The organism is Enterococcus sp. S183_ASV_20, from assembly GCF_018919685.1.
GTDB classification, from domain to species: Bacteria; Bacillota; Bacilli; order Lactobacillales; family Enterococcaceae; genus Enterococcus; species Enterococcus faecalis.
Genome location: NZ_JAHLRI010000009.1, coordinates 1 through 57671, shown reverse-complemented (window position 1 = coordinate 57671; position 57671 = coordinate 1). Strand labels below are relative to the sequence as shown.

Sequence of the window (57671 nt, the reverse complement as noted above, 5' to 3'; positions counted from 1 at the left end):
AACCTGTTACTGCCAAAGCAGTATGAAGTGGATTCAAGCTTGTCGTAACCTTCATGATGTCTGCTTTATCAACCGTCTCTCTATCTGTCATAATCACACCAGCCTTTTCCAATTTAGGCCGGCCATTTGGAAAACTATCTTCAATAACTAAATAATGAACTACCTCAGTATTAGTGAAAGCAGCAATATTGGTATGTTTTTTTGTGTGAATGATATCTAAATCCTCGAGCCCCATCATCAATAGATCTTCCTTTACATTCTCTGAAGGATTTGGCGTAATTCGATCAATCATACTCCAAGGAAAAGTCACTTTTTCTTTATCCTTTAAATAAGCAATAAATTTTTCAGAAACATATCCTTCTTTTTGCCAAGCTTCTGCAATCGTAAAAATACTATCTTGAAAACGTTGACCATTCTGTGAGAAATTATCAGTAGAAACCATCGCAATCGGCAACTCTCCAGCATTAAATCTGCTATATAACAAGGATGTTACAATACTCATCGTATGTTGAGGATTGCTAGGTCCAGATTTGATATCAGCTTTGACTACCGAAAAGAATTGCCCTTTAGAATCTTTTAAACTGTAACCTTTTTCAGTAATAGTAAACGTTGTAAACTGTAATTTAGGATCTTCAAAATATTTAACCACTCTTTGATAGTCCGCTATATTCTTCGGATTGCAATATAAACTATCAGCCGTTACTGCCAAAAGCCTTTTTTTGAGTTCACCATCTCCACTCATAACAATTTCCAAAATGTCATTGTTGTAGTCATGATAAGCTTTTTCCACTACTTCTTCATCAAATGTTTCACACACAACTACTCCTGTTTCTAATTCATTTTGATCTGCTAAGCATTGAGCAATTTCTGCATGAAATCCTCGATAAAGATTTCCTCCACCAAAATGAAGCCATACTGGATGTTGCTGGCCTTCTTGCTTAACTTCTTTGACATCAAAACACGGCAGTAGAATCTGCATTTCATTGAATTCTTCGATAGAATTTTGCCAATTTTTAATCGAAACCATAATTAACCTCCTTAAACTAATATGTTAATTTTGATACATTTTATATTTTAAAACCCGTTGTAACCGTTGTCAATATAAAAATGGAATAAACTTGCTTTTTTTCTACCATATCAGAATTATTGTATTTTTTATTCAGAAAAATAAAATACTCCTTCTTTTTGGACTGATTTTATCGAAACTTATTTTTTTCTTTTTTTCATGTATTCTTTTATTTTTATAACTAGTGTATTACTTCAAAATTTGATATTATATGGCATGAACAGAATTAAAATATCAGCTAAAATAAAAGTTAAGGAGCATTGAGTATGACAATTAAAACTAGTCTCCAAAATCAAGCTTACCAATCTATTCGCCGACAAATTATCTATGCTGACTTAGAACCTGGAAAAAAAGTATCAGAAAAAAAATTAGAAGAAACACTTTCTATTGGTCGTACACCAATACGTGAAGCACTGATTCAACTCCGACAACAAGGTCTTGTTGATACAATTCCTCAAAGCGGAAATTATATCTCATTAATTGATTTAGATTCGGCCAAAAATGCTCGATTTGTCAGAGAACATTTGGAACGACAAATTATGTTAGAGTGTTGTGCCAAAATTAATAACCAAAAAAAACGGATTTTAGAAACTATAATTTCAGAACAAGAAAAAGCTGTTAGTCAAAAAAATGCTCGTAGTTTTTTTCATAATGATAATTTATTCCATAAAGCTTGTTTTGAAATTGCAGAGCGAGAAGAAGTATGGCAATGGTTAGAAAATAACAATACACACTTAGAACGATTTCGTTGGCTACGAGTAAAAACGGAAGGATTAAAGTGGGAAAAAATTATGGAACAACATTATCAACTATTTGAGGCATTAACAAAACAAGATCCAGAAGAAGCTAACTTTCTAACATCGTTGCATCTTCATTTAATGCTTAATGAGCAAAATATTGTTTTAGCTACTCATCCAAAATATTTCAAAAGTATATAACTTTTAACTCTTTTTAAATTAAATGATTGTTCTGATCAGAAAAATATCGCTTGTTTTCTTATTATGTAATATATTTCATAAACTATTCTGCATAACAACTATTGTTTGTACTTTTTACATTGGATAACTAATTATGACTGCTGATAACTTTTGATATTAAACTAGTATCTCCAATCCAAATAAAAAATAGATATCTTGTTCATCAAAATTAGTTCATGGATACTTACCTTCATTTACATCATTCAGCGGTTTCTCATTTTCTTTTATTCTATTATTTCATTTTCTAATAGACTTGGCTTCATTTCGCAATACTTTTTTACAATAGGCATCAAATTGGTGTTGTTTAGATATTTAGTTGTAGTTTTGTGACATGATAAGTATGCTCCTTTTTGTCTTTTCCACTAATACAACGATCAAAGGGTGCTTTTTTCAAAAAACTAGAAAAATCAAAATAAGATTCGTATTTTGATTCTATATATCCTGTTTCAACTACATCTTATATTTCATAATAGAATAAATAGCCTTTTGCATAGCTGCTTAACTTATAAGAAATTGCAATTTACTTCTTCAAAGTGAAAACGAATATGAGTAAAATAAAATTATTCTTCTTACAGATAATTAAAAATAGCGCGTAACAAAAATCGGCATTCAATCACATAATTAGGATTGATGCCGATTACTTATATTCTACGTATAGTTTTAGTATTCTTTTTTTATCACCAGTAACCAATTGAGAACAGTCCTAAAGCAGAATAGTCTTTTATCTCAAAACGCTTAATTTCAGGCTTAGGAATATGAATAATCTTTTGAGTATATTCTTTCTCTTTTAATCTTACTGAAGAAATACCACTGCCTATCTTTTTTACAAATATTTCATTTGGTGTACAGACTAATAAAACAATATTTGTAATCAATCCTTGCACTAAAGAATTAAAAGGAAGACTATTTAAAACAGGGTGTGCATAACTATAACATGTGAAGTAGTTATTTTGAACTTTAACTTTTAAAAACTTTAAAAATAATCTTATTTGTTCTTCTAAACAATCATCTATACTCATATAATCACTCCACTAATTACTTCCCCCAACAAGAAATAGCATTAATAGCTATACCAGCTGCAATAGTTGCAGCATTGAATTTTGCAAATTGTGCAGGAGTTAAACTTCTTTTTGCTACATCTAAAAGTATTTTAACAGCATAATCATAATTTTTCCCTTGCAACGCATTAATTAAAGTTTGCATTAGATTTTCACGATTAAGTATATCCCAAACAACACACCAAATGGTAATGAGTTCATAACAACACATGCAGCATACTTTTGAAGATCACGTTTTTGACGCTTTCCTGTTGGCTGCACAAAATTTTCTAAAATAAATTTCCCTGCTATACCTTCAGAGCCATCTAATTCAGCTTTTTTCTGTATAGCTTCTAAATCAGTAACTATATATTGATGTGTTTCTGTATCAACATAACCAGCTTCTTCTAAATAGAATTTCAAACTCTCTACTGCCTGTTGTCTTTGTGTTTCTATATCAGGAACTTCATTCACTTTTTCAGCAGCATAAACACTGGTTCCGGCACCGACTAACGTACTTAATCCAATTAACATTACACCTAATAATGAAAAAAACTTAAAAAAACGACTCATTTTTATCCCTCCTGAAAAGTATTGTTGATTATCAATTTTTATCCTTTTAAGCTGTTCAATAAGACGTTTTTACGTTCCTTCCGTTTCTATTTTATTCTTTCTGTCTTATAACAGCTTTTTTCAAGTAAAGAACGATATAATTCTTCTTAAAAAACAGTCTATTTTTTCGGTATATAATAAAATTGTATTGTTACCTACATAGCGAAACAGTACCAACATCATTCAAATGAAGATAGCAAATTTGCTTCTTCCTTTTTCTTAAGTGACTATTTAAATAACCAGAAAAAAACTAAAATCACACTGATATCCCAAATAAATTGAAATAAAGGAAAAAGTTTTTTTCTACCATGATAGTTTTTCAAAAAATAGAAACTCGTACTATTTAAAAGTAAAATAACTAGCATCGTAAAGACTACTGATTTATCTAAACTTCTATAAAAAAGTGGGCTAAATAATAAAGTAATTAAAAAATGAACTATTTGATATTGTTTTTTTTCATATTAACAGATCGCAGCTCCTGCGATTCCATAGGCTGTTCCTACAGCAAATGGAATAACGGCTGCACCTACTCCCGTAAGGCTTAAACCTAGAGCAGCAGCTGTATAAATCCCAGAATGTAGAAGTCCAGCCCCAGTGAAAGCCCAACTGCAGGCACTTCGTTCACCAGTTTTATTATTTGTTTTTTGATCTTTCATATAATTCTCAACTTCATGAAGCTGATCGGTTAGCCATCCATGGCCATTTTTTTTGAATAGAACGATTAAATTCATTTAGATACTGTTGGATTTCAGAAACTGTAATTTCAGAATTAATTCTATCTAAACTTGATTTTAAATCACTCTCATCAATAATATATACTAATCGATTTCCTTTAGAATCTTTATGTGTGGCTAAATTATTTTGAATGATATTTATTTCAGTTTCTTGTTGTTTTACTAAAAAATTATTTGTTTCAGAAGCATCGACACTTATTCCAGCGCTAACAAAAGTACTTAAACCTATTAAGAAAACACCTAAAATACCAAATATTTTAACTATTCTTTTCATAATTTTTCCTACTTAAAAATAAGTTATTTTTAAAATATCTTGATTATGAATTCATCCCCCAAAGGCCTTTTAAGATTGATACAGCAGTCCGTTCACTTCTTTTAGACTTGTCATATAAGTCTTTTAAATGATCCCATACCAGACTAGTTTGTCTATCTAGCTTCAATCCATTAAACGCTAATGAACGGTTCATTTTTTCTATTACTTTAGATAAAGCTACAGAAATTTTTATACCTTCACAACGCGCATCTTGGATTTCAATAATAGTATCATCAATTAGTTTTTGAATTTCTTTCCTATCAACATATTCAATCTTAGAAAGAGAATCTTTTAAAGCTACTAATGATTCAACGATTTCTTTTTTCTCTTCAGACATTCTCTTCCTCCTTCTAGTGACCCGTAAAGCCATGTAGAGCAGAGTCCATTGAACCAGTAATTACACTATCTACAACGCCATTCCAATTTACTCTACATTTTCCATTTTTCAGATTTGTCGGTCCATACGGATAGACTTTTTGACATTCAATGTTCGGATTATACCAGATAGGATTATACCATTCAGCCGCAGAAGCAGATTCAGTCGATACAAACAATCCCACACCAACAAAACCAATACACATCACACTATAGCCAATTAATTTTTTCATCTCGTATCCATCTCCTAAAAAATAGAATAGTTCTTGTAGTTATTCATAAGACATATTTTTTCCGTTTTTGTTTTATCCTTTCTGTCCTATAACAACTTTTTTCAAGTAAAGAATGACATACTTCTTCTTAAAAAAACAGTCTGTTTTTTTCTATTTTTTCGGTGCATAATAAATATGAGTGTTCATTTTTTATTTTAATACACACTTCGTACATAATAAATCTTGATCGCATCAATCTTTTGAGCTTCTTGATCTACTTTCAATTGAAGTAATACAAATTGAGTGACCTCATTCGTTGTTTCTTCTCCAAATAACAAATATTGATCCGGATTCTCTATATCTTGTGTCACCTGGTGAAGTTTCCCAGTTGTTTTCATTTGTACATGCGGGTCTACATCAATACTATTGTCTTTAATACAACGATCCGTCATATAGTCCCTCACAGCTTGATTGCGTTTATAAACATCTGTGAAATTACTCCATTTTCTAGCAAAATCTTTTAAGAAATTTTTTGTCATTTCATCTATTTGTTGCGCTGTCTCGTCTTCTAATGAACCAATTTGACTGTTACTTTCAGTACTTTGAAGAGTTCCACTTGTTTCTTTTACTGCTTCGATTGTTTCTTCTGTCGTTGTCAATTGTGTTTTTTGTTTTTCAGAAGAAAACCAATGACAACCAGTAAGACCTATCAAACATAACCAACTAAATACTAAAATTATTCCTTTTTTCACGCTTCTAGACACTGCCTTTCTTATTTCACCTTACGAACCAGACTACGAATTTTTGTTTGATTGTACGTGCGTTGATACCGAGCCATAATCCGTCCTTGCTCGGCATTCTGTTCCACACTAGAGAAATGTTGTCCGCCATCTGAAACATCTGTTATAATTCCGGTGTGACCATAGATTCCAGGAGACAATGCACCACCTGCTTGCCAATTCACCACATCTCCTGCTTGTAAATCACTTGGTTTTGGGTTCATGATCACTTGCCAACCATAGGCTGTCCAATCATAATCTTCCCCTATTAACATCGCAAACATGTGTCCAGAACCCATTAACTGTGGGCCACCTAGTTGGGATACATACCACGCCGTGCCACCATAACACTCTCCATTATTTACCGATCGTCCAATGATCCGATCTAAAACTTTCGCATTACCTTTACTTTTCCCTGCAACAAGTGACGATTTTTTTGTTGGTAGGCTATTCCAATGTTTGATCGCAAAAGTATCATATTCTGTTAAGTTATAAGACTTTATGATACTCATCGCTCCTTGGTAATACGGACTGCCTTCGGTAATACCTGCCGCCGCATAGCCTCCACGACCTAGAATCAATAAACAACTCCCAGGATCTTTATTGCCCACACATTGATTAAAGTTGCTTTGACTCGCCACCAAAAAGCCGTAATAGTCATAACAATCTTTCAGGTTCGGAAACTTCATATAGAAGCCACCTTCAGAACCACCAATCCCCCGTGCAGAACCTTGTGGATAGGGACAACCAGGAAACCAGGTAATCCCAAAGAAGTTTGTATCGTTTCTTCCAGATTGTGATTGTCCATAAGTCGATTCATAACCTAATTGAGAAAGAATCACACTTGGTAATAACTGATACTTTACCGCTGCACCGACTGCTGCTTGCGCATGTTCATCTGTGATCGGACCACGTCCTTTAATCTCTGAAAAAATCGGTAATCCTTCGGTATATTCCCAATTAAAAGCGACAGCTAGACCTGTAGCCTCTCCTCCATCCTCGGAAAGTTCTCCTGAAAAAAAGAATGGCAATAGAAAAAAGGGAAGAATAAAGAAAAGCAGACAACCTAGACACCCTTTCTTCATTTCTTCCTCATCCTTTCTTCGATAATGGTTTTTGAACTGTTCGTCCTTTTTGTAAAGTAAAATCGGTTCCTGGTTTTGCGTCCAAAATCGGCAATGTTTCATTTTTCTTTTCTATTTTTTTCGATTGCTCTACTGGATTATTAAAAGAAGAAAATGCAGGTTGTAAGGATTTTGGTACGGAAATCGACGGTTTACTTTCAGACGAACGTTGTATCTGTCGTTGCACAGAACGATTTCCTGATAGAGTGGCTACCGACGACTTAGGAACAGAGTATTGATTCAATAACTGCTGCATTGCTGGATAACTCCCATTTTTCGCCTGATTTTTCACTTGGTGAATCTGTTGTGAAAGAGAACCAGCAGCTGTTAATTGTGGCACGGGTACTTTTCCAGCAGGCAACGGAATCGATTGACCAACAAAAGCGATACCTTTATTTAACAATGGTTTTCTTTGATTATTCCCTTGTTGCTTACTCGATTGTGCCAACGATTGTACCTGTTGTTTCGGTCTTACTGAATTCATGGACGAATTTGGAATCAAACCATTTGAAAGACCAGAATTCCACTCTGTTTTTGATTTGGTAGAAGACATTTCAGGCTCTACCCCATGATAACGAACATGACGACCACTATAAGGCAAGTCTTGATTTGAACGCCCACCTAGTTCAAAGGGATTAATCACTTGCCCCCCTTTTACCGATTCTTGTGGTGTACGTTTTTGTTGAAACTTTTGAAATCCATGTATCGCTGCAGAAGCGAGTGGATTCGTTGCTCGGTACACATTCCCTGCTAATCCTGCACCTTTGATTGCCAAATTTTGCCCAGCAGTTGATAGTTGACCAGGCAGTTGTTTCATTTGAGACAAAGAATGACTTGCTATGTTTTTCGTGTTATTTATGGTTTGATCTGCAGCTCCTAACCCTAGTTTCTTTAATAAATCTTTCCGTTTTACAATGAGTAAAATTGATAGGAGTGCTTTGACAAACATATTTCCTAAAAAACCAAAAACAGTATTCATTAGAATTAAATCGTCTACTATGTTATAGATCAAAAATGCCACCAAAATAATCACACTGTAAAAAGATTTTTGAAACATCAAGCTCAAAAAGGACTTTAAGGTATTCATGATCATATAATCAAATGCTGGAACAAAAGAAGCGAGTAATGAAAAAGGAATCACAAGTAATAAACACAACACCAACATTTGAAAGATAAAACGAATCATGCCAATCACTACAAGTGGTAATCCAATACTTAGATTAAGCAATGGCACCATAGAACCAACGACTGCTTTATAAACAGCTTTAGTTGGTTGAATATAGACACGATAAGCCTTCTTTTTCCCTCTATCTTCTCCTGCAGCAGTGGTCACTTTTGTCTCAATATCAGATAATTCTTCACTTGACGCTTCCTTGGCTAGAAATTCTTGTGGTTCAATCTCTGCTTGATACAATTCTTCTAAATTTGTTGTCCCATAATTTAACAATAGATACGGATCAACAACAGCCGCTTTATAATAAAGTTGGCGCACTTTTTGAATGGCTTCCTTTTGTGTCGTTGGCACTAAAACACCATTGACATCTTTTGTCGCCAATTCATCTAGACTATTTGTAGCAGAAAAAATAAAGCCTTCTACCTCCACGGACAAATCATTTAACCCTTTAGTAAAAGCTTCTCCTTTACTAGGTACGTTACTACCATAGCCAAACCAAACCATTGAAAAAATGACAACAAAGAGAAATCGAATAAACACCATTTTTGCGTAATGTTTCCCTCTAAATATACGAAGAGTAAATAGATATAACACATACAAGACGACAATCCCCGCACCAATAGGATCGTATATTTTCGAATAAATAGTATCCGAAAAAGTGAAAAACTGGTGAATTAACTCGTTCATTGCAGCTCCTTCATAGAGCTTCTCAATGACAAAATCAAGGCCTTGCCAAATCAATTTACTTAAACTAAAGAACATATTCGTCATCATTTTTAGAAAATCTGTGCCATTTGCTCCAAATAACATTTTGCCTAATGAAAATTCACTATCAGATAAATAAGAAGAAAAGGTATCAATATGAAATTTCCCGATCTCATAGATCGATTGATCCACCTGTTTTTCTACCGCATATACCAATCCACCAACAAAAAACAGTCCGAATCCAACCGTTAAAAAAAGCCAAACGCACCATTTCTTTTCCTTACGCTTTATATAAGCCATTGTTTCACCTCGTTTCTATTGCATGATTAACGTATCCTGTTCTTCTATTTGAGAGTGACTTGTTTTTTCCGTTGTTTGTAATGCAGCGGTCATTTCTTCAAACAAACTGTGTACATTGAGTTTTCCTACACGTCCATAGGGATCTAACATCCAACACTGTCCTTTAATCATATGGCTCATTTCAGATAAGTTCGCTTCATTTACTTCCAAACGTAAATGAGTCAAAATCTTTTCTCGCTCACTGTCTTCATCAAAAGCGAAGACAACACCAAAATTCCCTTTTTCTTTATCTGAACCTAAGTCGCCAATAAATTGTGTATCTAGCACTAATTGATTCATCTGTGAACGCCCCACACGCGCCATTGCTGCAATAATACTACGTCCCGCGTTCGAATTATTAAATACCCATGCTTCTGTAAAATAAATCGCTGTTTTCTTACTACTATCTCGTTTTCCAAACATTTCACAAAAACGACCTAAACTAATCATCAAACACAAAGACTTTCGATCCGCATCTGTATATAGTTCTGGTCGGACATTGTCATTTGGTAATTTCAAATCTTGGATCTCTAAAATCGTTGTTTTGGCATTAAAGTCTAATCCCGGGTTTTCTCCATAAGAAAATCCTAAACGTAAAATCGAATCTTCTACCGTCAAGCGTAAAAACTCACCATATTCTCGAACCTCTTTTTGTTCCATTTGTTCTAAATACTCGACCACATGCATCAAGCCAACTTGTTGTCCGGCTTCTTTTTGAACTAAAACTTCTTGGATTCCCTTTAATACCGCCCCTTTTAAAAGGTGATTGGTACCTAACGGACTTAACTCATCAATCATATCCTGGGCTACTTGTTTCGCATCTACTCGGGATAAACAAACAATTGGATCTAATACGCCATAATTACGGGGATTTGTAGCATCTAACGTGACATAACTCATTTTTTGCAAATGTTCCACAAACAAAGGGTAATGTTTCTGATAATACGGCTCTTGAATGAGTTTCGTAAACCATTTGCGCTTTTCTCCTTTGGGATCCACAAATAAACTTTGTACATTCATAAACGAACTATACAAAAAGAGCAATCCAACTAAAAAGGTCTTCCCTTTACCGGTTTTTCCAGTTACTGCTACATGAGGCGCATCAAACAACGCACCTTTGATTCCTTCCGCAATAGCTAGAAGATTCAAAAAGACAAAACGATTTGACGCATAAATTAATTCTTCTAATGGTGTTTTTTCTCCTCGAGAACCACCATCCCCTAATGTATCTTGCCGACCAATATACCAGCCGGATTCCATACCTAATTCTGATACTGCTGAAAACAACCATTCGCCAATTGCTTCTACAGTTGTTCGGTGCTTCCAATGCAACTGTCGACCCAATGGTTGCCCTAATAAACATTTATAGAACAATTCTCGTTGATCATTTTTTGCACGGTGGATATGGATAGTCGTATGAAGCTGTTGAATAATCGTTGCACTATTTTGACGAACTTCTTCAACCGTTTGACCGTATACAATAAAACATGCGATCCAATCGACGACAGGTTGGCCATTATCTACTCGTTGCTTTAAATGTTTTACTAATCCCCGAACAGTTAATAAGCGTTCGCTAGGTTCTTCATCGTTTTGAACCAATTCCTTATGTTCTGTTTTGAACCGTTCCGATAGCCAATTTAGTTTTAAACCAATACCTCCCTGTCCTTTCAAGCGTGGATAGTGAATTTTCATTCGTAATTCTGCTGGGAAAGAAAGATCCTGTGCAAATTGAAATAGATCACAGTTTCTCATATTTTCAGGTGTTTCTCCAATAGGTAACAACGCTAAATAACTAGTCCCCAACTCATCTTCTAATTGAAGAAGGCCTTTATGTTCCTTCGGCATACGTACATACGTTCCTTGATTGTCTTTCAGTACTTCCCAATTATTTTGTTCTTCTACTTTATGAGCCATTCCTCGAATATATTGCAGACGATTGAGATACAACAGCTCTTTTTTTACTAAGGGACGAATAGAAAAGCTATAAAGTAATTGTGTCACTTCTTTTACATAAGGATCACTTTCAGAAAACAAAGTTTCTAAATCATCTACTTCTAATCCAAATAAGCGTGCTAAACTTCCTGCTACATCTAACCAGATTAGATTTAGTACATCATAAAAACTCTCCACGGTTGCTTTTTCTTTGACTTTGATTCCTAAAATAAAGGAAGGACGATAGACTTGACCTTCTCGTTCCAACAATGTCACTGTTTCTTTTGCATAATACGCACCAATTGCTTGACTATCGGGAGAAAATCCCTTTCCTAATGTGTCAAATTTCGTCCGTAAATTCATTGTTCGTGGATACATCACCAACTCCACATCTTCATAATCTGCTAAAAGTAACAGTAAACGAGCCATCATTTCTTTTATTTCCTGTGTCTTTTTTGGTGTGTTTTTTGAAATGGTTCGTGGAAAAACATGATAGTAGGCCCAGATACAATCCTCGCCATTTAACAAACAATTTTTCTTTAATGCTTTCACTGGTTCTTTTACAAGTACCAATAGATCTCACCTCCCAATTAAAAAAAGGAACAACCAGTTGATTGTCCCTTTTTCTAATCCTCTAAATAAACATACTTATTCGCAAAAAGTAATTCTTCCAATGCATTATTTGATACCTTGTCCCAGTTATAATACACACAATCACCATTCATCATACGCACTACATAACAAAACCAATCCCATAAATAAAAATGCACTTTTTTTCCATCAGGTTTTAGTTTTGCCAGTGCTAACACACATAAATAGGGTAGCCCTATAAAAAAAACAACCCCTGCTGGTGGAAAAAAAGAAATAACCCAACCAATAAATGAACGTAAAAATAAATATTCAAAGATTACGACCAATAAAAAAGTTGCTGCATTGACTAATGCAACTGGAAATGGAAGACGCCAATTGCTTGTAATCTGTTGTACGCGATAAGGCTCCGCATAAACAATCGAATAATCGTAAGGTTCCCAATCCACTTCACTATCCTCCTAATCCATAAATAATTTTTCAATGATTTTACCAAACGCATCAAATACACGCGTTGGATCATTTAAGAAGAAATAGACTGCGGCACCTGCTGCGATAGATATTAATGCATTTCCTACTTTTGATTTCATAAAATTTCGCAATCCCAGATAAACAACCACCATTATTAAAAAATAGCCACCTTGCGTTAATATAAAATCTACAATTCCCTTCAGTGTCATTTCCGTTCGTCTCCTTTCCTATCCAACCAATTATGTGTGAGTTTTTCAACATAATACTGATTTGTTTTTTTCGTAATAACAAGCGTCATTTGTTCTTTTTGTAAAAGTGACGTATCACCATCTCGAAAGACGACTGTTGCTTTTACAATAAAAGTTTTTTTCGTTTCTTTATAACGCAATACTTTCATCTCTACTTGATCAACTTTAGCTGTCTGATTGAGTCCTTCAGGTTCTTTCATCATGTATGACATATCTTTTGCATTGTTTTTCGCATACTTATCTAAGAAATCTTCCACAAATCCTTCCACATCTTTCGCTTCCGACGCATCAACCGTTTCGTATAATGTGTCATCATAAGTAATCATTCGTTGTTTTTCTGTATTCTTTGGTAGTGCCGTAAAATAAGGATAAGCAATAATACGACAGCCCTTGTTTGAAATAGAAAAGGGAAGATTGAGTACTTGTGTGATTGTCACACTTGTTTCTTTCTTATTCTCTGGATCCATCGAGCGAATATCATAAGTTACTTTATAACTAGCTGTTGGAATGGTTTCAATTTCTTTTAATCCAATAAACGAAGCAGCAGTTAATTTTCGAATACCTGAAACACTTCCTGGTTCTTGAATAAAGTTTTGTGCATAAAACTCTTTTTTTAATATTTCTTGACGTTGTTGTTCTTGTTCATGATTATCGAATGTATTCATATACAAAGCAACAAAACGATTCATAAAGGATTCAATTTCAGGTGTGTACGTTAATTCTGACTGACTTTGTACTTCTTTCTTTTGTAATTGTTGGATTTCATCTTTCAAAAACGACACTTGAACCTTCGTTTTCATGGATTGAAAAAATGCCAAGCCCCCTGAAAAACAAAGAAATAAAACCAAACACCAAATCCATTTCACTGCTTTTTTTGAATGGATTTTCCTTTGATTCGGTACTTTCTCTGTATAAACTTTTTCTTTCCGCCGTAGTTGTCGTTTTTTCATAAGCTACTCCTTCTAGTATGTTTTTACTAGTACGTACGATTGACAACGATAAGCTTGTTTTTCTGAAAAATAGTCCATTCAATTACCCTCATTTTCTATTCCTTTTCTCTTTCTTTTATATCCAACAAATCCAGCAATACTTGTCAACACTCCTCCTAGAACAGAAAGTACAACATGTATTTCTTCACCAGTCTTTGGTAAGACTTTTGTTTTTCCATCTGCTGTTTTGACTTCAATATTGCCACTTGGAAGTTTCTTTACAGGAATCGACAAATCCTTTACCAAATTCCCTTCACTATCTTGGATTAATGGAATTCCATCTTTTACACCAACAATTGTTTGTCCACCTTCTGCTTTTAGTGGAGTTGTTGGTGTTGGAATATGGGTCAATTCCTCTACATTACTAGTGACAATCGGTACACTCATTCCTTGAGAATTATTCGTCGTAATTTCACCGTTTGGGGTTACCGATACTGTGACTTCTTTTGCTGGAACAATAGGTTTATTTTCTTTTGGAATTGCTTCTGATTTTTCAGCAGGTTGTTTCGGTTCTTCTTTTGGTTCTTCACTGGTAAACGACATCGTTGGCTGTTCCGTACTTGACGAATCGGTATTCGTTTCAGAAGAACTGGTTGTTCCTGATTGTTCTGGAGTTGTGACTATACTTGAATCCGTTGTTGTTGAACTGTGCACACCTTCTTCTTCAATTGGATCAGTCGGCAAAGTTGATTCAGGAATCTCTGGTTCTGGTGCCACTGGCTCTTTTTCAGGTTTCTCTGGCTGCAAATGTTCAGGTTCTGCTGGTTTTTCCGTTGTTCCTCCATTTAGCTCTGTCTCAACATCTGATAATCCTTCCCCTGGCAATGTTTCTACAATTTCTGACTTAGGTGTTTCTACAGTTTCATCTGCATAAACCAATGAACTCCCTAATTGAAACGAAAATAATGAAATTCCTAGTGTTGTTACGACTGCTAATGTTGTTTTTTTCATGATTATTCCTCCAATTTTTTATGCAATTCGTGTTTTGTTCATAGACGCCGCACTAATATTATCTGAACGATAAAAGAACTCCCGTCCGTTTTCTTCTAACCCAACATATGGATTATTTTTGAATAATTGAATCAATAGTTCACTGGTGTTGTATTTTGGATAGTTTGCAAAAAAATAATACTGTGCTTGTCGCCCATCCGAAAATTCAACAAGTAATTCATAACGATACCGCTTCAATCCTTTTCGTTGTTTTAAAGGATCTCTATACCAACTTGTCCATCGTTCCGTTCGTGGACCGAGATAGACACGATACACATAGAACAATGCCATACCACATACCACCAAAAATAATAATCGCCACATAAAAATTCCCCCTTTTCTTCTACCTTTCTTGAATCACCGAACATTCATACCCTCGGTAGAGATCCGAAAAATCCATCATTAATTTTTCGTATAAACGTTGTTGCAAATAGCGATTGTTTCGAATACATAATTCTTCATAGCCATCAATCACTTGATCTTCTTTCTCATAGCATCTTGTAGCTCTATGACGCTCAGCTTGCATGACATAACCAAACTCTGCACCATATCGTTCTACCGTTAATAACTGTTGACTACGCAATAATGCAATATAACAATCACAAAAATGTTCAGCCGACATTTGATTTTTCTCACGTTTGTGAAATAGGTATTCTTTAGAAAGCACATTATTCGTTAAACAATCTGATAAATAGCGATAATCTGGCGGTCGGTTATTTTCATCTGTGAATTTTTCCCATAATAAACTGATTTTTATTCGTTCAGCGGCTAGATAGTCTTGTTCGCGTGGATAAAATTCATCAATCGTACAAAGCTTTTTTATCACCCGAATAAACAAATCCATATAATGCGAAACGAACTCTTCCTTTTCAATTGGCTCTCCTAAAAATTCCAGTGACATACCATCTTCTCCTTCCTTAAAAAATAAAAAAGCAGAAACCGATTTGGCTTCTACTTTTCTTTCCTTTTATAGCTCTTTTTTACGGAAGAATCCGCAAATGACATTTTTTCAAAAAATTAATCGGCACAAGTTCACGAAAACTTGGAGCAATTTTAGATAGAATCACTTCCCCATCTTGTAAAATACAATCATAAAAATCATCAGTTACTTGATACTTACGCTTCTTACAATAATTGATAAAATAGTAGCGATCATTTTCTATTTCCATTCGTTGTTCTACTAAGCGCATACGAACATCATCATAGAAATAAGCCACAAATCGCCCTTCAAGTTCACGTTTTTCAATGGGATACTCTTTTGGTAACAATCTATTTTTTCGTCGTTTATACATTGCTGGATACCTTAGAAGAAGTTCATCCAAACGTCTGTCAGTATATGGCAACTGACGAATCAATGATTCCAATCGTTCTTTATACAGATAGAATAATTGGCGCAAGCAATAGTGTACTGCTTCTGGATTTTCTAATACTGTTGGATCACGCGACCAATACGCACCAACATAAATCATAATTTTTTTCATTTAGACAATCACACCAGCAATACTAATCACCGATCCACAATAGGTAGAACAAGTGGCATAGCGGCCGATTTCCTCTAATTCCAGCTCAATCTCTTCTAAAGAAAGATACGTCTGTTCTTCTGTTGGCTGGCGATTCATTTCCCAAGTAACAGTTGCCAACGAGATTTCTTCCACAAGAGGTTTTTCGTTGCTAAGTGCTGCCACACAGTTTTCGTATATCTTCATTTTATCGCAGCCTTTTTTTACCGCTAAAATCGCAGGTACCGGCAATGAAAATCGATAAAAGCGAATGAATTTTAGCGTTCCTTTTCTTCGGCTAAATTCCAACTCTTCGAGTTCTTGTTCGTACCCCTTACGAACTTCTAATAAGCGTGCAATTTCTTGCCAGTTTTCTTTTTCCTGATAACGTCCAGCCTTTACCGCTTGTTCAATATAAGGAACTCGAAAACGAAAATAAGACAAATCAACCATCTTTTCATTTAATGCTTCAATTGCAGCCTTTAAATCCAAAAGACGCAGCCATTCTGTTGTCGTATATGCATTCATGCAATTTTCCCTCCTGACGTTCCCATCCATTCTAGATAGCTTTGTTGCTCGTCATTTAGTTCAGCATTCTCAATTCCTTCTTGTACAAAGTCTCTTCCTAAAATACGATCTGCTTCTTGTAATAACTTTAATGTCGGAGCTACTTGTTTCAAAAACCAGCGTTCTGAACGATCTAATGAGAATTTTTCTGGCTTTACGGTAAAATCCAATTCTTCCATCGAACGAAACAATTTTGCCCATCGTTCATCAACAATTCGTGCATCACTTTCCAGTCGATCCCAAACAATAAGTTTTGCATTAATTAAACCAACGCCAATCTCTCCTAAACGTTTAGGGGAATGATCCAAAATAAACGCTTCTACTGCTTGTGTTGCTTTTTCATTAGCTAGGCGTAACTCATATCGATTATAAATGCCATATTTCGTTAATGCTTCTATTTCTGAAATTTTCTCACGATTCGCAATTTCAAAACGTTTTTCGTAGAAATTGAAAAACAATGGACTCTTTCGCGATCCAAAATACAAGGATAACCCTTCGCTTCGGAAATAACCATCATCTAAAAAACAACCGCCAATATTCTGAAATTTCTTAAAGTCCATTTCTAATAAACCTGCTTTTTGTTTTTCTAGTAATTCAAAGAGATCAAAATGTTCTTCTGTTTCCAATCCCCAAAGTTCATCTAACGCAATATCGAATCGACTACATTGTACTCGTTTATAACCAGCTTCCAACTTTCCTTGATTTTTCCAAATGGAATATAGCCATGTTCGCCAATCTGTTCGTTGTTCACGCATGACTTCCTCATATTCTCGGCAACCTTGACCCGAAAACTGTACAAGTACATTTTGTGTTACAGTTTGTTTTGAATGCCAGAATACCCAGATATTTCCACGAACAGAAAGACAATCAAAAAGATACAAGCCCGTCGGACGTGTTTCAAATTCTGTTAGATCCATTCGTAACACACGTTGAATCACTATTTTGTAGTCTGTCCCAAAAAAGGAGAGACGCAAATAGTCGATCATTGCTCGAAGATCTATTCCGCTTTTCATATACAATCGAAAGCGTTCCTTGATTCGTTTTTCGAAATCCTCTGGGATTTTCTTTTTTCCTTGTTCCATCTTCTTTATATAATCTACCGAGCATCCCAATAACTGTGCAAAACGTTTTTGAGAGAGTAATTTTTTCCCTCCACCTGAAGCGTGAATAGCACTCAATTTTTTTCGATAATTTCGCAATTCAATAGGTGTCATATTCTACCTCCTTTATAAAATAACAAATTTCGATTTTCTTAATCTGCTAGAAATCCCGATATAACAGGTGGTACCCCCTAATTTTTCTAAAAAGGAGTACTCCTTCTAACCTTAGCTAAAGCCTTGATATAACTGATTTAAATACACTTTTTTATTTGTGTTATGTTATTTCTGCCCCCCATATTATATATCGGGGGGCTTTACACAAAGAGGCCGTGCGCAAGCGCACGACCTCTTTGTGGGCACACATGCCAAGCATGTGCTGCCACGACTGGTCTCGGTGGCTTCGCCGACACAAGCCGCGGCAGCACATACTCGGACAATGTGTTCTCCCATAGTCCCTATGAAAGCCACCCCGATATCTAAACCAATGAATCTTCTTTTTCTTGTAATTCTTTATACTGTTCAGGAGCAAAACACTGTAAAATCGCTAAACGTAACTGTATGTTTTTCTCTTTGCATAACCGATATACCTGACGAAAACGCAATATATCCTCTTTTGTCAAAACAATCTGATTTCTCGTAACAAACAATGTCTCGCGCTCAATTCGTCGGAAAACATAAGAACCTTTTGTGTAGTATTCTACTTTGTTAATCCACTCGTATAATCTTCGAACCGCAAAATCAGGTGAAATTTCACCCGCAGCTGAAGAAACACGATACAAAACTTCACCCATACTTCACCACTTCCTTCTAAATTATAAAAGTGTATAACTTTCCTCATCTACCCCATTTGTTTTCGTATTTCCTTTTAACGATTGCGCTTGACGATCAATTTGTTCTTCGTAACTAGTAAACGCCTCTTCTTTCAGTACAGAAAAATCTTGCACAATCATTGTGTCAAATTTTTTAAATTCCTCAATAAAGTGATAGTCTTTGTAAACAAATGGCGCAAAGAATTCTACAGGCACATCAAAACCAGGAAAAGCATACCCACGACCAGGTTGATCTTTGTTATAAAACGGCTTATTCTTAAAATCCTCTCCAAAAGTCATTAAATAGCCAATGGGAGATAAACGGCCAACAGAAATACGGAACGTTAAACTATCTCGAACACCACTTGGAAAATATTCCGCATCTGGTCGCTGCATCGCTAAAATAACATACATGCCTGCTTGACGACCTTTTAATACTAATGGCTGAATTAATTTATCAACTTTGTTTCTCGTTTCCATATCCAACGAACCATAGAAAGCTGCCCATTCATCAAAAAAGATAAAATGCGGCGGTATCCCATAATAAGCATAATTTTTCCCTGGTTCATACTTAGGCTCTTTCATCGTTTTCATATAGGTATATCGCTGATTCATTTCTTGTAACGCATTTCGTAAGCAAATAATCATTTCTTCATTCGTTTTGTAAAACACATGTCCTTTGAATACATCAATATCACCTAATGCCGCTAAATCTGCCGCTTTCCCATCGCAAATATCTACTGTCCCTACATCTAAACAAGCTTTGATCAATGAATACAATAAATAGGTTTTTCCGCCACCAATCGCACCAGAAATTAATAGATTTGGCGATTGATCATATACCCAATCCAATGTTTTCATTAAATGAATACGTCCATTTTCTGCTATACATTGATCAATAGGAATCCGACCAGAATCGGAAAGAAATACATAATTGATTCGGGCTTTTTCTCGTTCTTCACGAATTAAATCACGCAAAAATACTTCGGATAATAAGCTACCCATTTTTAAAAATCGTTCGTGGAAACGGCCACCATCTAAAGGAAAAGAAACCACTAATTCTTGTTTCTTTTGATAAAAATAAACTTTTGGTAATCTCATTTTTTCCTTCGTTTGTTTCTCACCAACTTGCTTCTTTGTATAAACAAACCGATTGTCAATTAACATTCGAGCAAGTAACTGACGCCAATAAACAGAAGCAAAATATCCTTCCTTTAGTCGCGACCAACGCATCAAACCTAAAATTAATCCACTAACCAGCAACAAATACATCACAATACTGATTCCAGGAATAAGATACATTTGCCAATTCGAATACGTATTTAAACGAGGATAAAATACTTTCCAACTAAACCAACTTAATAGAATCAAAAATGGTAACAGAAAGAAACCATAATAACAAAACCATAAATAACGATTGAAATAACGAATTCGTCGACCACGATACTTAAAAAAATGAGGTTCCAATTGTCACATTCCTCCTTTCTGTTTTTACTTCTCCTGTGCTAAAAATTTTTGACAAAAAGCAACTAATACTGGAATATCACATTTAATAAAAAACCATAATCGAAAAAGATTTAATCGATTTTTATATGGGTGTGCACACATATTACATATTCGTACTACACGAATCCAAACCACTTCCTGATGGTCTTGTTTCCACTGATACGGTAATGAAAAACGAACAAGATCACGTAAAAACATACACTGCCCAATAACCGCACAAATATACTCATTTGTTTGTATAAAAATCGTTGGATTGTCTCCAAAATACTCAATCAATTGTTGGATATTTTGACAACAAACCATAATCTCTCGAAGTGTTTGATTGGTTTTGTCCAGATTCAAAATCTCCCCTTCCTTCTACCTTAAATAGAAAGAGTAGGAAGACTTCCTCCTACTCTTTAAAAAACTTATTTTTTCTCTTTTTCCTTAGAATCAGCACTTGGTTGTTTTTGATCTAAACCTTTTTCTTGTGATTGTTTCGGATTAGAATTATTTGTTGGAGCTTCTACTTTCTCTAATCCTTTCGCATAAATCACTAAATCTGAATATTCACGATTGCCATCTTGTGCTGGAATATATACCACATGATATTCTGGATCAATTAATTTCACAGGATCACGTCGTTTAAAACCAGTCAAATCTACATCTGCTGGAAATTTAACTCGTCGTGCAATCTTTGGTTCATCTGGATTTCCAAAAACTAATTGTGCTCGCTGTGATCGAATTTCTCCCGTATAATCGCCTGTTTCATTATCAAATACACGATCGGACTCTTCTAATGCGCCAAAGCGTACGGCTCCTATACAAGTTTCATCTAATGCTTCTGTAATATCATAATTATTTGGAAATTTTAATCCCATCTTACAAAACCTCCTCAATTTTTACACCAGTTAAAAAGACACCGACATCTTGATAGCCAGTTGTTCGACGCTCTGTTTGTCCCATATCATTTGTTTCACGACTATTCACTCTTTCTTTACGAAAAACAAAATAAGCTTCTTCAAATGAAATACGTACCTCTTTTTCTGGTAATCGTAATCTTTTATCCTCTTCAGCTGTGAGATAAACAAAAAAAGCAGGCTGTTCTTCTCGCGAACATTCTGCTTGTAATTGAACATATCGCCCAGACACACCATTAATTTCCTTTGGTGGATTAGGTTCCCGTGAACCCAATAAAAATACCTGACCTAAAAACTCTTTCTTCATACGCAATGCTTTTTCTGCCATATCATTTTTCCTCCTCTTAAAATTCACAATCAATTCTAAACGACTCTATATTACACAATGGAAAGTAATGTTTAACAACAAATGGCTCATCACTAGGAGACATATCTACTATTAACATCCCGTCTCGTTCATGCACAGAAATATCAGTACACTCCTCATACGTACATTCTTTTCCACTCAAAAAACAAATATTTATATTTTTCTTTTCCATATTCTTTTTTCCTCCATTATTTTCTTTTCTGTAAAAACCAAGTAATAATTCCTTTTCCATCTTCCAACACAAACTGATGATATATTTCCCTAGCAAGAATCCACACACATGCTAAAATAAAGAAAATAATAATACTACTAAAGATGCACTCATCCTTGCTGTCAAACGGAAAAAGATATATCATAATTGCCTCCCCCATAATTAAGAAACCAATTGATACAAACAAAAACTCTACCATCATACAAAAGAATATTTCTTCCAACTCTTTTACATCCTTTCTAACTTTTTATAAAAAAGGAGATTATTTTTATAAACACTTTTATTCAACAACTATTTTCAAATGAATTACACATTATCATCTCAAGTATAGTTTCAATCGTCACTATTGTTTGGTCCATTTCTAGCTTTTATTTAAAACATCGCTATACAAGAAAAAAGAAAAGCACTGAAACCCTAACAAAAGAAATGTTTATTCCATTTAAATCTTCAATTGAAAATTATCTATTTCAAAAAATTACAAGAAAAAATATTCTAGAACGAAAACAAACAATTCAACATCTAATCCAAACAGTTGAAAATAAAAATATAGACTTTTATTTGCCTTATGAACTTATTTATTTTGCCAAAGAAATACAAAAAATAATTAACACAAATAAACATTCGAAAAAAATCCTCTTCAAAGTACAAAGAATGTATTTTGAATTCTCATACTGCTACCTAGCAGAACTAAATAAAGTAAGAAAGCAATTAGGAGTAGCTAAACGTGATTTCTTCTATAGAAAAAAAGAAACTGTATTATCACATAATTATATTCTATCTCTTTTGGATCCTTAAATTCTTATTTATTACACTCAGTATTTCTTGGTGTATCCTCATGATCATTTACTACTCAACACAATAATTTATTTGCCTTTGATAAAAAATTCTTTCTAAAAACTAAACAAGCGGCTAGTTGCCTAACCGCTTGTTCGTCCTCTTTAGTCTCTGACTTTATACAAATCATAACCAATCAATCCTGCCGCAAGGACAAAGATCATACCAATCATGATCCATAATACATTGTCTTCAGAGCCTGTTTTTGGCAACATAGGTACCATTGCAGCTTGTTTCACTTCTTTTACAGGTTGTGGTTCGTTTGGTTTTACTGGTTGCGGTGGTTTTGGTGCCTCCACAAATTGAACCGTTTGATCTTTGTTTGTTAGATCGACGTTATGTTTTGCGACTTCTTCAAACGTTTCTTTTTCATCTTCTGTTTTGGCTTGGAGCCATTCCGCAAAACTCAATCCTTTTCCTGCAAGGTTGCGACCGTCAACGATGAATTCAAACAAGAATTCCATCATTTCTTTATCAGCCATAAAGACTTTTTCCGCATGTGTTCCTTCAAATGGGGTGCCGTCTGGTGTTAAGTAGCCTTGAACAATCAGTTTGTAAATTTGACCGATTGCTAACCCATTAACTTGAACCCATTCGACAACCTTTTGATTTGGTAAAGCTAAGATCTCTTTTCCACCATTTGCATTGGTAGCTTTTGTCGTAATGGTTGGACTGACGATTTTGATGGTTTGGTCTTTGTCGGTAATATCTGCGTGAGAAGCCAATAATACGCCTTCTCTAAACAGATCTTCAAAAACTACGACTTCTTTGCTTCGCAACGCATGTGCGTCTAGGATAAAGTCTAGATTGACTGTACCATCAGTTGTTTCTGCCACAAACGTTAAGGTACTTGAGACTTCTTTTCCATCTACTAGCACTGGTTTTTCCGTTACTTTGTCCATTAGAACACCGTTGACTGTGTATGTTTTTCCAACGATCAAATCGTGGTATTTCACAGCGTCTGTAATGGTGACTTTCGTTAATGGATTAACCTCTTTCAAGCCAGTGGGTTTATGTGTAGCCGTTGTACGTACACTTGGGTTCGTTACTCGTACCGTTTGACCTTTGTCGTTGATGTCTTTATGGTTTGCTAGTTCTTCGTCATTTCTAAAAAGACTTTCAAACACGACCATTTCACGACCATTTAAACCTGTCAAATCAAAGGTAAATGGTACGATCACCGTTTCATTTTCTGCTTTGGCAATAAAGCCAACAGCACTTTCTACCGGTTGACCATGAACAAGTAAGGCTTCACCAGTTGCTTTATCCATTAAGATTCCTTTGACCAAGTAAGCTTTTCCTGGAAGGATCTCATTAATTTCAACGGTATCATTTAAGGTGAACAGCCCCGTTGGGTCTGCGATCGTCAACCCGTCTTCAAATACAGCTGTGGTATGAACCGTTGGATTGTTTACCCGAACACTTTGATTGTCATCATTGATATCCACATGTACCGCAACTTCAATGCCATCACGGAAAAGTTTTTCAAAGACAACGATTGTTTGACCTTTCAGAACACTAGCATTAACCACAAATTCAAGATCTTTTGTGCCATTGGCTTTGTCTGCAATAAAGGTCAAGATACTTGTGATTTCTTTGCCTTCTTGTAAAATTGGCGCATTCGTTGCCTTGTTCATCAATACACCTGAAATAGTGTATTCTTTGCCGACAAACAGGTTGGTATAAGAAACACTATCTTTAATGACGATAGTTTCTAATGGATCAACCACTTTTTCACCATCGGCTTTATTTGACGCTTGTGTTTCTAATTTTGGTGGAATCAAATAGTTACGTACAGAAACCAATAACGTTTCCCCATCATCTGGCGCATTTTGTCTGAATGTAATAGTGAATGCTTGTTTGCCTGTATTTGGTTGGAAACTTTCTAATGGTACATTTTCGGTAAAGTAATAGTTATTGGCAACCAGACCTTTTACTAAAATCTCACCATTTTGATCGGTGGTATATTTACCAATTGCTTGACCTTTTCCGTTATATAGCGTAAACGTCACACCGGCAAGTGGTGTTTTCTTCTTGTTCCATTCTTCATACTTGAACAATTTTACACTTTTCCGTGCTTGACGGTTCGCAAAATGGATCACTTTGATCGGTTCTGTATCATTGGTAATCGAGAACACTAATGGGTTTTGATTCAAAACGTAATTTACGGGTGCTTTGATTTCTTCCAAACGATAGCGCTCTTTTCCATAAGTAAGTGTACCGTTAGTTAGGAAAAAGCCTTTTTCATTGGTTTTAAAGATATCCGTTGTTTCTGTATCATTTGGAATCTCCATTGTGACATAACGATTGGCTAAAGTATCAAAAATCTTGAATTCTGTATTGGCAAGTGGAATCACTTTTCCTGTTTCTTGATCCACTTTCACCACTTTAAGACGTTGTTCAATTACTTTATCTTCTAAAACATAATGGAAAGTTTGCCCATTTTCAGAAATTGTGACTTCAAGTGGTTCAAATAGTTTATACCCTTCTTTTCCTTTGGTTTCAGAAAGAATGTAGGTATCAAAGACAACAGTATTTTTACCAAAAGTAGCGTAACCATCATTGTCTGTCACAACGGTTTTCACCACTTTGCCAGTTGTTTTTGACGTCAAAGAGATTTCAATGCCAGCTAATTTTGGTTTGTTATCTGGATTGGTTGAATCGACTAAATCTTTATTAGCAATTTTCACTAAATCAATGGTTCCTTTGATCACTTGATCTTTTGCGGTCGCATTGACAGTTTTTCCTGGTTCAACAACAATTTCAATTGTTTCATCAGAAAGTGCATAGCCTTTCGGCGCTTTGATTTCTTTTAAAACATATTTGCCAGGATCAAGATCTTTAATTTCTGCCTGTACTTTGCCGTTCATATTTTTCAAGGTAATTTCTTTGATCTTTTTCCCATCTGCTTGATACAAGCCATACACCGCATTTTCTAAAGAAGCTGCGCCTTGTGCTTTCACACCGGTTTCTGCATCTTCTTTAAAGACACGAATGTTTCCCTGTTTCAAAATAGTCAAATTGACAACAGAGTCACCAGGTTCAAAAGGATTCAATATACCAATTGTTTGGGCACCTGGACGACGATACGCTAATGGCGTACCCAATACTTCAATCTGATTGAAATGAATTTTTGCCTTTTCTGGTGCTTCTTTTGTGACTGTGATCCATGCTTCATTCCCATGAATAGATACATTGATCCCTTTTGGCTTTTGAATGCCTTTTACACGTTGTAGAAAGTCATTGCCACTTTTTACTTTTAACGTTTCGCCAATTTTTATCGTATGTGTTTGATTATGAAAAGTAGCTCTTACATCAAAATTATTAAGCAGACGTTGAATTTCTGCTTTTCGACGATCATAATCAACACGGATATTTTTGATTGGGATTTTTGTGCCCAAAGCTTCCCAAATCATAAATTGTGCCGCAATGTATTGTTCATCGGATTTGTCTTTATTTGTGACATATCCTAAATAAGAGATCAAGCTTGTTTTTTTCCGTACATTTGAATTTTTCAAATAGTTTTCCAAAGCAGTAGCTGTATAAACTTGACCTTCTGCGGCTGAGACACCAGGCTCAATACAAAACGCCACTTGTCCATTAATCTCAAAACGAACCATATAATTTAAAGTGAAGTTTGGATTGTTCGGACTAGAAGTAACACCAATATTTTCGCCCCAATCAATTTTCCGACCACCTAAAACAGCTGTATTGGTTGCACGGCGAACACGAACCGAACGATTGGTTGGTACTGTTACTAACAGTGTAGGTGTACCTGTTTTTGGAATGTCCTGCTCTTTTTTCTTTTGATCTTCAATACTAGCCGTAGATTCTTTGTTTAGTTTCGTTGGTTGATTTTGACTAGCTGCGGTTGAAGAGATTGTTTTTTCAACGTTTTCCTCATTTTTTCCTTCTTTGTCAGCAGTAGCCGCTGGTTGTTCCACTGTTTCTTCTATTCGTTGCTTTTCTTCCGCTTGTTTCTCAGAAGACTCTGGCTTCACAGAAGGCGTTGCTTCGGCAGCTTTTTCTCCTTCTGGAGTGGACGTTTCTGAAGCAGGGGTTGTAATTGAGGCAGTTTCTTCAACTGGTTGTGAAGTAACAGGACTATTCCCTGGGTGTTGTGTTTCCCCAATCGTCTGATCGAGAGTCGTTTTGGAATTAACCGTTGGCGCTTCTGTCACAGGGGCCTGTTCAACAGTGGCTTCACCAGCTGGGACCCCGGCTTCTGCTGGTTGGACTTCTGTCACTTCAGAAGCGACTTGGGCAATGGCTTCCACCGTAGGTTGTGTAGCCGTCGTTTCTTCTGCATGTGCTTGAGCAGTTCCCACCAAGAAACAGAATTGAGATAAGGCCACCAATGCGAGTGCTTTCAACCAATTCATTTTCGTTTTTGCATACACAAGAATTCCTCCTTTTCCTGAGAATTTTATATAATAAAACAAAACACCGTTACCAAAAGTGATAACGACGTGAACTGTCTCTTCTATTTTTATCTGGCGCTCTTATCTGAACACATTTCATCAATGATTTTACCCTCCCACTATAATTACAGAACAAAAAAAGAACCTGCTTCGTGGAAATCAACTGTCCATTTCCCAATTGGAATACCAGCTTTATTGGCAACTTCACCATCACCAAATATCATGCCATACCAATTACTACCTTCATCCTTAATTTCTTTCCAACCATATGACATAGCTTCATCTAACGAATCAAAAATCATGCCACTGTTGCCAATTGTTGCAGGATCTGGCTTAAGATCTTCTGGAATAGAAATATCAATCACACCATAATGATCCGATTCCCCAGTATTATTGTCATTACTAGCTACTGGTTTGGTTGTTCTACTGACTTATTTTGATACAACAAGTACGCTTATTCTTCTTTTACTTCTCCGTTTTCAATTTCCCATTCAAACCACTCCGCAAAGTCTTGCTTAAAACCATCTACTCGATACCTATTTTGTAAATAGGCATCTTCTGACGTCGTAGGATCTAAATAGGTAGGTTTATTCTCTGGACGAGCATAGACACCTACCCATGTTTCGTAATCTCCTTCAAAATAACTATCTACCAAATAGCCTTTTTTTCTAAGAATCTCCCGAACTTGATTTTTAATTATTGATACTTGTTCAAAACCATCACTCATTCTATCACCTCAAATAACTCTAGATTCTCATAAATATTCCCGACAATTTCAATCCTATCAATGATCTCTAACAAATCGCTACTTATGCTTCCCCATTCGTATAAGAATTTCCCTTCCGCAAAATAAATTTTCCATAAACTTCTTCATGATCGTCCCAACCAATATCACTCTCGACAAATTCCACGTTGTTCTTATCTTTTAGCTCAGTAAATGCCATAAGTTCAACATGTTTTCCAACCTCGAAACAATCACACCACCCATCAACCGTTACACGTGTGCCTTCAATACCTAAGAAACTTTGTCCTCGTGTATTAAACACTAAAACTTTCCGCATTTTTTGCTCATTAATTAATCACGCGCGAAATCTAGGAATCACAACTTGTTCGCTTCTTCTTTATAAAATAAAAAAACTCCAATAATCGGAAATTACTATCTTTTCCTCATTCCTTTTTTAAATCTTCATACTTCTTCTTATCTTTGTCCTAACCTAATAACACAAATTTTGAAGAAAAACTCAGTAAAACCTGATTCTTTTTTTATCTTCACAACAACCAACTTTTTCTTCAGATCCTTTTACTAGAACTTGTATACAAAAATTGTTGAATGCTGATACAATTTGCGGTTACTTGAAAAAACGATAGATGTAAAAAGATAAATAGAATCATTTTTTTATTCTATATCAGTCTATGATTCATTGCTTATCAATCACCCAACCCATTCGATGCCGTTTTTTTAAGAGAAATTTAAAAAAGACCGTACGAATCTCGCATTGTCCGATTACTTTTCTAGAAAAGATCCCCAATTCTGTATAAATAACCCTATCTTCTTGTTGGTTTCATTTTCTCATATAAGAATTCAGTCAATCTACCCACTATGACCATTACTACGTCCAACACAACCGACATATTAACCACGTAAGTATTCCCTCACAGATCTCCGAATTTCCATGGTATGGATTCCCATCCTGACGCTGCAGAGGACAACATATTTCATGTGGCTCTGTACCCTTTTGATTTGGAAAGACTACAAATCAATACTCATCTATAACTTATCAAGCGAACTTTCGCTAGGCTTCTAGTGATTACTAAATTGTTGGATAACATACCTAGCCCATTTTATCTAGCTGGTATTCATAACAGTTATTTCTTGTATTACTTCTTCCGCTTGTGTTGCCATTGAGCTTGTCAAAAAGTTACTTAGAAAAAAGCTGCCAGTAAAGCAACTTTCAACAAACCCTTTTTGTTTCTTATCATATCAAGAAACCTCCTTTTATAAATTTTTCTATAATAAAAAAACGTCGATAACTTAATAAGTATCGACGTAAACTATTTTTATATCCCGTAAATCAAAAATTCTAAAGAAAGATTTCCTATATAAGCATATTGGATAATTCGATTAGTATTGGGTATATCTCTACCATTCTCATACCTATCTATGGACCATTTTGAAATTGAAGGAGAAAAAAGCTTTCCAAACTCCTCCCTTTCTAGATAATAATCTTTCCTAATTTTCCTCATCCTTAATCCCATACTAAAAGAATTTATCTTGTTAAAATCGCTAACTCTTTCATCTTTTGGAAGTATATTCTTATAATCTTCTCCGTACATAAGGTAAGGAACAGTGACCTTACCAAGATAGGCAATATTCATTAGTTTTTCAATATCTGGAATATTAATACCTTTTTCCCATCTACTTATAACATTTTTGCCTGTATAGATGGTAAAGTTTTTACCAAATTTTTCAAGCGTCTCTTCCCGGTTCTTTCGGACTTCTCGTATTCTTTTTCCCATAACAATTTTATCGTCTTTTGATAAACTAAATATCTCACTATCACGATTACTCTCCTTCGAAATTTCTTTTTCATTACTTAATAGAAAAATATCGATTTTTTTTTGCATTTCTTTTGACGGATTTCTCTTTCTATTTAACACATAACTGAGTAATACTTCACTAATTCCTATATTATCAGCTAACTCTTTGTTAAGTAACTTATTCATATCTCTGTATGCAATTAGTTGACCGATGAGAATCTCAATCTTATCTTCCTCATCTTTTATTAGAGTTTCTATATTCAAAATCTTGCTTAGAGTATTATCTACGTCTTTAGGGATTTTTCTTGACCCTTTTTCATATTTAACTAAAGTACTTTGTGAAATACCTGCTAAATCAGCTAACTTTTTTTGAGATAGTTTTTTCTCTTTTCTTAGAGATTTAAGAACCCTTCCACTTGAATTATCAACCATGAAAAAAGCACCTCCTATGAGATGCTTTCATCATATACTGACAGCTAAAAATCTTCAAGAAAAAATATTCCAATTTTGTTAATTTTAGTATCGCCGTGATAACCAAATGACAGTTTAAAATCTTTTATACAGATAATCCTCAGTGTTGCATCTACTCAAAAAGGTTGATTTAATAGGTTTTTCGATTGATTATAAGTTATTTCACACTATCTTGCTCATCCATTTTCAGAACCGCCATAAAGGCTTCTTGAGGAACTTCCACGGACCCAATTTGTTTCATCCGTTTCTTCCCTTCTTTTTGTTTCTCTAACAATTTACGTTTACGAGAAACATCGCCACCATAGCATTTAGCCAGTACGTTTTTGCGTAAGGCTTTAATATCTGAACGAGCCACAATTTTTTGACCAATCGCCGCTTGAACTGGGACTTCAAACTGTTGACGTGGAATTAGTTTTTTCAATTTCTCAACAATCGCTTTCCCACGCTCAAATGCGAAATCTCGGTGAACAATAAAGCTTAACGCATCCACTTTTTCAGCATTTAATAGAATATCCATTTTTACTAGACGGCTGGTACGATAGCCAGCCATTTCGTAATCTAAGGATGCATAGCCTTTTGTACTTGATTTCAATTTATCGAAAAAGTCAAACACGATTTCAGATAACGGAATTTCATAAACTACGTTTACACGATAATCGTCTAAGTAATCCATTGTAATGAATTCGCCACGTTTACGTTGTGATAATTCCATTACTGCTCCTACATAATCGTTTGGCACCATGATTTGCGCTTTAACATAAGGTTCTTCCACAGATTCAATCGTTACTGGTTCTGGAAATTCAGCTGGGTTGTCAACAACAACGGTTGTTCCGTCAGTTTTATTAACGTGATAGATTACGGACGGTGCTGTTGTAATTAACTCTAAATTAAATTCTCGTTCCAAACGTTCCTGAACAACATCCATGTGCAGCAAACCTAAGAAACCACAACGGAAACCAAACCCTAAAGCTTGCGATGTTTCCGGTTCAAATTGTAACGCCGCATCATTTAATTGTAATTTTTCTAATGCTTCCCGTAAATCGTTGTAGCGCGACGTATCAATTGGATATAAGCCACAATAAACCATTGGATTCATTTTGCGATAGCCTGGTAGTGCTTCTGCTGCTGGATTGTCGGCCAAAGTCACTGTATCCCCGACCCGTGTATCTTGAACCGTTTTAATGCTAGCGGTGATATAGCCCACATCACCAACCATTAAATAATCACGAGCGATTGGTTTCGGTGAAAAAACGCCGACTTCTGTTACATCAAACGTTTTACCGTTACTCATCATTTGGATTTTATCCCCAGGACGAACGACACCGTCAATTACACGGATGTTTAAAACGACCCCCCGATAACTATCGTAAATAGAGTCAAAAATCAAAGCCTTTAAAGGAGCCTCAATATCGCCTGATGGAGCTGGTACATACTCCACCACTTGTTCTAAAATATCTTCAATCCCAATCCCTGCTTTTGCACTTGCTAAAACAGCTTCCGATGCATCAATTCCAATTACGTCTTCAATCTCTGTCCGAACACGCTCTGGATCAGCGGCGGGTAAATCAATTTTATTAATAACAGGTAAAATTTCTAAGTCATTATCCAATGCCAAATAGACATTTGCTAGCGTTTGCGCTTCAATTCCTTGCGCCGCATCAACAACTAGAACAGCCCCTTCACAAGCTGCCAAGCTACGAGAAACTTCGTAGGTGAAATCGACGTGCCCTGGTGTGTCAATCAAATGGAAAGTATAGGTTTCACCATCTTTGGCTGTATAGTTTAATTCAATTGCGTTTAATTTGATGGTAATGCCGCGTTCTCTCTCTAAATCCATTGAATCAAGTAATTGATCTTGCATTTCTCGACTGCTAACTGTATTTGTTTTTTCCAAAATCCGGTCGGCTAAAGTTGACTTCCCATGGTCAATGTGGGCAATGATCGAGAAATTACGAATTTTCTCTTGTCTTGCTTTCATTTCTTTATTGTTCATTTTTTGCCTCATTTCTTTTAAGAAAAGCTAGCTCCCTGCTAGCTTCATCAATCAATTGTTATATTTTAGTTGCCTTTTTTATCAAATTATCATGTTTAAAGGTCTAGGATAATCAGCACTTTTCATTATACCAATTTTTGAAGAAGATTTAAAGCACTTCCCTTTTATTCTTTTGGTTTCGAAAGGCTAACAGAGTTTCGAAAAATTTGGTATACTAAAAACAGTAAATTTATTGGAGATGGAAAAATGGATGAACAAGAATTTCGAAAGCAACTGACCTTAAAGCCTGTTGAGGAAGGACACATTGATCAATTTAATGAACTTCTTTCCTATGTTTTTCAAGTGACTGAAGCAGATATTGAAGAAAGTGGTTTTGAAAACAAACGCGCATTTATCAAATCAAAACAACCGATTTTAGAACTTTCAAAAGTATTTGGCTGGTTTCACGAAAATCAATTAATTTCACAAATTGCTATCTATCCATGCGAAGTCAATATCCATGGCGCTTTGTATAAAATGGGCGGCGTTACTGGTGTCGGTACCTATCCTGAATATGCCAACCACGGTTTAATGAAAGACTTGATTCAAACAGCATTAGAAGAAATGCGCCAAGATAAACAGTGGATTTCTTATCTTTTCCCTTACAACATTCCTTATTACCGACGTAAAGGTTGGGAAATCATGTCCGACAAGTTATCTTTTAAAATTCGGGATACGCAATTACCAAAAACCGTTCCTGTTCCAGGAATGATTGAACGGTTAGCTGTCGATCACCCAGATGTCTTTGATGTCTATGCGCGATTCGCTCGTCAAAATCACGGCGCACTCATTCGTAGTGCCTTCAACTGGGAAGAATATTGGCGTTTTGAAAACGAGGAAGAACGGACTGCTGCTGTCTATTATGGTGCCAATCAAGAACCTTTAGGAGTACTTTTTTATTGGGTGGCCGATGAGGTATTTCATATTAAGGAAATGTTTTACTTGAACCAAGAAGCCCGAAATGGCTTGTGGAATTTTATTACTGCGCATTTTTCGATGGTTTATTGGGTCAAGGGCGATATCTATAAAAACGAACCTTTAGCCTTTCTTTTAGAAGACAGCCAAATTAAAGAAAGCATTGAACCCTATTATATGGCGCGAATTGTTGATGTCAAAGCCTTTTTAGAAAATTTTCCTTTTGAAAGTACGGCTAAGCCCTTCCATTTTGTCGTTAAAGATCCTGTCGCTGAGTGGAATAATGGTATTTTTGGCTTAATTTGGGATGAAAATGATCAAGTAACCATTACGGATGAACCTTTAGGTACCGCCGTTCACTTAGATATTCAAACACTAACTTGTTTAGTCATGAATTACCGACGCCCTTCGTACTTACATCGAATTGAGCGTATTGATACAGATAAAGAAACTTTAAATTCTTTGGAACGGATTTTTCCTGACCAAGAAGCTTATTTCAGTGATTATTTCTAAACCCTTGGATTGGAGACAGACAAATGACAAAAATTTATTTTGCAGGACCTTTATTTTCGCAAGCTGACTTACGTTATAATGCCTATTTAGTCGAACAAATTCGACAATTGGATAAAACAATCGATCTTTATTTACCACAAGAAAATGCGGCGATTAACGACAAATCTGCTTATGCCGATAGTAAAATGATTGCCTTAGCAGATACAGAAAACGTCCTTGCTAGCGACTTATTGGTTGCTTTATTAGACGGTCCAACCATTGATGCGGGCGTAGCTTCCGAAATTGGTGTTGCTTATGCCAAAGGAATTCCGGTGGTTGCCCTTTACACAGACAGCCGCCAACAAGGTGCTGATAATCACCAAAAGCTTGATGCTTTGAACGAAGTCGCTGAAAATCAATTCCATTATTTAAACCTTTACACAGTTGGTTTGATTAAATTGAATGGTCGGGTTGTTTCTTCAGAAGAGGATTTGTTGGAAGAAATTAAGCAACGATTGTCATAATAAAAAAGAACGAGCGAATTCGCTCGTTCTTTTTTTATACTTCTTCTATTGGTTCATTTTCAAAAACTAATTGATTGTCTAATAGACTAATCGTGACTTTTGTTTTTGGCATTACTCGACCAGAAACAATTTCTTTTGCTAATGGTGTTTCGACTTCACGAGTAATGAAACGTTTTAACGGACGAGCTCCATAAGCTGGCTCATACCCATTTTCAGCAATCCATGTTTTAGCTTCATCAGTGATTTCCAACACAATTTCTTGTTGCTCTAAACGATGAGCAAGTTGTGCGGTCATTTTACCAATGATTCCTTTCACATTATCCAAGCTCAATGGTGTAAATAAAATAGTATCATCAATTCTGTTTAAGAACTCTGGTTTAAAGTGTCCTTTTAGAATATTCATGACTTGATTTTCAACTTCTTCTGGAATTGTTCCTTCAGGTGTCACACCTTCCAATAAAAGCTGAGAGCCGATGTTACTTGTCATAATTAAAACTGTATTTTTAAAATCAACGACCCGACCTTTAGAATCTGTCAAACGACCATCATCTAAAACTTGTAATAAGATATTAAAGACATCTGGGTGCGCTTTTTCAATTTCGTCTAATAAGACAATTGTATAAGGGTTTCGACGAACAGCTTCTGTTAACTGGCCACCTTCTTCATAACCAACATAGCCTGGAGGGGCACCAACCAAACGAGACACGGCATGTTTTTCCATGTATTCACTCATGTCAATCCGTACCATATGATCTTCAGAATCAAACAAATCTTCAGCTAAAGCTTTAGCAAGTTCTGTTTTACCAACACCAGTTGGTCCTAAGAAAAGGAACGAACCGAGTGGGCGATTTGGATCTTGTAAGCCTGCTCTTGAACGAATCACCGCATCACTAACAGCATCGACGGCTTCATCTTGACCAATCACACGTTTGTGTAATGTTTCATTCAGTTTCATTAATTTTTCTCGTTCGCCTTCAACTAATTTTGTCACAGGAATGCCGGTTAAACGACCGACCACTTGCGCAATTTCGTTTTCAGTAACCGATTCTTGTACCATTTTGACGTTATCTTTAGCGTTCTTTTCTTCCAATTTTTTCAATTCATGTTCTAATTGCGGAATTGTTCCATGACGCAAAACAGCAGCACGTTCTAAATCATAATTATTTTCAGCATCTTCTAATTCGTGTTTTGCTTTATCAATCTCTGCACGTTTATTGGAAACCGCATTAACTTCTTCTTTTTCCGTTTCCCATTGCATTTTCATTGAGTTGGCTTCTTCACGCAAATCTGCTAATTCTTCTTGCAAGTTGGCTAACCGTTTTTTACTTGCATCATCTGATTCTTTTTTCAAGGCCGCTTCTTCAATTTCTAGTTGCATTAACCGACGTGTTACTTGATCGAGCTCTGTTGGCATCGAATTCATTTCCACTCGAATCGTTGCGCTTGCTTCATCGACTAAGTCAATCGCTTTATCTGGTAAGAAACGATCAGTAATATAGCGATCGGATAAAGTAGCGGCAGCAACTAAAGCATTGTCATGAATATTCACGCCGTGGTGAATTTCAAATCGTTCTTTTAAGCCACGCAAAATAGAAATTGTATCTTCTACTGTTGGTTCTTTGACTAATACTTTTTGGAAACGACGTTCTAAGGCTTTATCTTTTTCCATATATTGGCGATATTCATCAAGCGTTGTGGCACCGATTAAATGCAATTCACCACGTGCTAGCATCGGTTTTAATAAATTCCCGGCGTCCATACTGCCTTCAGTTTTACCAGCTCCGACGATATTATGAATTTCATCAATGAATAAAATGATTTTGCCATCACTTTTTTTCACTTCTTTTAAAACAGCTTTTAACCGTTCTTCAAATTCGCCACGGAATTTTGCTCCCGCAATTAAGGCACCCATATCTAAAGAAAAAATGGTTTTATCTTTTAAGTTTTCGGGAACATCTTTACGAACGATTCGTTGTGCTAATCCTTCAACAATCGCTGTTTTACCAACACCTGGTTCACCAATTAAGACTGGATTATTTTTAGTTTTTCTTGATAAAATCCGAATAACGTCACGAATTTCTTCGTCACGACCAATGATTGGATCTTGTTTTCCTGCTTTTACTTGTTGTACTAAGTCAACACCGTATTTTTCTAGTGCTTTATATTGTTCTTCCTGGTTTTGAGAAGTCACACGATCTCCTCCTCTCATCTCTTCAATATTTTTTCTTAACTCTTTTTCCGTAATGCCTTGTTGCATTAAATATTTTGTTAAACGATAATTTTTCAATTTCATTAAAGCTAAAAGTACAATTTCGGTTGATAAAAATTCATCTTGGAATTCTTCTCGAAGTGAATCAGCTTCTTGCAATAAATGGAACAAATTTTGACTTAAATTTTGACCATATTGCACATTACCGCCCGCCACACTTGGATATTCATCTAACGCGTTATCTACTTCTCGTTCAAATGCGTCAACATCTAAACCAGCATCTGTGTAAAAATTACGTCCAAAATGGTTTGGTTGAAGAAAAATTTTCCATAAATGTGCGATATCAATTTCTTGATGTTGCCGTGTCACCGCAACTTTTTGAGCTTCAGCAATCGCCTCTTGTAGCGTGGTTGTCATTTTTTCAATATTCATAAACGATCCCTCCCGTTTATTGTTTTGTCTTTTTTATTTTAACATTCTTTACAATTATTATTATCCGACTTTTGATGGATTTCTTCAAAAGTTAAGGTATCTGTAAACCTTATAAATTTATTATACTCCGTTAGTCAGTAAAGGTCAATAAATAAATTGACCTTTTTTGACCTTTTTGATAAAAAAAACCTAAAACAACTAAATATCACTGTTTTAGGGCTTTTTTCGCAATAACACCTGGTTTGACCAACTCTTTATTGCTTTGATTTATTAAAAATAAAGTTTTAACGTAAGATACTTTTTATCGGCATGGCTAATCAAAATAGCCAAACTGGTTATTGCTAAAAATAATTCGTACTCATAACCACTAAAACCACTTGCCAAACCAAAAGAAAAAATAGCTCCGACTAAAACTGCTATGAATCCTACTGATACCAAAGGAATTAAAAAGCCAATAATCATAAATAACCCACCAATTAATTCAATTGCCGCTACACCATAAACGAAAAGACTTGGCAAACCAATACTAGCAAAAAACGCTAAAGTATCTTCCAATGACGTTACTTTCATCACTCCATGAATTAGCATCGTCACCCCTAGCCAAATTCTAATCACTTGAATGCCTCGCTGTTGTTTATCCATATTTCTCCTCCTTTGTTTGCATTAAATAGTTAATGTAACTATTTAAGTTACATTATAAAGGATAAATCGAAAAAAGTATAGAAAAAAAACAAACGTATTTAACAATACGTTTGTTTTTTAATGTTACTGTAAAACTTATATTTTTTCTTAATACAATTAACTTTCCTTTCAAGTGAAACATACTAAGATTAGACTACATCGTCCAATGACCAGGTTACTGTAGATTGATATACTTTTGATATTTCTCCTACATTTGCAGGCACAGTTAATTTTATCTCTTCAAAAGGAAAATATAGTTGCCAAGTTCCACTTCCTTGCGTTCCAGTTGCTGTTATTATTGATTGGGCTGTTGCACCCGATCGAAAAGCTTGAGAACCTAACGTCGGTCCATTGGTAAAACTATTAGTTACTGATTCCACAGCTGTATTAGCATATTGAACTTTTTGAAGTTGAGTGTTCGCAAAGTTCAAGGTAATCCCTTCTCCTTGTGGTAAAGATGTACCAGTACTATCTTTAAATTCAGATAAACTAACGTTTAATTTCCAACCTGTGCTGATTGGTCGATTATCTTCTAGACGTAACTTAAAACCAGCTTGTTGTAATTCGGGACTTCCTACATAGTTTGCTGAATTTAATCCGTAATTTTTTGCCATTGGCGAAATAGTTTGTTTGCCAAAATCAAACGTACTTGGTGTCCCCATCAATACGGGTCGTTGCCCACTCCATTTCGCATATAACGTTACAGTCCCATTGTTAGTAGCAGTTAATGTCGAAATTATTTGTTTATCCGTATATACAACTGCACTTGTCCGTGTCTTCGACCACCCAAGGAACGTATTACTCTCTTTTGTAAAGGTGTTGGCTGGTAATGGTTTGCCTGTTCCATAAATAAAGCTAGCGTTAGGCATGGTACCCGTTCCCCCATTCGCATCAAACTTTACGGTATACGCATTCCCCTTCCAAACAGCATAATAGGTCTTAGCTGAGGCATAATTAACAAGAGGGTTTGTTGTAATATTTGGGGTTGCGGCGTTGGCTGTTGCAGCCCAACCTTGGAAAGTGTAACCCGTCCTTGTTGGCTTCGCAACAGTACTTAAATTAATCACTGTACCAAAAGTATATGCTTTAGCTGCTGTACCACCCGAGCCCCCATTGGCATTAAAAGTCACATTCACTGAGATAGGTTTCCAAATAGCTTTCAGTGTTATTTTTGTAGTAGTTGAAGTAGACGTAAAGCTGATCGTTGCACCAGGTTGATATTTTTTGGTTGCCGTTGCAACATCTTGCCATTCTACAAAAGTATAACCACTAAGCGTTGGTTTTGTTGTTGGAATGACAATTTTTCCTGCATCATTCACATCTAACTGAATCGTTTGCGGAGAAGGTAGACCTTTCACACCACTTCCTGGCACGATAACATTTGGTAAATTTTGTTCATATGCTACTTGAGCAAACTCCGTACTAAAGGTAATTTTGTTACTGACTGCCGTTAAAGTTGCTCCCGCTTTGGCTTCTTTGGCAGAATATTGAAATTGGTTAATCGCTTTTTGATTTTCCGCTTCCGGCACTAAAAAGTTCATAATCGCATCTAATGTCTCACCTGGTTTGATTGTAGTGGCTCCAAAATCGACATAGATTGCTGTGATTAAAGCAGAGTTAGCGGGTTTGGTTGTTGTGAAACCTAAACTAGTTAATTTAGTGGCATTCCATGCTTGTAAATCATTGTTAGTATAACTAGGTAATTGCGAGACAGGCTTAGTTGTATAGTAAATTTTGGCTGTTCCACTATTATTGGTCAAATTTGTAAAACCGATACTTCCTGTTGAACCACGACCATCACTAGCAGAAGGTAATATGTTATATAATCGAACGCTTGTGAAATTGGTATTTCCTGAATTTTTAATCACTGTTTGCATTTGCGGTGTTCCTTTACTTTCCACCGCAAAAATATTACTACTAGACCAAGATTGCGTTGCTGATCCACGAGCGTTTGTTGCGCTATCCAGTTTTGAAGCGTCAACAACGGAGAAACCGGTGTTACTAGTAGCAGATGAATTCATTACGTAGCTATTTTCATTCGTGTTGTCTAAACCGATTTTCTTAGCCTCTGTAGCATCTAACTGAGTAGGTACACGATTAAAGAAATCCGTTGTCTTAGGGCTGCTATAAGCGACATAAGGAATCTGATAGCTTCCGGAAGCGGTTGAACTATCCACGACAAATTCTAAAGGAATCCTGAATATACTACTCTCTCTTGCTACTTTAGATTTATAAGCCGTGCTGGATGTCTTAAAACGATAATAATTGTAAGTTGTATCATTTATAGGTAACGTTTCAACAGTCACCGAAGCTGGATAGGTAACTTGATTACTCTCATCAATAAAATCTTTTTTCGTAGTAGCTTTTAATCGTAACTGTTTGGGCACTTTAATTGTAATAATGGGATTCTCCCAATCCCCTGAAGAAGTGTTTGTATAGTAGCTATTATTTTTCCCGATTATTTCATAGTTAATCGTGTCCCCAGGCAGTTTATTTTGACTATTGGCACTGGTCAAATTGGCAGAAACATTTAGCGACACGCCTTTATTATAATACGCTTTTTTATCGCTTAATTTAAACTCTGTGGGAGTACCAGTTGCATCTTGGTACTGCATGGTGGCTCCAAAGGTAATTGGATTCGACTTCTTAGAAAGCGCGGTTCCATCTGGCCACTTTCCATTAGGCCAACTTTTGATCTGATATCTGAATCCCATCCCATTACCTGGAGGTAGTGAATTGGCGGTTTTGCCATCGGTTCCCATGGGAATAATATTAATGGTGGCAATATACTCATTGGTTGCTAAAGTCGGCAAAGCGGGACTAAAGCTACTAGCCTTAGCTGGCGTACTACTCCAAACAGAACGACTCGTTCCAGTTACAGCATTTTTTATCTGAAACCAAGGTCGGTAATAGGCTGGTGCGTTCACTCCATCAGTAAAACAAAAAATATAGAAATTAGCAAAGTTTCCTTTAGCTGAACCTGCAGTTAATTCTTGTAATTTGTATGTTACCCCTTCAATTGCTTTAGCTCCAGTATTCTTAATAGTACTAGATCGATTAAATGAAGAATAGCCAAAAGCGTAAAAATATCCAGCTGTCGCTAAATTGTCTAAGTTATTAACTGTGTCAGTCGAACCTACAATAGTTGAATGGATACCATCTCCTGACAATTGAAAATCTGGTCTAGAACGCTTTATATAACTTTTCGTAGTTGTGAGAGTATTTATTTTCCCATTCATAAATTTTACCTTCATTCCAAAATTTATGGAAAAAGCACTACCTTCTGCATAAGTTTTATTCAAAGTAACCCTTGTATCAAGATAGACTAAATCAACAAGCGTTGCTGGGTTTTCTAAAACATTTGGTGAGAGAGTTACTAATTTCTGATAGTACCGAGTAAAACCTACTGGCACACTAGGATCTTGTGCATTTGTGACCCCTGTTTTTAATAATCGATTGGCTAAAGTTCCCTTTAATGTAGCTCCTGTTGGAATTTCAACATACACTTGATGATCATAACTAGGATCTAAATTCGCTCTAGCTAAATAATAAAACCGATAAGAATGTGCCAAAACAATATCACCATCAAAATAATTGTTGTTACTAGGAACTGCGTAACTAGAACTGATATATGCAGCAAGAGAACCCACATCAGCTTTTACGGTTTTATTCGCCGCTGAGCTTGCGATTTGTGTACCTGTATTATCAAATACCTTCGCTTGGAGATTATTCCACACGATTTGTCCAGATGGAATTTTGGCATTATAGACGTTATTAAATTTAAAACGTAAATTAATCGTCTCTAATGTTGTCTTGGTTTGTTTCAAACGAATAATCAACTTTTTATTGGTCGTGTCATTTACATACGACGCCACAATTGAATTAGCGCTAGGCGTACTAGGTGTTACCAACGAAAAAATGGGTGCTGTATTATCAAAGTTTTTAAAAACGGGGTCGCTTTTACTTGGATAAAAGCCATAAGGAAGCTCAATCGAAGTACCAATGAGTCCCGCTTGACTGATGGAAACTGGCATAGAAATCGTTAAGTAATCTGGTGCTGTTCCTGTCGTAGAGTCGGTATACGTGCGATAAGTGGCAGGAGCAGTCAAACCGACCGTAATCCCATTCGCTTTGGCGTCAATGTTTTTAGACTTATCGTCGGGGTTGCTTTTTTTATTTTCCTTCGTTTGCTTCTGCTCACTATGCTCCTGTGGCTTTTGAGGCTCTGGTATTGGTTCTTTAGCAACCGTCACTTCTAAATAATTAGCCAATTCTTTTTGATTTTTGTCTTTGACTGACAAGCTGAAAGTTCCTGCTTTTGTTGTCGTTAACAGCAAGTAGCTCTCCCCCAACTGAGCTAAGTCTCTTAAAACCAAGATGTGTTGTTCTTGATTATAGGAACTATGCTCCTTCAATTGTTGATTTTTTGGGGGATTATATTGAATTTCCTGAGGTAATTGTATTTCCGCCCAAGTTACATTGCTAGTTATTTTTACATAAAAATCCGAGCCTGCACTCACTTGCCGTTCTGGTTCTTGTTGCGTCCAAGTAAAAGAAACAGTTTCTACTTTTTTCGTTGCTTCAGTAGCTTGTGTTTTTTCAGATGAAGAATCTGTTGTTTCTGTCGTTTTTTTTGGTGGCTCTGATAGCTTAGGTAATGACTCTTCAACAATTTGTTGCATTTCACTCGTTACTGTTGTCGGCTTAGACCCCTCAGCTAAGCCATTAATTGGTAAAATCATCGTGCCTAATAATATAACTATGACACAAATAAGAGAAATCATTTTCTTATTCATAACCAACACCTTCTTTTCCTTTTTATTCCTTTATTTTGTTCTACTCTTTCTAAAATAAAAATAAACGCTAATTGTAACAAGACACAATGCGCTAAGACCTATTAACAAAAGCGGTTGCCTTTTTGCTGAAGCTGTACTAGCCGACCATTGTTTTATTTGCGTTTGTGTGAGCGTAAAATCTTTTCGCCACTGCCATTCTTGATTACCAGCGCTGGCTTGACTATGGAAAGTATACGTTCCCGGTGAAAGGGCTACTTCATTCAAAGGTAGCTCCATAGCTAATAATGAATTAGGTGCCACTGTCACATCCGTTTGCACTTTTTTTAATAATTCTTTTGGCTGACCTTTTTTGGTTAACCAGTTGGTAATTGTCGCTCCTTTCATAACTTTTGGTTGTCGATTTTGGAATGTTGCTTGAACAACAGGTAGGCCACCGCTGATCGTTGTATCAACTTTTTTTAGTTTCAATTCTGCTCCTTCATCAAATGGCTGTTTATCTTCTGTCAGCATGATTGAAATAGTATAAGCATAGGTTGATGTAAATTGATTAGTTGTTAATGATTCATCCTCTAGTTGTTTGACAAATCGTAATGCACCTAATTTAACTCCCAAAAATGGCTCTTTAGGCGTTCTAATTTCATAATTTACTATTTTTTCTTCAAAGTTTTTTACAGTGACCGTAGCTTCCTTATTTTGCAAATGAACAATTTGTGTGATGGAATTCGTCAAACTAGAATCTAGTTTGGGGCTCGTCTGCGTATAATCAATCTGTCCATCCGTTCCGTTCACTGCATCATGAATACTTAAAGCGACAGTTACGGACTCTTTTTGCAAACTTCTGATTTTCACTTGAACAATCTGCTGACTACTTGGCTGAACACCTAAATAAAAATAAGTTTGATTCTTATCTAGCTGATTATCTGGTATCATACTTTCAACTGTGAAACCCGCTAGCGGCTTTGACTCAGGTTGTTGAGCTAAAGCAACTTCGAAATGCAAAAAGATTAAATAATAGCTAATTATAAAACAGAGATAACTAAACACTTTTATTCCATTCCCTGTCGTTTTGTTTGGAACTTGTGACAAATTCATTTCAACCACCTTTTTCTCCTTGCCTTAATAATTATCGTTAATGAATTCAGTATAGCCGAAGATACAAAAAAAATAATTTTAAATTTTTAAACCAATTAATTGAAAAATAACTTTTTCTTCCCCTGTAAAGGTTTAATAGTGCTTTTTGCCTATGAAAATGCTTAAATTTCATTATTTTATGAAAATAACTCCTTTAAAATTCAAAGTACAACTAGTAAAATAGCAAACAAACATCAAAAGGTAAGTGAATGTCACTTACCTTTTGATGTTTGTTTGCTAAAATTTAATGATTTTTTTACTATTTTCTACTGAATAATTTTCAATTATTTTTCTGAAAATAACTAAGAGAAAAGCGAGAAGAAGCACTCTTCTTCTCGCTTTCTTTTTATCCTAAACCAACACGTTCAAAAATCGTGTCAACATTTTTTAAATGATAATGGTAATCAAAGGCATCATCTAGCTCTTCTTTTGATAAGACAGATGTAATTTTTTCATCCGCATCTAGCAACGGACGGAACGCCGTTTGATGATCCCATGCGTAAGCTGTTTTTGGTTGGACCAGATCATACGCTTCTTCACGTGTCATGCCATGGTCAATCAATTTTAACAAGACACGTTGGCTATAAATTAGTCCATAGGTCGCATCCATGTTACGCTTCATATTTTCTGGGAAGACCGTTAAGTTTTTGACAATATTACCAAAACGATTCAACATGTAATTTAGTAAAATCGTCGTATCTGGAATAATAATCCGTTCAGCAGACGAGTGAGAAATATCTCGTTCATGCCATAAACTCACATTTTCAAAGGCAGTAATGACATGACCACGAATCACACGTGCCAAGCCAGTCATATTTTCAGAACCAATTGGATTCCGTTTATGCGGCATTGCCGAAGACCCTTTTTGTCCTTTTGCAAAAAATTCTTCTACTTCACGTGTTTCTGATTTTTGTAGACCACGAATTTCTGTTGCAAATTTTTCAATACTTGTCGCAATTAATGCCATGGCAGAAACATATTCTGCATGTAAATCACGTGGTAAAACTTGTGTCGAAATCTCTTGAGCACGGATCCCCAAATGTTCGCAAACATATTCTTCAACAAATGGTGAAATATTGGCAAAGGTACCTACGGCTCCACTGATTTTACCCGCTTCGACACCTTTGGCTGCATGTTCAAAACGTTCAATGTTGCGTTTCATTTCAGAATACCACAACGCTAATTTCAAACCAAATGTAGTAGGTTCTGCATGAACACCATGCGTTCTTCCCATCATGACCGTATGTTTATACTCTTTGGCTTTGGCTCCGACAATCTCCGTAAATGTTTGTAAATCTTTCCGTAAAATATCATTCGCCTGTTTCAATAGATAACCATAGGCAGTATCCACAACATCTGTGCTGGTTAACCCATAGTGCACCCATTTTCGCTCTTCACCAAGCGTTTCTGAAACGGCACGAGTAAAAGCGACAACATCATGACGTGTTTCTGCTTCAATTTCTAAAATACGTGCAACATCAAATGATGCATTTTCTCGGATTTTTTGTACATCTTCTTTAGGAATTTCGCCAAGTTCTGCCCAAGCTTCATCCGCCAAAATTTCAACTTCTAGCCATGCCTTGTAGCGGTTCTCATCTGTCCAAATTGCGCCCATTTCGGGTCTTGTATAACGATCAATCATTGTACCTTATCCCCTCTTTACTCCTCAATTTTTGAAAAATAATTACGACCAAATCTTTGTTTCTTTAATTTCTTCCAGTGTTTCATCGATTTCTTTGGTTAATATAGTAATATGCCCCATCGCTCGTTGCGCTTTTGCTTCACTGTGGCCATAATAGTGGAAATGCCAATCTGGATGTTCATTAATAATGTCCATCGTTTCATAGGCTTCATTTCCAAGCACATTGACCGTGACTGCTTCAGACAACAGTTGAATCGTTGGCATTGGCCAATTACATAAACCACGAATATGCGTATCATATTGGCTAAAAGAACAAGCATCTATTGAAAAATTCCCAGCATCTTCTGGACGAGGTAAAATTTTATTTACATAAATCCCGCCTGTTTCTGTATAAAACATTTCAATTGAAAGGGTGCCGACTAAACCAACTGCTTTAGCAATCACCTTAGCAATTCGTTGCAACTCACCACTGACTTCGTCATCAATTCGGGCTGGTGCAATCGTTTCATGTAGCTTACGCTCTTTTTTAATTGTTTCCACAACTGGAAATGTCGCAAATTCGCCACGACCATTACCAGAAATCAGAACAGATAATTCTTTTTCGTAAGGAATCCAAGCTTCCAAGACACAGGTTCCTTCTCTCAGAAGATTCATGGATGGCGCTAAGTCTGAAGTACTATGTAGTACATAACGACCTTCCCCTCGCGTATTCTTCAAGATACACGGATAACCAATGCCATCAATTGCTTCTTGAATATCAGTCGGACTAACAATCGTTGCATAAGGTGCAATCACAATATTATTATCTTCCAAGAAACTTTTTTCCATTAAGCGATCTTGCGTAATCGCTAAAATGTCTGTTCCTTGCGGTATATTCGCCAAATGTTGAATCGCTGTTAACGCATCAACATCTGCATGTTCAAATTCATACGTAATCACTTGGGCACGTTTTGCCAATTTCTCTAACGCTTCAGGATCATTATATGCTCCTAATAATTGCCAATCGGCAACTTGTGCAGCAGGACAATCAATTTGTGGATCTAGCACACCCACTCGAAACCCCATTTCTCTTGCACTAAGGGCCATCATTTTTGCTAAATGTCCGCCACCAATGATACCAATCACTTGACCAGGTAATAGTGGTTTATCCAAGTTCATCACAACTTTCCATCACAGTTTTATCCTTAAAATCCTTCTGCGGTTTCTCGTCGCAGTCTAGCCTTTAAGAGTGCTCTTTTTACATGATACAAGGAAAAAGGCTCAACTTCAAGTGCCAGCAGTGTTTCCATTAGGTTTTCTCATCAGAATTTATTAACATACTTTAGGATAAAACAGCGGTAACTTACTACTCGTCTCTTTGTAACCAAGCTTTTTTCTCTTTTTCTCTTCAAATTGATGAAAACATTAAATTTTTCTAAACGATGATGAGGTCAAAAAAGTATGAAAGAAAAGCCACCTGACCTTATCTATCATACTTTTTTGAAACTATTCGTTACTTTCTGAGGTTTCTTTTAAACCATTGAATAAAAGATTTAAAATAATTGCGGTAATGCTGCTCATGACAATTCCATTACCAGTAAACATGCTAACAGTTTCTGGTACTTTATTAAAGAGCGTCGGCATAATATTAAAGCCTAAACCAAAGCCAATCGAGATGGCAATAATTAATAAATTTTTGTCATTTGAGTAGTCAACTTTTGACAACATGCGCATTCCTTGGACAGCCACCATTCCAAACATAACCAGCATTCCGCCGCCTAAAACCGGCTCTGGGATAATTTGGGCCATCGCACCAATTTTTGGTAATAAGCCTAAAATAATTAAGAAAAAAGCAGAAAAATAAATTGGTCGACGTGTTTTGATCCCAGATAATTGAACTAACCCGACATTTTGAGAGAAACCTGTATAAGGAAACGTATTAAAAATCCCCCCTAAAATGACGGCTAAACCTTCTGCATGATACCCACGACGTAAATCATCTTCGCCAATTTTCTTCCCTGTAATATCTCCTAAGGCAAAATAAACACCTGTTGATTCAACCATACTAACAATTGAAATAATAATCATCAACACAATAGAAGAAAGATCAAACGTTGGTTTGCCAAAATAAAATGGCTGTGGAAAATGAAACCACGTAGCTTGACCAACAGGAGACAAATCCACTAATCCCAGAAACGCAGCTAAAATTGTGCCACCGACTAGGCCGATTAACACGGCAATTGACTTGATAAAGCCACGTCCCCAAACTTGCACAACAATGATTAAGGCAATTGTTACAAATGCGAGGAGCAAGTTTTTAGGATCACCAAAACTTTTGTCCGTTGCTAAGCCGCCACCCATTTTTTCAACAGCAACAGGAATTAAGGTCAAACCAATAACTGTAATGACTGTGCCGGTGACTAAAGGCGGAAATAGACGTTTAATTTTTGAGAAAAATCCTGCAATAAGAACGACAAAAATGCCCGAAGCAATAATTGAACCGTAAATTGCACCAACCCCTTTGTTCGTACCAATCATGATTAAAGGCGCAACTGCTTGAATGGCACAACCTAAAACGACTGGCAAGCCAATCCCAAAAAACTTATTCACCGTTAATTGTAAAAGTGTCGCAACGCCGCACATAAAAATATCGATTGAAATCAAATACGTCATTTGTTGCGAATCAAAATTCAAGCCGGTTCCGATTAATAAAGGTACGGCAACTGCTCCAGCATACATCGCTAATAAATGTTGCAATCCTAAAACGGCGGCTTTCCCATTTGGTGTTTCCGTCTGTTGTGGTGTATTCAATTGTTTTGTTTCCAAGATTATGCATCCTCCTCTAAAAACGTCACCGTTCCTTCACTTAATGAAGCAATACGTGCTAAAGAGACTACATTTAAGCCCATGTCTTCTAATAACTGACGACCATCTTGGAATGATTTTTCAATTACGATACCAATTCCTTCAACCTTTGCACCAGCCTGTTGGCATAATTCTACCAATCCTTTGGCAGCTTGTCCGTTAGCTAAAAAGTCATCAATAATCAACACTTTATCAGCATCAGATAAAAATTTTCTTGAAATGGAAATTTGACTTGTCACTTGTTTTGTAAATGAATAAACTGAAGCCGTTAAAAGCTCTTCATCCATGGTTAAACTTTTTGCCTTACGAGCGAAGATCATTGGCACGCCTAATTTTTGCGCTGCGTATAAGGCAGGAGCGATTCCTGATGCTTCAATTGTAATTACTTTGGTAATGCCTGCTTCTGCGAAAACCTCAGCAAAACGATTACCCATAGCCTCCATTAATTCTGGATCTACTTGGTGCGTAATAAAACTATCTACTTTTAAAACACCTTCACCTAATACACGGCCATCATTTTTAATACGTTCGACTAATTCCTTCACAATATGAACTCCTTTACTTATTTTTCGATAGATGCTTTGTTCTCATCCTGAGGAAAGGACGGTTCGTTAAAAACGAACGAAATAAAACAAAGTGCTATTTATATTCGTGTTCTAACAAAAGAAAAAAGCCCATTTTGCCAAAGCAAAAAAGGGCTATCCGCTCTTCTTCACTTATAGACCAGCATTTACGGTGCTGGGTAGAGACGGTCAACCGTATTTTGACCTTATACAAGCTTCTATGTTTCTCTAGGATAGTACAAAAATCTCTAACTTTCAATGGTTTAACAACTTTTTTTCATTAGAATTTTCAAATAATTGGTTCATTCTTCCATTGTTCCGTAAAAGCGAACATTAAATAGTCAAAAACGCTTTGGCAGTCTATCCTGCCAAAGCGTTTTTTTATTCTTCATCGGTTGCTTTTTCTTGTTCACGATATTTTTTCATTTTTTTGCTGAATAATTCACCGTTACTAGGGGGCGTATATGTAATAGCATTCGCTCCGGCGATAATGGTTTCATGAATACTCGATTCAGTTGGTCCTCCTGTTGCAATAATCGGTAATTCTGGATACTTGCCACGGAAATAGCGTACGGTGGCTGCAGTGTCTTTTCCTGCACTGATATTAATCATATCCACGCCAGCCGCAAGTTTTTCATCAATTGGCGTATGAATAGAAGTTACTGTGCTGATAATGGGAATATCGATTGCTTCATCCACCATTTTAATTGTTTCAATTGGTGTAGGACCATTCAAAACGACACCCATTGAACCTTGTGCTTCTGCAAATAAACTCATATAAGCAGAACGCATGCCTTGCGTTAAACCGCCGCCGACTCCTGAAAAGACAGGAATATCCGCTGCTTCAATAATGCCTTTTGTAATCGCTGGATGCGGTGTAAAAGGATATACAGCAATCACTGCCTGTGCATCCGTATTGCGGATAATCGCAATATCTGTCGTAAAAATAATTGATTTTATTTTACGGCCAAAAATTTTAATGCCACTGGCTTGCCGAATAATCTCTGGCATTTTTACAATATCTTGTTTCAGCGGCGTCATAATTTCTGGAATCCACTTTTCGCTCATTGTCATCGTTCCTCCATGCTTAACGGTCGTATTTATTTAAATTGTATTCTTCTATTACATGAATGATCTTATCAGCGTATGTAGGATCCGTTGCGTATCCAGCATCTTGAAGCGCTTGTGCAGCCTCTTTATAATTTTTGGCTAACAAGACTTTTTCATATAAATTTGGATCCCAATCGACCCCATCAACAAATAACTTAGTATGATCTCGCATGGATTCTTCCCAATTGTCATAAACTCGAAAATCACCCTGAATCGTAATCCAGACCTCATTGACATACTCTTTTGTTTCTAAATTGACTTTTGGTTGATTGCCATATGCTTTAATCCCAAAAAGATTGTTATATTTCGATGCTAATTGACTTTGTCCAAAATTTGATTCTAAAACTGCTTGCCCCATAATAATACTTGGTAATACCCCGTAAGATTCTTGTAATTCACGTGCATACGGTGTGATTTCAGCAACAAATTCTTCTTTTGAGATGTTTTCATTTTGGCGATTGACTGACTCGCTTTGTCCCTTATCTGAATCAGAAAGGACAGATAACGAAAAGACAAAGGCCAAACCGACGACAACTACGCCTAAGAATAACTTTGGCAAATTCAGCTGCTTTTTTCTTTTTTTCTGATAGTTGCTCACTTCATTAATTCCCCACTTCATCTTTTATTTTCCGATAAAATGTTTCACTATCTTTCACTTTCGTGATTGATTTCATTTGTTACTATAACCGAATAATTGTATCATTTTCACAGAAAATTATCAACTTTCATCACTGCTTACGCTCGTGATTTCAGTACTTGATTCAGTGGTAGCAGTTGAAGAAACTGTACTACTTTCAGAAATTTTAGTGGATGATTTCACTGTTGTTTCAGTTGATGTGTGAACAGATTCTTCAACTGGCTTTTTGCCAAAAAAGACAAAAATTACCGCACCAAACATAATAATCACAGATAAAATCCCAGCAATTGTGTATTTCAAAAGACCATCCTTCCTATTCGTTATTCACCTACGTAAGTATCCATCAGATTTTCATTGACCCAATCTAATAATTCAACTTTTGAACCTTCCAATTGTCGTTGAATCGTAGCTGGTAACCGGAATGTAATAATATCATCAAAACCCCATTCGCCATAGGCCAGCGTCACTTTCAAATCAATATAACCAGCAGCAATTTCTTGTTCCTGTTTATTGTTAGGAATCAATTCTACAACGCCCAAATCAGATTGTAACCATTTTTTGGCAATTGTTGTTTTTAACCGTTTATATTCCGAAACAGCTAGGTTACGTTTTTCCGGAAATAAGATGGTTTGGCGGAGTATTTTTTGAGTCAGCATCCACTCATAATCCGTAAATAAATTCTTAATTTTTTGCATGACTTCATTGTCCAAACCAAATTGGCCTTCTTTCCAAGCTTGCCAATCGGCTGCTTGAATTTGATAAGCGGAGTAAAAATTTTCTTCTGTTTGGTACTGTTCAATAATTGCGTCAACAATAATATCTACATAAACTTGATGCATAATCATTCGCCTCCATTTTCTATTTTACTGAAATTCTCTAAAAAAAGCATCTTTTTATCTCTGGATTTTATCATATTTACAAAATTGTCCTTGTTTTCTAATTTCTCTTGTTTACAGTATAATAAATAATGAAGAAGATTTGAAGAAATTGCATAGATTAGGAGGACTTCTTTTGACAAAAAAATTATATCAATGGGGCATCGTAGGATTAGGTGGAATTGCCCACGAATTTGCTTCAACGTTTAAACAAGAAACTAGCCAACTTGCAGCTGTTGCTTCACGGACATTGTCTAAAGCAGAACAATTTGCCGCTGATTATTCAATCCCTAAAGCCTATGGTTCTTATGAAGAATTGCTAGCAGATGAAACAATCGATGTTGTCTATATAGCAGTGCCAAATAAACAACATGCTGAACACATTTTAAAAGCGCTCCAGGCTGGAAAACATGTGTTGTGTGAAAAAGCTATTACGATGAACGCGGCAGAATTAAAACAAGCCTTGGCAGTTGCAGAAAAAAATGACCTTATTTTAGCAGAGGCCATGACTATTTTTAACATGCCACTATACGACGAATTACGTCGCTTGATGGATGCTGGCAAATTTGGTCAGTTAAAAATGATTCAAGCACCATTTGGAAGTTACAAAGAACCCGATCCTAAAAATCGCTTTTTTAATCCTGACTTAGCAGGCGGCGCATTGTTAGATATTGGTACTTATGCGGTTTCGTTTGCTCGTTGGTTTCTCAGCTCACAACCTGACGTTTTAGCTTCTAGCATGGTTCCCTTCTCTACTGGCGTTGATGAACAATCGGTGACATTGCTTCGGAATAAAGAAAATGAGTTGGCTACTATTTCATTAACATTCCAAGCAAAAATGCCAAAGCAAGGAATTGTTGCTTTTGAAGATGCCTATATTACCATTACAGATTATCCACGCGCAGATGAAGCGATTGTTCACTACAACGACGGTACGGTTGAGACCATCGTTTCTGGGTATTCAGCTGAAGCCATGAATTACGAAATCTACAATATGGTTGAAGCAATCAAAGGTACACAACCCAACCGCTCCTTATTTTTCACGACAGAAGTCATTGATATTTTGGACCAGATGCAAAAATTATGGCAGGCGTAAGGGAATCAAAAAACAGAAGGTAGTTTAACCTTCTGTTTTTTGTTTTACTGCTTAATTATTTTTACTAGTTTGAGATATATCCCTAACAGTATCATAAATACTGCACTAACTCTTAACTCTGTATTATACTCATAAAGCCAAGTAGCTTGTGAAAAGACAAGAAATACTAAAAAAATAATTGGTATACAAAATAATCTATTCTCTTTTTCTGTCAAAAAAATGATTGACAGTGATAATAAAAATAACGGAATAAACATAAATTGTAAAAATATGTTCGATAAGACAACTATGTAATTCTTAAATAAGACTGGATTGATCCAGATAATTGCAACAATAGTCAATACAAAATATCTAATGATACTTTCCGTCCTGATGGCATATAACAGTCCTAGGAAAGCCAACAGGCTACCAATTATATCTTCATAGGCAAATAGATGTGTACTGATCATCGCTTCTGTTCACCTCCTTTAATAATAAAAGCTTAATTCAGTTTTTCTCTTTCTTTCCTACTTCTTCTCAGTTAAGTTTTGTAACAATAAATAACAAAAATAGACCACTACGATCAACTGAATCATTAACCAACTAGGCGTTACTTCACTTAACACTGTTTCTCCATAACTACTCCCTAACAACGCAAAAGTCAAAACCAAAAGTGCCTCTGGAATAAATGAGCGTGTTTTTTTGTAGAAACTTTCGATTAAAAGAACCACACCTGTCATTATAAAAAATAACGGTATAACCAAAATGTCATATATCATATAAAAAAATCCACTATCATTTATAGAATAGCTAATTAGTTTAAATATGAATAAATTTTTCCATGTTACAGCTAAAATAATCCATAAAACGTATTTCATTGTATAGCGATCAGAGACAAATAAAATTACCGAAAGCAGAAAAATAAATAAAAAACCAAAGAAAACCATCTTTTTTACTCCCTTAACATTACTAATTGGTGAATATCAATTTAAGCTTTATCGCATCAAATAAAACTGGAAGTTCAAGCTAAACGCTTAAACTTCCAGTTTCCATTTTTCTCTATGGATAAATACGGTTTAACATACGTGGGAACGGAATCGCTTCACGAATATGTTCATTACCAGTAATGAACGTAACAGCACGTTCTAAACCTAATCCGAAGCCAGAATGTGGCACAGAACCGTATTTACGTAAATCTAAATACCAGCTGTATTCTTCTTCAGATAAGCCAAACTCAGCTACTTTTTCTTTCAAATAATCATAATCAGTTGCACGCTCTGAACCACCGATAATTTCACCATAACCTTCTGGTGCAATTAAATCGGCACAAATTACAACATCTTCACGTGTTGGATGTGGTTTCATATAGAAGGCTTTAATTGCTTTTGGATAATTTAAAATGAATGTTGGAACGCCATAGTAATTTGAAATAAAGGTTTCATGTGGGCTACCAAAGTCTTCGCCCCATTCAATGTGATCATAATCATTGTTTGCTTCTTCTTTTTGTAATAACTCAATCGCATCATCGTAAGTAATACGTTTGAATGGTTCCGAAACATATTTTTCCAGTAAAGCTGTATCACGTTCTAAAACATCCAATGGATATTGTTGATTTTTCAATACTGATTTAATTAAATGTTTTACGTAGGCTTCTTGAATATCTAGTGATTCTTCATGAGTTGTGTATGCCATTTCTGGTTCAATCATCCAGAATTCCGTTAAGTGACGACGAGTTTTGGATTTTTCCGCACGGAAGGTTGGTCCAAAAGTAAAGACTTTTCCAAATGCCATCGCACCAGCTTCTGCATATAATTGACCTGTTTGTGATAAGAATGCTGGTTGTCCGAAGTAATCTGTTTCAAATAATTCTGTTGTGCCTTCTGGTGCTGAGCCTGTTAAAATTGGGCTATCAATTTTAATGAATCCTTGTTCGTTAAAGAACTCGTAAGTAGCACGAATAATTTCGTTACGAACTAACATGATTGCATGTTGTTTGCTTGAACGTAACCATAAATGACGATGATCCATTAAGAAATCTGTGCCGTGTTCTTTCGGCGTAATTGGGTAATCTTCTGAAGCGCCAACGACTTCTAAATCAGTGATATCCATTTCATAGCCGAATTTAGAACGGCTATCTTCTTTGATAACACCAGTAACCATGACTGCTGTTTCTTGTGATAAATGTTTAATTTCTTGGAATTTTTCTGTACCAGCTTCTTCACCAAAGACTTCAATGAAGTTTGGTTTGAACACGACACCTTGGAAAAAGGCTGTCCCGTCACGTAATTGTAAAAAGGCAATTTTTCCGCTTGAGCGTTTGTTAGCAATCCAAGCGCCAATTTTTACTGTTTCTCCAACATGTTTGTTTGAATCAATAATTTGAATTTGTTCCACGTTTGTCTCTCCGTTCATTTCTTAGTTTATTCTTTTAGGCGTTGTGCTGAATTCGTTTCTTTTCTATAAAGTCATTCATTCGCTCAATCGCTTTTTCTAACGTCATTAAATCTGTCGCATAGCTCATCCGCACATGTTCTGGTGCACCAAAGCCCTCTCCCGTTACCAGAGCAACATGCGCTTCTTGTAATAAATCTTCCACCCAGTTAGTCACGTTATCATACCCACAAATTTCTAACGTTTTTTTGACATTCGGGAATAGATAAAAGGCGCCTTCAGGTTTTATTAGCGAAACGCCTGGCAAAGCTGCTACTTTTGGATAGATATGATTTAGGCGTTTTTCAAAGGCCTGACGCATGTCTTCAACTGTCGACTGTTCACCTGTTAAAGCCTCAATTGCCGCATATTGGCTAACTGCGACTGGATTACTGGTGGATTGTGAAGCGAGTTGTGTCATTGCTTGAATAATTTTTTCATCCCCGACTGCAAAACCAATGCGCCAGCCTGTCATTGCATATGTTTTGGAAACGCCATTAATAATGATTGTCTGTTGACGAATTGCTTCTGAGATGGTTGCAATTGGTGTGAACCGATGTCCATTGTACACCAAACGACCATAAATATCATCTGCAATAATGAGGATATCATGAGCAACTGCCCATTCACCAATTTGGCGTAATTCTTCTTCCGTATAAATAACACCAGTTGGGTTAGATGGTGAATTTAAAATGATTGCTTTTGTTTTGTCCGTTCGTACAGCTTCTAATTGTGCGACTGACACTTTAAATGATTGCTCTTGCGTGCTTGATACAAATACTGGCTTGCCTTCTGCTAACTTGACTTGTTCACCATAACTTACCCAATAAGGGACAGGGATAATCACTTCGTCCCCAACGTTCAAAATGGCTTGAAATAATAGATACAACGCATATTTGGCACCATCTGTCACAATAACTTGCTTGGGTTGATAACAAAGTTGATATTCTCGTTCCACATAAGAAACAATCGCTTGCTTTAATTCAGGAATACCGCCAGAAGGTGTGTAATAACTTGCTCTTCCATCCTCAATTGAAGCAATTGCTGCTTTTTGAATATTTTTCGGGGTTACAAAATCTGGTTCCCCAACCGTTAAGCTTAAAACATCTACACCTTTTGCTTTTAATGCTTTCGCTTTGGCGGCAGCTGCTAATGTAACAGAAGGAGTCAATTGCTGTGCTCGATTTGATACGTTCATACACCTTTCACTCCCACTTTCATCAAAACCTATCTAAATTAAATATCTTTGACAACGTTGATCTCTTCGCCTTTATCAAAGCTCATCAGATAATATGTTAGTACTCCTTGATCATTTTCGGTGACCACTTCCCATGCAGGGCGCTTATCATAAAGCCCTAACGTAGCTTTCATCACCGATTCATCGGGATGGGCTTTAGCAACAATGTCTGTTATTTGTTGTTCAGTTTGACCATCTTTTTGATTTAAGACCGTGACTTTTTCTCCCGATTTAGGGACAATCACGACAATCTCTGTGCCTTTATCATTTTTGCCGGTTAAAGTAAAATACGTATTTTTGCGTGTAAACCAGTAAAATTTATCAACTGTTTCTAAATTAGCAGAAGTTTTGGCAATTGCGGTTGCTTCTTTTTTGGCTTGAGCCATTGGTTGATTGGTTCGTACAAAAAAGATAATTATTGTTACAAGAATTGCTAAAAGGATTGCCAATAGGGTTAAAAGGACAGTAATCCGTTTCTTCTCTTTCTTTTCTTCTAATTCCTCCAAAAATCCTTCCATCCTCTCTAAACTTACTGGGTCTTATTATAGCAGAAAAATAGCGGCCTTTCACAAATATGACCTAAAAATAATCGATTATTTGTTTAAAAATCCCTTTAATTCTTCTAAAATTTCAGGCATGGGCGCTTCTTTTACTGAAAGTCCCTTGGGAAACGCTTTGATTAATCGTTTGCCATATTTTGCAGTGACTAAACGACGATCCAGAATCAACAATGCCCCTCTATCTTCTTCAGAACGGATTAAACGGCCCAGTGCTTGTCGCAAACGTAATGCTGCTTTCGGTACCGCTTCTTGAGCAAATGGTTGTATCCCTTCTGCTTCTAAATACGCATATTTTGCTTGCACAAGTGGTCGTTTCGGGTTTTCAAAAGGTAAACGCGTGACTATCAATAACTGTAAAGCTGTTCCTGGTAAGTCCACACCTTCCCAAAAGCTATCGGCTCCTAGCAAGACATTCGGTTTTCCATTAGAAAACCGTTTAAGAATTTTTTCACGACTGCCGCTAATCCCTTGGGCGAGGACCTCTTGTCCTTTTTCCAATAATCTCGGCTGGACTTGATGATACACGGTGGACAATAATTCATGCGAAGTAAAAAGAACCAACATCGAACGTTCCTCTTGCGCCATCAATTTTTCAATGGTATCTGAAATGTATTGACCCATTTCATAGGAAGAGGCATTTTGAATGGCTACTGCTTCTTCCGGTACATAGACTCGCGCATTTTCTGCATAGTTATATGGCGTTGGCAGGGTTTTGAACGTCACCTCTGTTAAACCTAACCGTTGCGGTAAATACTTTTTATTGTTGCCAAACTTCAATGTGCCGCTTGTATAAATAATTCGTTCATACCGCGGATACCACTTTGTTTCAGGAAGCAAACTAGCTTCTAAGTCATGAATTTCAATCAAGCCATGGTCTTCATTTTGTGGTAAATATTCTTTTACCCAACGTGGACGCCAATCATCAAGATAAATGGTAAAACAGTGGTGAATACGTTCAATTTCATCAAAAAATTGAAACAAGCGAACAAAAACGATGCGATCAGCCAAACTAAAGGTTTCCAACTGACTCATAATTGTTTGCTGTAATTTACTTTGAATAGTTAACAACTCCTGCAGTAAAAGCTGGAGCGTTTGACTATGTTTTTCTCCCGCAGCAGATAAATAATCAATACGTTCTTTGGTTAAAAGCAACTCCTGATGGTCTATTCGCTTCTGTGTTTTACTAAATAAACGATGCAATTCAAAAAGAAAATCTTGCCATTCATCCACAAAATCCAGTAAACCTTGCCGATAAATTTTTACAAGCCGCTGCTCTTCAGAAAACTGTTGAAAAATTTGCTGTAAAGCAACAAAAAGTTGTTCTTTTTCAATAAAATGTGTGACTTGTTTTTTTAGTATCACACTGTTCACTCGTTCGCTCGCCATCCGACTAGCGATGTCTGGTAAATGATGTGCTTCATCAATAATTAGCCACGGACTTTCAGGTAATAACGGTTGTTTTCTTAGCGACTCTTGCGCCAAAAATGCATGATTAACAATCAACACGTTACTTTGAGCGACTTTTTTATACAGATGTCTTAAAAAGTCAACTTCATAAAGTTCATCTTTTTTTGAAAGAAAATCCAATCCGCGATGTGT

The 57671-nt window shown here is 36.1% G+C and carries 53 protein-coding genes, 2 pseudogenes and 1 riboswitch (1 of these 56 running past the window's edge); of the genes and pseudogenes, 4 read left to right on the top strand and 51 right to left on the bottom strand.

Annotated elements, in window-relative coordinates; all coding sequences use genetic code 11:
• On the bottom strand, window positions 1–1027 hold the 5' portion of the coding sequence (locus tag KQI94_RS05160) for a mannitol dehydrogenase family protein (RefSeq protein ID WP_002353540.1). It extends 605 nt beyond the left edge of the window; the window shows 1027 of its 1632 coding nt (coding positions 1–1027); it begins with the start codon at window positions 1025–1027; its stop codon lies beyond the left edge, outside the window.
• 311 nt (window positions 1028–1338) lie between these two features.
• Here KQI94_RS05160 and KQI94_RS05155 point away from each other — a divergent pair, with 311 nt between their 5' ends.
• Window positions 1339–2004 carry a GntR family transcriptional regulator gene (locus tag KQI94_RS05155; RefSeq protein WP_033655473.1) on the top strand — a complete coding sequence of 222 codons (666 nt, stop codon included), beginning with the start codon at window positions 1339–1341 and terminating at the stop codon, window positions 2002–2004.
• A gap of 159 nt (window positions 2005–2163) precedes the next feature.
• On the opposite strand, the pseudogene KQI94_RS16525 reads toward KQI94_RS05155, so the two are convergent.
• From KQI94_RS16525 to lepA, 33 genes and pseudogenes are all read right to left on the bottom strand, one after another.
• Window positions 2164–2355 (bottom strand): annotated as a pseudogene (locus KQI94_RS16525) (sigma-70 family RNA polymerase sigma factor); the annotation flags it as partial.
• 365 nt (window positions 2356–2720) lie between these two features.
• A complete protein-coding gene (locus tag KQI94_RS05150) occupies window positions 2721–3062 on the bottom strand; it encodes a hypothetical protein (protein ID WP_002353543.1) in 342 nt (113 codons plus the stop codon).
• A 16-nt stretch (window positions 3063–3078) separates the two neighbouring features.
• Complete coding sequence (locus KQI94_RS05145; RefSeq protein WP_002353544.1) at window positions 3079–3246, bottom strand: hypothetical protein; 168 nt, start codon at window positions 3244–3246, stop codon at window positions 3079–3081.
• Entirely contained in the window at window positions 3246–3653 is a 408-nt protein-coding gene (locus KQI94_RS05140) for a hypothetical protein (RefSeq protein WP_002353545.1), read from the bottom strand. The genes KQI94_RS05145 and KQI94_RS05140 overlap by 1 nt, the downstream gene beginning before the upstream one ends.
• Window positions 3654–4153: 500 nt before the next feature.
• Window positions 4154–4348, bottom strand: a complete 195-nt coding sequence (locus KQI94_RS05135) for a hypothetical protein (protein WP_002353547.1) — start codon at window positions 4346–4348, stop codon at window positions 4154–4156.
• A gap of 13 nt (window positions 4349–4361) precedes the next feature.
• Window positions 4362–4700, bottom strand: coding sequence for a hypothetical protein (locus KQI94_RS05130; RefSeq protein WP_002353548.1), 339 nt, complete (start codon window positions 4698–4700; stop codon window positions 4362–4364).
• A gap of 43 nt (window positions 4701–4743) precedes the next feature.
• Window positions 4744–5076 carry a hypothetical protein gene (locus KQI94_RS05125; RefSeq protein WP_002353549.1) on the bottom strand — a complete coding sequence of 111 codons (333 nt, stop codon included), beginning with the start codon at window positions 5074–5076 and terminating at the stop codon, window positions 4744–4746.
• 13 nt (window positions 5077–5089) lie between these two features.
• Entirely contained in the window at window positions 5090–5347 is a 258-nt protein-coding gene (locus KQI94_RS05120) for a hypothetical protein (protein ID WP_002353550.1), read from the bottom strand.
• Window positions 5348–5541: 194 nt separating this feature from the next.
• On the bottom strand, window positions 5542–6078 hold the full coding sequence (locus KQI94_RS05115) for an EF0163 family protein (protein WP_002353551.1): 537 nt from the start codon (window positions 6076–6078) through the stop codon (window positions 5542–5544).
• A 20-nt stretch (window positions 6079–6098) separates the two neighbouring features.
• Complete coding sequence (locus tag KQI94_RS05110; protein ID WP_002353552.1) at window positions 6099–7190, bottom strand: glucosaminidase domain-containing protein; 1092 nt, start codon at window positions 7188–7190, stop codon at window positions 6099–6101.
• Window positions 7191–7197: 7 nt separating this feature from the next.
• Complete coding sequence (locus tag KQI94_RS05105; protein ID WP_216454326.1) at window positions 7198–9408, bottom strand: hypothetical protein; 2211 nt, start codon at window positions 9406–9408, stop codon at window positions 7198–7200.
• A gap of 15 nt (window positions 9409–9423) precedes the next feature.
• The gene (locus KQI94_RS05100) at window positions 9424–11952 is read right to left on the bottom strand and encodes an ATP-binding protein (RefSeq protein ID WP_002353554.1); all 2529 of its coding nucleotides are present in this window, start codon (window positions 11950–11952) and stop codon (window positions 9424–9426) included.
• Window positions 11953–12005: 53 nt separating this feature from the next.
• A complete protein-coding gene (locus tag KQI94_RS05095) occupies window positions 12006–12416 on the bottom strand; it encodes a TcpE family conjugal transfer membrane protein (RefSeq protein WP_002353555.1) in 411 nt (136 codons plus the stop codon).
• A 12-nt stretch (window positions 12417–12428) separates the two neighbouring features.
• Window positions 12429–12647 (bottom strand): TcpD family membrane protein, encoded by a 219-nt coding sequence (locus KQI94_RS05090; RefSeq protein WP_002312989.1) that lies wholly within the window; start codon window positions 12645–12647, stop codon window positions 12429–12431.
• Window positions 12644–13636 (bottom strand): conjugal transfer protein, encoded by a 993-nt coding sequence (locus KQI94_RS05085; RefSeq protein WP_002353556.1) that lies wholly within the window; start codon window positions 13634–13636, stop codon window positions 12644–12646. Before KQI94_RS05085 ends, KQI94_RS05090 begins: the two co-directional genes overlap by 4 nt.
• Window positions 13637–13714: 78 nt before the next feature.
• Entirely contained in the window at window positions 13715–14626 is a 912-nt protein-coding gene (locus tag KQI94_RS05080) for an LPXTG cell wall anchor domain-containing protein (protein WP_002353557.1), read from the bottom strand.
• Between the two features lie 18 nt (window positions 14627–14644).
• On the bottom strand, window positions 14645–14989 hold the full coding sequence (locus tag KQI94_RS05075) for a hypothetical protein (protein WP_033655468.1): 345 nt from the start codon (window positions 14987–14989) through the stop codon (window positions 14645–14647).
• 19 nt (window positions 14990–15008) lie between these two features.
• Window positions 15009–15566, bottom strand: a complete 558-nt coding sequence (locus KQI94_RS05070) for a hypothetical protein (protein WP_002353559.1) — start codon at window positions 15564–15566, stop codon at window positions 15009–15011.
• A 79-nt stretch (window positions 15567–15645) separates the two neighbouring features.
• Window positions 15646–16146 carry a hypothetical protein gene (locus KQI94_RS05065; protein WP_002353560.1) on the bottom strand — a complete coding sequence of 167 codons (501 nt, stop codon included), beginning with the start codon at window positions 16144–16146 and terminating at the stop codon, window positions 15646–15648.
• Window positions 16147–16692 (bottom strand): hypothetical protein, encoded by a 546-nt coding sequence (locus tag KQI94_RS05060; protein WP_002353561.1) that lies wholly within the window; start codon window positions 16690–16692, stop codon window positions 16147–16149.
• A complete protein-coding gene (locus KQI94_RS05055) occupies window positions 16689–17945 on the bottom strand; it encodes a replication initiation factor domain-containing protein (RefSeq protein WP_002353562.1) in 1257 nt (418 codons plus the stop codon). Before KQI94_RS05055 ends, KQI94_RS05060 begins: the two co-directional genes overlap by 4 nt.
• 362 nt (window positions 17946–18307) lie before the next feature.
• Entirely contained in the window at window positions 18308–18622 is a 315-nt protein-coding gene (locus KQI94_RS05050) for a hypothetical protein (protein WP_002353563.1), read from the bottom strand.
• A 21-nt stretch (window positions 18623–18643) separates the two neighbouring features.
• Window positions 18644–20107, bottom strand: a complete 1464-nt coding sequence (locus KQI94_RS05045) for a cell division protein FtsK (RefSeq protein WP_033655469.1) — start codon at window positions 20105–20107, stop codon at window positions 18644–18646.
• A 24-nt stretch (window positions 20108–20131) separates the two neighbouring features.
• On the bottom strand, window positions 20132–20488 hold the full coding sequence (locus KQI94_RS05040; protein WP_033655470.1) for a hypothetical protein: 357 nt from the start codon (window positions 20486–20488) through the stop codon (window positions 20132–20134).
• Window positions 20489–20553: 65 nt separating this feature from the next.
• Window positions 20554–21006 (bottom strand): hypothetical protein, encoded by a 453-nt coding sequence (locus KQI94_RS05035; protein WP_002353566.1) that lies wholly within the window; start codon window positions 21004–21006, stop codon window positions 20554–20556.
• Window position 21007: 1 nt separating this feature from the next.
• The gene (locus KQI94_RS05030) at window positions 21008–21373 is read right to left on the bottom strand and encodes a hypothetical protein (RefSeq protein ID WP_002349686.1); all 366 of its coding nucleotides are present in this window, start codon (window positions 21371–21373) and stop codon (window positions 21008–21010) included.
• Window positions 21374–21389: 16 nt separating this feature from the next.
• A complete protein-coding gene (locus KQI94_RS05025; protein ID WP_002353568.1) occupies window positions 21390–21644 on the bottom strand; it encodes a hypothetical protein in 255 nt (84 codons plus the stop codon).
• 917 nt (window positions 21645–22561) lie between these two features.
• Window positions 22562–26857 carry a VaFE repeat-containing surface-anchored protein gene (locus KQI94_RS05020; protein WP_049055360.1) on the bottom strand — a complete coding sequence of 1432 codons (4296 nt, stop codon included), beginning with the start codon at window positions 26855–26857 and terminating at the stop codon, window positions 22562–22564.
• A 146-nt stretch (window positions 26858–27003) separates the two neighbouring features.
• A complete protein-coding gene (locus tag KQI94_RS05015; RefSeq protein ID WP_002353572.1) occupies window positions 27004–27243 on the bottom strand; it encodes a hypothetical protein in 240 nt (79 codons plus the stop codon).
• 89 nt (window positions 27244–27332) lie between these two features.
• Window positions 27333–27575: pseudogene (locus tag KQI94_RS05010) on the bottom strand (hypothetical protein); the annotation flags it as partial.
• A 112-nt stretch (window positions 27576–27687) separates the two neighbouring features.
• The gene (locus KQI94_RS05005) at window positions 27688–27939 is read right to left on the bottom strand and encodes a hypothetical protein (protein WP_002353573.1); all 252 of its coding nucleotides are present in this window, start codon (window positions 27937–27939) and stop codon (window positions 27688–27690) included.
• A 997-nt stretch (window positions 27940–28936) separates the two neighbouring features.
• Entirely contained in the window at window positions 28937–29848 is a 912-nt protein-coding gene (locus tag KQI94_RS05000; RefSeq protein ID WP_002353574.1) for a helix-turn-helix domain-containing protein, read from the bottom strand.
• 196 nt (window positions 29849–30044) lie between these two features.
• On the bottom strand, window positions 30045–31880 hold the full coding sequence (gene lepA / locus KQI94_RS04995; protein WP_010818018.1) for a translation elongation factor 4: 1836 nt from the start codon (window positions 31878–31880) through the stop codon (window positions 30045–30047).
• 246 nt (window positions 31881–32126) lie between these two features.
• Here lepA and KQI94_RS04990 point away from each other — a divergent pair, with 246 nt between their 5' ends.
• Window positions 32127–33347 carry a GNAT family N-acetyltransferase gene (locus tag KQI94_RS04990; RefSeq protein WP_002366990.1) on the top strand — a complete coding sequence of 407 codons (1221 nt, stop codon included), beginning with the start codon at window positions 32127–32129 and terminating at the stop codon, window positions 33345–33347.
• Between the two features lie 23 nt (window positions 33348–33370).
• Window positions 33371–33850: a nucleoside 2-deoxyribosyltransferase gene (locus tag KQI94_RS04985; protein ID WP_002362157.1), complete on the top strand. Its 480-nt coding sequence runs from the start codon at window positions 33371–33373 to the stop codon at window positions 33848–33850.
• 34 nt (window positions 33851–33884) lie between these two features.
• Here the strand turns inward: KQI94_RS04985 and clpB are convergent, their stop codons facing one another.
• The 12 genes from clpB to KQI94_RS04925 all read right to left on the bottom strand — a co-directional run bounded on the left by clpB (window position 33885) and on the right by KQI94_RS04925 (window position 50734).
• Window positions 33885–36491, bottom strand: coding sequence for an ATP-dependent chaperone ClpB (gene clpB / locus KQI94_RS04980; protein WP_002368999.1), 2607 nt, complete (start codon window positions 36489–36491; stop codon window positions 33885–33887).
• 270 nt (window positions 36492–36761) lie between these two features.
• Window positions 36762–37133, bottom strand: a complete 372-nt coding sequence (locus tag KQI94_RS04975) for a DoxX family protein (protein WP_002368998.1) — start codon at window positions 37131–37133, stop codon at window positions 36762–36764.
• Between the two features lie 188 nt (window positions 37134–37321).
• Complete coding sequence (locus tag KQI94_RS04970) at window positions 37322–41968, bottom strand: InlB B-repeat-containing protein (protein ID WP_002389955.1); 4647 nt, start codon at window positions 41966–41968, stop codon at window positions 37322–37324.
• A gap of 30 nt (window positions 41969–41998) precedes the next feature.
• Entirely contained in the window at window positions 41999–43060 is a 1062-nt protein-coding gene (locus KQI94_RS04965; protein WP_002389957.1) for a DUF916 and DUF3324 domain-containing protein, read from the bottom strand.
• A 385-nt stretch (window positions 43061–43445) separates the two neighbouring features.
• Window positions 43446–44741 (bottom strand): adenylosuccinate lyase, encoded by a 1296-nt coding sequence (purB, locus tag KQI94_RS04960; protein ID WP_002356808.1) that lies wholly within the window; start codon window positions 44739–44741, stop codon window positions 43446–43448.
• A 42-nt stretch (window positions 44742–44783) separates the two neighbouring features.
• Window positions 44784–45899 (bottom strand): 5-(carboxyamino)imidazole ribonucleotide synthase, encoded by a 1116-nt coding sequence (gene purK, locus KQI94_RS04955; protein ID WP_002382795.1) that lies wholly within the window; start codon window positions 45897–45899, stop codon window positions 44784–44786.
• Between the two features lie 327 nt (window positions 45900–46226).
• The gene (locus KQI94_RS04950; protein WP_002382793.1) at window positions 46227–47546 is read right to left on the bottom strand and encodes a nucleobase:cation symporter-2 family protein; all 1320 of its coding nucleotides are present in this window, start codon (window positions 47544–47546) and stop codon (window positions 46227–46229) included.
• A gap of 2 nt (window positions 47547–47548) precedes the next feature.
• Entirely contained in the window at window positions 47549–48130 is a 582-nt protein-coding gene (locus tag KQI94_RS04945; RefSeq protein ID WP_002356804.1) for a xanthine phosphoribosyltransferase, read from the bottom strand.
• 154 nt (window positions 48131–48284) lie between these two features.
• A riboswitch (purine riboswitch) is annotated at window positions 48285–48382 on the bottom strand.
• A gap of 147 nt (window positions 48383–48529) precedes the next feature.
• Window positions 48530–49216: a hydrolase gene (locus KQI94_RS04940; RefSeq protein WP_002356802.1), complete on the bottom strand. Its 687-nt coding sequence runs from the start codon at window positions 49214–49216 to the stop codon at window positions 48530–48532.
• Window positions 49217–49235: 19 nt separating this feature from the next.
• Complete coding sequence (locus tag KQI94_RS04935; RefSeq protein WP_002366997.1) at window positions 49236–49877, bottom strand: glycoside hydrolase family 73 protein; 642 nt, start codon at window positions 49875–49877, stop codon at window positions 49236–49238.
• Window positions 49878–49976: 99 nt separating this feature from the next.
• Window positions 49977–50156: a hypothetical protein gene (locus KQI94_RS04930; protein ID WP_002384259.1), complete on the bottom strand. Its 180-nt coding sequence runs from the start codon at window positions 50154–50156 to the stop codon at window positions 49977–49979.
• A 59-nt stretch (window positions 50157–50215) separates the two neighbouring features.
• On the bottom strand, window positions 50216–50734 hold the full coding sequence (locus KQI94_RS04925; RefSeq protein ID WP_002356797.1) for a hypothetical protein: 519 nt from the start codon (window positions 50732–50734) through the stop codon (window positions 50216–50218).
• A 172-nt stretch (window positions 50735–50906) separates the two neighbouring features.
• Here KQI94_RS04925 and KQI94_RS04920 point away from each other — a divergent pair, with 172 nt between their 5' ends.
• Complete coding sequence (locus KQI94_RS04920; RefSeq protein ID WP_002389962.1) at window positions 50907–51866, top strand: Gfo/Idh/MocA family oxidoreductase; 960 nt, start codon at window positions 50907–50909, stop codon at window positions 51864–51866.
• Between the two features lie 506 nt (window positions 51867–52372).
• On the opposite strand, the gene KQI94_RS04915 is transcribed toward KQI94_RS04920, so the two are convergent.
• The 5 genes from KQI94_RS04915 to KQI94_RS04895 all read right to left on the bottom strand — a co-directional run.
• On the bottom strand, window positions 52373–52792 hold the full coding sequence (locus tag KQI94_RS04915; protein ID WP_002368993.1) for a hypothetical protein: 420 nt from the start codon (window positions 52790–52792) through the stop codon (window positions 52373–52375).
• Window positions 52793–52904: 112 nt separating this feature from the next.
• Window positions 52905–54257: an asparagine--tRNA ligase gene (gene asnS, locus KQI94_RS04910; RefSeq protein ID WP_002389963.1), complete on the bottom strand. Its 1353-nt coding sequence runs from the start codon at window positions 54255–54257 to the stop codon at window positions 52905–52907.
• Window positions 54258–54273: 16 nt separating this feature from the next.
• The gene (locus KQI94_RS04905; protein ID WP_002368990.1) at window positions 54274–55473 is read right to left on the bottom strand and encodes a pyridoxal phosphate-dependent aminotransferase; all 1200 of its coding nucleotides are present in this window, start codon (window positions 55471–55473) and stop codon (window positions 54274–54276) included.
• Between the two features lie 38 nt (window positions 55474–55511).
• A complete protein-coding gene (locus KQI94_RS04900) occupies window positions 55512–56030 on the bottom strand; it encodes a DUF5590 domain-containing protein (RefSeq protein WP_002382785.1) in 519 nt (172 codons plus the stop codon).
• Between the two features lie 75 nt (window positions 56031–56105).
• The coding region (locus KQI94_RS04895) for a helicase C-terminal domain-containing protein (RefSeq protein WP_275970749.1) at window positions 56106–57671 on the bottom strand (1566 nt) is incomplete at its 5' end.

Bases quoted from the DNA above. Each gene is read 5' to 3' on its own strand.
- KQI94_RS05025 (WP_002353568.1), bottom strand. From the start codon at position 21,644: ATGGAAAAGGAATTATTACTTGGTTTTTACAGAAAAGAAAATAATGGA.
- KQI94_RS04975 (WP_002368998.1), bottom strand. From the start codon at position 37,133: ATGGATAAACAACAGCGAGGCATTCAAGTGATTAGAATTTGGCTAGGG.
- KQI94_RS05005 (WP_002353573.1), bottom strand. From the start codon at position 27,939: ATGCGGAAAGTTTTAGTGTTTAATACACGAGGACAAAGTTTCTTAGGT.
- KQI94_RS05120 (WP_002353550.1), bottom strand. From the start codon at position 5,347: ATGAAAAAATTAATTGGCTATAGTGTGATGTGTATTGGTTTTGTTGGT.
- KQI94_RS05105 (WP_216454326.1), bottom strand. From the start codon at position 9,408: ATGGCTTATATAAAGCGTAAGGAAAAGAAATGGTGCGTTTGGCTTTTT.
- purB (WP_002356808.1), bottom strand. From the start codon at position 44,741: ATGATTGATCGTTATACAAGACCCGAAATGGGCGCAATTTGGACAGAT.
- KQI94_RS04970 (WP_002389955.1), bottom strand. From the start codon at position 41,968: ATGAATAAGAAAATGATTTCTCTTATTTGTGTCATAGTTATATTATTA.
- KQI94_RS05080 (WP_002353557.1), bottom strand. From the start codon at position 14,626: ATGAAAAAAACAACATTAGCAGTCGTAACAACACTAGGAATTTCATTA.
- KQI94_RS04990 (WP_002366990.1), top strand. From the start codon at position 32,127: ATGGATGAACAAGAATTTCGAAAGCAACTGACCTTAAAGCCTGTTGAG.
- KQI94_RS04965 (WP_002389957.1), bottom strand. From the start codon at position 43,060: ATGAATTTGTCACAAGTTCCAAACAAAACGACAGGGAATGGAATAAAA.
- lepA (WP_010818018.1), bottom strand. From the start codon at position 31,880: ATGAACAATAAAGAAATGAAAGCAAGACAAGAGAAAATTCGTAATTTC.
- KQI94_RS05140 (WP_002353545.1), bottom strand. From the start codon at position 3,653: ATGAGTCGTTTTTTTAAGTTTTTTTCATTATTAGGTGTAATGTTAATT.
- KQI94_RS05090 (WP_002312989.1), bottom strand. From the start codon at position 12,647: ATGACACTGAAGGGAATTGTAGATTTTATATTAACGCAAGGTGGCTAT.
- KQI94_RS05130 (WP_002353548.1), bottom strand. From the start codon at position 4,700: ATGAAAAGAATAGTTAAAATATTTGGTATTTTAGGTGTTTTCTTAATA.
- KQI94_RS05055 (WP_002353562.1), bottom strand. From the start codon at position 17,945: ATGACACCTATTGAATTGCGAAATTATCGAAAAAAATTGAGTGCTATT.
- KQI94_RS04985 (WP_002362157.1), top strand. From the start codon at position 33,371: ATGACAAAAATTTATTTTGCAGGACCTTTATTTTCGCAAGCTGACTTA.
- KQI94_RS04900 (WP_002382785.1), bottom strand. From the start codon at position 56,030: ATGGAAGGATTTTTGGAGGAATTAGAAGAAAAGAAAGAGAAGAAACGG.
- asnS (WP_002389963.1), bottom strand. From the start codon at position 54,257: ATGAACGGAGAGACAAACGTGGAACAAATTCAAATTATTGATTCAAAC.
- KQI94_RS05135 (WP_002353547.1), bottom strand. From the start codon at position 4,348: ATGAAAGATCAAAAAACAAATAATAAAACTGGTGAACGAAGTGCCTGC.
- KQI94_RS05125 (WP_002353549.1), bottom strand. From the start codon at position 5,076: ATGTCTGAAGAGAAAAAAGAAATCGTTGAATCATTAGTAGCTTTAAAA.
- KQI94_RS04940 (WP_002356802.1), bottom strand. From the start codon at position 49,216: ATGAGCGAAAAGTGGATTCCAGAAATTATGACGCCGCTGAAACAAGAT.
- purK (WP_002382795.1), bottom strand. From the start codon at position 45,899: ATGAACTTGGATAAACCACTATTACCTGGTCAAGTGATTGGTATCATT.
- KQI94_RS04905 (WP_002368990.1), bottom strand. From the start codon at position 55,473: ATGAACGTATCAAATCGAGCACAGCAATTGACTCCTTCTGTTACATTA.
- KQI94_RS05060 (WP_002353561.1), bottom strand. From the start codon at position 16,692: ATGAATGCATATACGACAACAGAATGGCTGCGTCTTTTGGATTTAAAG.
- KQI94_RS04915 (WP_002368993.1), bottom strand. From the start codon at position 52,792: ATGGTTTTCTTTGGTTTTTTATTTATTTTTCTGCTTTCGGTAATTTTA.
- KQI94_RS05070 (WP_002353559.1), bottom strand. From the start codon at position 15,566: ATGTCACTGGAATTTTTAGGAGAGCCAATTGAAAAGGAAGAGTTCGTT.
- KQI94_RS05065 (WP_002353560.1), bottom strand. From the start codon at position 16,146: ATGAAAAAAATTATGATTTATGTTGGTGCGTATTGGTCGCGTGATCCA.
- clpB (WP_002368999.1), bottom strand. From the start codon at position 36,491: ATGAATATTGAAAAAATGACAACCACGCTACAAGAGGCGATTGCTGAA.
- KQI94_RS05050 (WP_002353563.1), bottom strand. From the start codon at position 18,622: ATGGGTGAAGTTTTGTATCGTGTTTCTTCAGCTGCGGGTGAAATTTCA.
- KQI94_RS05030 (WP_002349686.1), bottom strand. From the start codon at position 21,373: ATGGCAGAAAAAGCATTGCGTATGAAGAAAGAGTTTTTAGGTCAGGTA.
- KQI94_RS05150 (WP_002353543.1), bottom strand. From the start codon at position 3,062: ATGAGTATAGATGATTGTTTAGAAGAACAAATAAGATTATTTTTAAAG.
- KQI94_RS05000 (WP_002353574.1), bottom strand. From the start codon at position 29,848: ATGGTTGATAATTCAAGTGGAAGGGTTCTTAAATCTCTAAGAAAAGAG.
- KQI94_RS04930 (WP_002384259.1), bottom strand. From the start codon at position 50,156: ATGTTTGGTGCGGTAATTTTTGTCTTTTTTGGCAAAAAGCCAGTTGAA.
- KQI94_RS05110 (WP_002353552.1), bottom strand. From the start codon at position 7,190: ATGAAGAAAGGGTGTCTAGGTTGTCTGCTTTTCTTTATTCTTCCCTTT.
- KQI94_RS04935 (WP_002366997.1), bottom strand. From the start codon at position 49,877: ATGAAGTGGGGAATTAATGAAGTGAGCAACTATCAGAAAAAAAGAAAA.
- KQI94_RS05085 (WP_002353556.1), bottom strand. From the start codon at position 13,636: ATGAAAAAACGACAACTACGGCGGAAAGAAAAAGTTTATACAGAGAAA.
- KQI94_RS04925 (WP_002356797.1), bottom strand. From the start codon at position 50,734: ATGCATCAAGTTTATGTAGATATTATTGTTGACGCAATTATTGAACAG.
- KQI94_RS05145 (WP_002353544.1), bottom strand. From the start codon at position 3,246: ATGCAAACTTTAATTAATGCGTTGCAAGGGAAAAATTATGATTATGCT.
- KQI94_RS05035 (WP_002353566.1), bottom strand. From the start codon at position 21,006: ATGGGATTAAAATTTCCAAATAATTATGATATTACAGAAGCATTAGAT.
- KQI94_RS05075 (WP_033655468.1), bottom strand. From the start codon at position 14,989: ATGTGGCGATTATTATTTTTGGTGGTATGTGGTATGGCATTGTTCTAT.